This is a genomic window from Hallella mizrahii (assembly GCF_009695775.1).
GTDB lineage: Bacteria > Bacteroidota > Bacteroidia > Bacteroidales > Bacteroidaceae > Prevotella > Prevotella mizrahii.
Genome location: NZ_VUNG01000012.1, coordinates 1 through 57,671, shown reverse-complemented (window position 1 = coordinate 57,671; position 57,671 = coordinate 1). Strand labels below are relative to the sequence as shown.

General features: G+C 49.4%; 50 protein-coding genes (1 of these 50 running past the window's edge). 23 read left to right on the top strand and 27 right to left on the bottom strand.

The window, feature by feature from the left end; translation table 11 throughout:
* From FYJ73_RS06510 to dapB, 4 genes are all read right to left on the bottom strand, one after another.
* A protein-coding gene (locus FYJ73_RS06510; RefSeq protein ID WP_154533903.1) for a WbqC family protein crosses the window boundary here: on the bottom strand, nucleotides 1-455 show its 5' portion. The gene continues 220 nt to the left of window position 1, outside the view; 455 of the gene's 675 nt are visible here — the first part of the coding sequence; the start codon lies at nucleotides 453-455; the stop codon falls past the left edge of the window.
* A gap of 241 nt (nucleotides 456-696) precedes the next feature.
* Nucleotides 697-1,125 carry a S26 family signal peptidase gene (locus FYJ73_RS06505; protein WP_235899261.1) on the bottom strand — a complete coding sequence of 143 codons (429 nt, stop codon included), beginning with the start codon at nucleotides 1,123-1,125 and terminating at the stop codon, nucleotides 697-699.
* Between the two features lie 80 nt (nucleotides 1,126-1,205).
* Complete coding sequence (gene lepB / locus FYJ73_RS06500; protein WP_154533902.1) at nucleotides 1,206-2,651, bottom strand: signal peptidase I; 1,446 nt, start codon at nucleotides 2,649-2,651, stop codon at nucleotides 1,206-1,208.
* Between the two features lie 24 nt (nucleotides 2,652-2,675).
* Nucleotides 2,676-3,431, bottom strand: a complete 756-nt coding sequence (gene dapB / locus FYJ73_RS06495; protein ID WP_154533901.1) for a 4-hydroxy-tetrahydrodipicolinate reductase — start codon at nucleotides 3,429-3,431, stop codon at nucleotides 2,676-2,678.
* 203 nt (nucleotides 3,432-3,634) lie between these two features.
* On the opposite strand from dapB, the gene FYJ73_RS06490 reads away from it, so the two are divergent.
* From FYJ73_RS06490 to FYJ73_RS06445, 10 genes are all read left to right on the top strand, one after another.
* Nucleotides 3,635-4,789 carry a PCMD domain-containing protein gene (locus FYJ73_RS06490; RefSeq protein WP_154533900.1) on the top strand — a complete coding sequence of 385 codons (1,155 nt, stop codon included), beginning with the start codon at nucleotides 3,635-3,637 and terminating at the stop codon, nucleotides 4,787-4,789.
* A gap of 19 nt (nucleotides 4,790-4,808) precedes the next feature.
* The gene (locus tag FYJ73_RS06485) at nucleotides 4,809-5,570 is read left to right on the top strand and encodes a porin family protein (RefSeq protein ID WP_154533899.1); all 762 of its coding nucleotides are present in this window, start codon (nucleotides 4,809-4,811) and stop codon (nucleotides 5,568-5,570) included.
* A 60-nt stretch (nucleotides 5,571-5,630) separates the two neighbouring features.
* Entirely contained in the window at nucleotides 5,631-7,178 is a 1,548-nt protein-coding gene (locus FYJ73_RS06480) for a calycin-like domain-containing protein (RefSeq protein WP_154533898.1), read from the top strand.
* Between the two features lie 200 nt (nucleotides 7,179-7,378).
* Nucleotides 7,379-8,674, top strand: coding sequence for a DUF2851 family protein (locus FYJ73_RS06475; RefSeq protein ID WP_154533897.1), 1,296 nt, complete (start codon nucleotides 7,379-7,381; stop codon nucleotides 8,672-8,674).
* A gap of 44 nt (nucleotides 8,675-8,718) precedes the next feature.
* A complete protein-coding gene (locus tag FYJ73_RS06470) occupies nucleotides 8,719-9,177 on the top strand; it encodes an acyl-CoA thioesterase (RefSeq protein ID WP_154533920.1) in 459 nt (152 codons plus the stop codon).
* Nucleotides 9,178-9,192: 15 nt separating this feature from the next.
* Complete coding sequence (gene dprA / locus FYJ73_RS06465; RefSeq protein WP_154533896.1) at nucleotides 9,193-10,323, top strand: DNA-processing protein DprA; 1,131 nt, start codon at nucleotides 9,193-9,195, stop codon at nucleotides 10,321-10,323.
* 37 nt (nucleotides 10,324-10,360) lie between these two features.
* Nucleotides 10,361-11,434, top strand: coding sequence for a tRNA dihydrouridine synthase DusB (dusB, locus tag FYJ73_RS06460; protein ID WP_154533895.1), 1,074 nt, complete (start codon nucleotides 10,361-10,363; stop codon nucleotides 11,432-11,434).
* 226 nt (nucleotides 11,435-11,660) lie between these two features.
* Entirely contained in the window at nucleotides 11,661-12,692 is a 1,032-nt protein-coding gene (gene ruvB / locus FYJ73_RS06455) for a Holliday junction branch migration DNA helicase RuvB (RefSeq protein WP_154533894.1), read from the top strand.
* Nucleotides 12,693-12,995: 303 nt separating this feature from the next.
* Nucleotides 12,996-14,549: a S41 family peptidase gene (locus tag FYJ73_RS06450; RefSeq protein ID WP_235899264.1), complete on the top strand. Its 1,554-nt coding sequence runs from the start codon at nucleotides 12,996-12,998 to the stop codon at nucleotides 14,547-14,549.
* Between the two features lie 152 nt (nucleotides 14,550-14,701).
* Nucleotides 14,702-15,049, top strand: a complete 348-nt coding sequence (locus FYJ73_RS06445; protein ID WP_154533893.1) for a helix-turn-helix transcriptional regulator — start codon at nucleotides 14,702-14,704, stop codon at nucleotides 15,047-15,049.
* Between the two features lie 214 nt (nucleotides 15,050-15,263).
* On the opposite strand, the gene ybeY is transcribed toward FYJ73_RS06445, so the two are convergent.
* From ybeY to FYJ73_RS06405, 8 genes are all read right to left on the bottom strand, one after another.
* Nucleotides 15,264-15,689: an rRNA maturation RNase YbeY gene (gene ybeY, locus FYJ73_RS06440; protein ID WP_154533892.1), complete on the bottom strand. Its 426-nt coding sequence runs from the start codon at nucleotides 15,687-15,689 to the stop codon at nucleotides 15,264-15,266.
* 155 nt (nucleotides 15,690-15,844) lie between these two features.
* Nucleotides 15,845-16,318 carry a pantetheine-phosphate adenylyltransferase gene (coaD, locus tag FYJ73_RS06435; protein ID WP_154533891.1) on the bottom strand — a complete coding sequence of 158 codons (474 nt, stop codon included), beginning with the start codon at nucleotides 16,316-16,318 and terminating at the stop codon, nucleotides 15,845-15,847.
* 161 nt (nucleotides 16,319-16,479) lie between these two features.
* Nucleotides 16,480-18,468 (bottom strand): DNA topoisomerase IV subunit B, encoded by a 1,989-nt coding sequence (locus FYJ73_RS06430; protein ID WP_154533890.1) that lies wholly within the window; start codon nucleotides 18,466-18,468, stop codon nucleotides 16,480-16,482.
* Between the two features lie 38 nt (nucleotides 18,469-18,506).
* A complete protein-coding gene (locus tag FYJ73_RS06425; RefSeq protein ID WP_154533889.1) occupies nucleotides 18,507-19,649 on the bottom strand; it encodes an N-acetyltransferase in 1,143 nt (380 codons plus the stop codon).
* Nucleotides 19,650-19,933: 284 nt separating this feature from the next.
* Complete coding sequence (locus tag FYJ73_RS06420; RefSeq protein WP_235899259.1) at nucleotides 19,934-21,124, bottom strand: THUMP-like domain-containing protein; 1,191 nt, start codon at nucleotides 21,122-21,124, stop codon at nucleotides 19,934-19,936.
* Nucleotides 21,125-21,655: 531 nt separating this feature from the next.
* A complete protein-coding gene (locus FYJ73_RS06415; RefSeq protein ID WP_154533887.1) occupies nucleotides 21,656-22,411 on the bottom strand; it encodes a succinate dehydrogenase/fumarate reductase iron-sulfur subunit in 756 nt (251 codons plus the stop codon).
* Between the two features lie 16 nt (nucleotides 22,412-22,427).
* Nucleotides 22,428-24,377 (bottom strand): fumarate reductase/succinate dehydrogenase flavoprotein subunit, encoded by a 1,950-nt coding sequence (locus FYJ73_RS06410; protein WP_154533886.1) that lies wholly within the window; start codon nucleotides 24,375-24,377, stop codon nucleotides 22,428-22,430.
* A 41-nt stretch (nucleotides 24,378-24,418) separates the two neighbouring features.
* On the bottom strand, nucleotides 24,419-25,102 hold the full coding sequence (locus FYJ73_RS06405) for a succinate dehydrogenase/fumarate reductase cytochrome b subunit (protein WP_154533885.1): 684 nt from the start codon (nucleotides 25,100-25,102) through the stop codon (nucleotides 24,419-24,421).
* Between the two features lie 214 nt (nucleotides 25,103-25,316).
* On the opposite strand from FYJ73_RS06405, the gene mnmG reads away from it, so the two are divergent.
* The 6 genes from mnmG (at nucleotide 25,317) to deoC (ending at nucleotide 32,782) form a co-directional block, all read left to right on the top strand.
* Nucleotides 25,317-27,188, top strand: a complete 1,872-nt coding sequence (gene mnmG, locus FYJ73_RS06400; RefSeq protein ID WP_154533884.1) for a tRNA uridine-5-carboxymethylaminomethyl(34) synthesis enzyme MnmG — start codon at nucleotides 25,317-25,319, stop codon at nucleotides 27,186-27,188.
* Nucleotides 27,189-27,315: 127 nt separating this feature from the next.
* The gene (locus tag FYJ73_RS06395) at nucleotides 27,316-27,846 is read left to right on the top strand and encodes an adenine phosphoribosyltransferase (RefSeq protein WP_154533883.1); all 531 of its coding nucleotides are present in this window, start codon (nucleotides 27,316-27,318) and stop codon (nucleotides 27,844-27,846) included.
* A 239-nt stretch (nucleotides 27,847-28,085) separates the two neighbouring features.
* Entirely contained in the window at nucleotides 28,086-29,936 is a 1,851-nt protein-coding gene (gene uvrC, locus FYJ73_RS06390; RefSeq protein ID WP_154533882.1) for an excinuclease ABC subunit UvrC, read from the top strand.
* Nucleotides 29,937-30,889: 953 nt separating this feature from the next.
* Nucleotides 30,890-31,342 (top strand): D-aminoacyl-tRNA deacylase, encoded by a 453-nt coding sequence (gene dtd, locus FYJ73_RS06385; protein WP_154533881.1) that lies wholly within the window; start codon nucleotides 30,890-30,892, stop codon nucleotides 31,340-31,342.
* A gap of 73 nt (nucleotides 31,343-31,415) precedes the next feature.
* The gene (locus tag FYJ73_RS06380; protein ID WP_262280520.1) at nucleotides 31,416-31,754 is read left to right on the top strand and encodes a nucleotide pyrophosphohydrolase; all 339 of its coding nucleotides are present in this window, start codon (nucleotides 31,416-31,418) and stop codon (nucleotides 31,752-31,754) included.
* A gap of 56 nt (nucleotides 31,755-31,810) precedes the next feature.
* Entirely contained in the window at nucleotides 31,811-32,782 is a 972-nt protein-coding gene (gene deoC / locus FYJ73_RS06375; protein WP_154533879.1) for a deoxyribose-phosphate aldolase, read from the top strand.
* An 87-nt stretch (nucleotides 32,783-32,869) separates the two neighbouring features.
* Here deoC and FYJ73_RS06370 read toward each other — a convergent pair whose 3' ends face one another.
* Entirely contained in the window at nucleotides 32,870-33,847 is a 978-nt protein-coding gene (locus FYJ73_RS06370) for a polyprenyl synthetase family protein (RefSeq protein WP_154533878.1), read from the bottom strand.
* Nucleotides 33,848-33,937: 90 nt separating this feature from the next.
* On the opposite strand from FYJ73_RS06370, the gene polA reads away from it, so the two are divergent.
* The 7 genes from polA (at nucleotide 33,938) to FYJ73_RS06335 (ending at nucleotide 44,824) form a co-directional block, all read left to right on the top strand.
* Complete coding sequence (gene polA / locus FYJ73_RS06365; protein WP_154533877.1) at nucleotides 33,938-36,700, top strand: DNA polymerase I; 2,763 nt, start codon at nucleotides 33,938-33,940, stop codon at nucleotides 36,698-36,700.
* 126 nt (nucleotides 36,701-36,826) lie between these two features.
* Nucleotides 36,827-37,954 (top strand): ATP-binding protein, encoded by a 1,128-nt coding sequence (locus FYJ73_RS06360; RefSeq protein ID WP_154533876.1) that lies wholly within the window; start codon nucleotides 36,827-36,829, stop codon nucleotides 37,952-37,954.
* Nucleotides 37,955-38,046: 92 nt separating this feature from the next.
* A complete protein-coding gene (gene ychF / locus FYJ73_RS06355; RefSeq protein ID WP_154533875.1) occupies nucleotides 38,047-39,150 on the top strand; it encodes a redox-regulated ATPase YchF in 1,104 nt (367 codons plus the stop codon).
* Between the two features lie 55 nt (nucleotides 39,151-39,205).
* A complete protein-coding gene (gene lgt, locus FYJ73_RS06350; RefSeq protein WP_154533874.1) occupies nucleotides 39,206-40,054 on the top strand; it encodes a prolipoprotein diacylglyceryl transferase in 849 nt (282 codons plus the stop codon).
* A 191-nt stretch (nucleotides 40,055-40,245) separates the two neighbouring features.
* Nucleotides 40,246-41,766 (top strand): GH3 auxin-responsive promoter family protein, encoded by a 1,521-nt coding sequence (locus FYJ73_RS06345; protein ID WP_154533873.1) that lies wholly within the window; start codon nucleotides 40,246-40,248, stop codon nucleotides 41,764-41,766.
* An 86-nt stretch (nucleotides 41,767-41,852) separates the two neighbouring features.
* The gene (locus FYJ73_RS06340; protein WP_154533872.1) at nucleotides 41,853-43,832 is read left to right on the top strand and encodes an Ig-like domain-containing domain; all 1,980 of its coding nucleotides are present in this window, start codon (nucleotides 41,853-41,855) and stop codon (nucleotides 43,830-43,832) included.
* A gap of 176 nt (nucleotides 43,833-44,008) precedes the next feature.
* Nucleotides 44,009-44,824, top strand: a complete 816-nt coding sequence (locus FYJ73_RS06335; protein ID WP_154533871.1) for a DUF3108 domain-containing protein — start codon at nucleotides 44,009-44,011, stop codon at nucleotides 44,822-44,824.
* 360 nt (nucleotides 44,825-45,184) lie between these two features.
* On the opposite strand, the gene FYJ73_RS06330 is transcribed toward FYJ73_RS06335, so the two are convergent.
* From FYJ73_RS06330 to FYJ73_RS06265, 14 genes are all read right to left on the bottom strand, one after another.
* Nucleotides 45,185-46,780: a carboxylesterase/lipase family protein gene (locus FYJ73_RS06330; RefSeq protein WP_154533870.1), complete on the bottom strand. Its 1,596-nt coding sequence runs from the start codon at nucleotides 46,778-46,780 to the stop codon at nucleotides 45,185-45,187.
* Between the two features lie 275 nt (nucleotides 46,781-47,055).
* The gene (locus tag FYJ73_RS16305) at nucleotides 47,056-47,577 is read right to left on the bottom strand and encodes a CPBP family intramembrane glutamic endopeptidase (protein ID WP_419471134.1); all 522 of its coding nucleotides are present in this window, start codon (nucleotides 47,575-47,577) and stop codon (nucleotides 47,056-47,058) included.
* A gap of 373 nt (nucleotides 47,578-47,950) precedes the next feature.
* Nucleotides 47,951-48,103: a hypothetical protein gene (locus FYJ73_RS06320; protein WP_154533868.1), complete on the bottom strand. Its 153-nt coding sequence runs from the start codon at nucleotides 48,101-48,103 to the stop codon at nucleotides 47,951-47,953.
* A 12-nt stretch (nucleotides 48,104-48,115) separates the two neighbouring features.
* Nucleotides 48,116-48,280, bottom strand: coding sequence for a hypothetical protein (locus FYJ73_RS06315; RefSeq protein WP_154533867.1), 165 nt, complete (start codon nucleotides 48,278-48,280; stop codon nucleotides 48,116-48,118).
* Nucleotides 48,281-48,652: 372 nt separating this feature from the next.
* The gene (locus tag FYJ73_RS06310; RefSeq protein ID WP_154533866.1) at nucleotides 48,653-49,492 is read right to left on the bottom strand and encodes a CPBP family intramembrane glutamic endopeptidase; all 840 of its coding nucleotides are present in this window, start codon (nucleotides 49,490-49,492) and stop codon (nucleotides 48,653-48,655) included.
* A gap of 29 nt (nucleotides 49,493-49,521) precedes the next feature.
* Nucleotides 49,522-49,941, bottom strand: coding sequence for a CPBP family intramembrane glutamic endopeptidase (locus FYJ73_RS16300; RefSeq protein WP_419471133.1), 420 nt, complete (start codon nucleotides 49,939-49,941; stop codon nucleotides 49,522-49,524).
* Between the two features lie 689 nt (nucleotides 49,942-50,630).
* Nucleotides 50,631-50,795: a class IIb bacteriocin, lactobin A/cerein 7B family gene (locus FYJ73_RS06300; RefSeq protein ID WP_206081715.1), complete on the bottom strand. Its 165-nt coding sequence runs from the start codon at nucleotides 50,793-50,795 to the stop codon at nucleotides 50,631-50,633.
* Between the two features lie 16 nt (nucleotides 50,796-50,811).
* Nucleotides 50,812-50,970, bottom strand: a complete 159-nt coding sequence (locus FYJ73_RS06295) for a hypothetical protein (RefSeq protein ID WP_154533863.1) — start codon at nucleotides 50,968-50,970, stop codon at nucleotides 50,812-50,814.
* A gap of 474 nt (nucleotides 50,971-51,444) precedes the next feature.
* A complete protein-coding gene (locus tag FYJ73_RS06290) occupies nucleotides 51,445-53,607 on the bottom strand; it encodes a peptidase domain-containing ABC transporter (RefSeq protein ID WP_154533862.1) in 2,163 nt (720 codons plus the stop codon).
* A gap of 11 nt (nucleotides 53,608-53,618) precedes the next feature.
* A complete protein-coding gene (locus tag FYJ73_RS06285) occupies nucleotides 53,619-54,791 on the bottom strand; it encodes a beta-barrel domain-containing protein (protein WP_154533861.1) in 1,173 nt (390 codons plus the stop codon).
* 7 nt (nucleotides 54,792-54,798) lie between these two features.
* Nucleotides 54,799-54,981: an HTH domain-containing protein gene (locus FYJ73_RS16295; protein WP_206081714.1), complete on the bottom strand. Its 183-nt coding sequence runs from the start codon at nucleotides 54,979-54,981 to the stop codon at nucleotides 54,799-54,801.
* Nucleotides 54,982-55,046: 65 nt separating this feature from the next.
* The gene (locus tag FYJ73_RS06275; protein ID WP_154533859.1) at nucleotides 55,047-56,390 is read right to left on the bottom strand and encodes a TolC family protein; all 1,344 of its coding nucleotides are present in this window, start codon (nucleotides 56,388-56,390) and stop codon (nucleotides 55,047-55,049) included.
* Nucleotides 56,391-56,529: 139 nt separating this feature from the next.
* On the bottom strand, nucleotides 56,530-56,901 hold the full coding sequence (locus tag FYJ73_RS06270) for a DUF3244 domain-containing protein (RefSeq protein WP_154533858.1): 372 nt from the start codon (nucleotides 56,899-56,901) through the stop codon (nucleotides 56,530-56,532).
* A 157-nt stretch (nucleotides 56,902-57,058) separates the two neighbouring features.
* Entirely contained in the window at nucleotides 57,059-57,481 is a 423-nt protein-coding gene (locus FYJ73_RS06265) for a hypothetical protein (RefSeq protein ID WP_154533857.1), read from the bottom strand.
* Between the last annotated feature and the right edge of the window lie 190 nt (nucleotides 57,482-57,671).

The following is a 57,671-nucleotide window of genomic DNA, read 5'->3' as shown; positions in this document are numbered from 1 at the left end:
TTATCACCAGCGGTGGAATCGGGCAATTTGATGTATTCTTCTGTACGTCTCAACGTGGGATGGATATCCAACAGCTCGCACATCTTCTCGGTGATGGCAAGGTCGTAGTCATAGAGAAACTGCCACCTCTTTTCGAAGAACGGCCGTAGGTCGTCGGCATAGAACTCAAAGAAGGGGCTCTCGCCGTAGGCAGAGACGAGGGCATTCCAGTGGAGATGACGCCAGGCACCGTGGTCGCTGATGCGTATGTCACGCATCTCGCATTTCAGTCCGTCGTAGCGCTCGATAGGGACGGTAAGGGCTTGTGTGCCCTGTGTCGTGGCGATGACACAGCGGTTGCGGTAGGTCTGCTTGATGAAGTTGTCATGCTGCTCGATATAGCACAGCCCCGATCTGTTGAGCTTCTGATACCATTGTACGGGGCCAAAGTATGTGGCGGAAAGAAGAGTGTTCAATGCTGAGTGATAAATGATGAAGGATGAATGAAAGCAGGAAGACTGCGGCGAGGCAAGAACTGGGCTGCGGCAAGGCAAGCACTGGGCCGCTGCACAACAGCGGCAAACCCAACGGTTGCACACAAAGGCAAGACGCGACACACAGAAGGCAAGACGCGGCACACAGAAGGCAAGACGCGGCACACAGAAGACAAGACGCGGCACACAGAAGGCAAGACGCGGTACGAAACCGCAAGGCGCTTTATGGCGTGAGTCGGTAGGCCTTTCCCACGATCTGATGGAGATGCACGAGGGTCTGTCCTTGCCCGGTATTGACGAGATAGAGCTTGCAGTCCATGCAACGGCACTTATGGCAGCAGCGCAGAGGAATGCGGAAGCGGTCCTTGCCCAGCCGGATGGTGTCGCCGGGGATGGCTTCTATGCGTCCGATATTCATCGGACTGTCGGCATAGCGGCTGGTGACGCGCCAGTCGGGATAGTACAGCACCAGATCGCCCCGACGAAAACTGTCACGCACGAGCTTGTTCACCACCACACGATCGCCCTTATGGTACTCGTTACCGAACCCTGTAGGAAGTGTGCAGACGGCAAAGGCAAAGGCATGCACGGCCACCATGAAAGCAGTGGCTACACACAGCGCAATGACAAATTTCAGCGTTTGCTTCAGCAAGATCTATATATATAATAAGGAGTGAACAAAAACGGAAGAGCCACGGCACGCCGCGAGGGGCGTGTCATGGCTGTCCGATATTATTTGATGTTGTCTACCCAGCGGAAGAGGCGGTTCCATCGGATGCCACTGAAACCATGGCGGTCGGGATCGGAACTCCACCAGATGAAGATGGGCTTGCCCACGATATGGTCTTCCGGCACAAAGCCCCAGTAGCGAGAGTCCTCGGAGTTGTGGCGGTTGTCACCCATCATCCAGTAGTAGTCCATCTTGAATGTATAGCTGTTGGCAGGCTTGCCGTTGATATAGATGCGGTTGTTTTTCACCACCAGTTGGTTGTGCTCATAGACACGGATGGGTCGCTCATAGATGGCAATGTTGTCCATGGTGAGCTTGAGAGTGGCTCCTTTCTTCGGGATCCAGATCGGTCCGTAGTTGTCGCGTGTCCATCCTGTGACCATGTTCATCGGATAGAGATCGCCGGTGACTGCGTCGTTGACGATGTGGATGCTGGCTACGAGATCCTTGCGGTGGGAGAGATAGTTCACAGCGCGCTTGGTCAGCGGCATGGCACCGCCCTGGTTGAGATATCCCAGGTCTTCCATGGAGATGCCCAAATCTTTCAGCACGTCGTCGGGCAGGTCACGCTTGAGCTTGACATAATAGAAGTACTGTACGTTGTCGGGCTCCTTGTTGGGCTTGCCATCGAGGTAGACGATACGGTTTTTGATCTGCAGGGTCTGACCCGGCAAACCGACGCAGCGCTTGACATAGTTCTCGCGGCGGTCGGTGGGACGATGGTCGATCATGCCATACTTCACCGGATTCTGCACGATATATTCCCGTCCCAGGTTATAGATCATATTGAAGTAGTCGAGCTGTCCCTGACGGTTGAGTGTAGCCGGATTGACGGGATTGGGGTTCTGGGCTTGGTAGAGCTCCGTACCAAAGTCGTAGCACATCGTGTAGTAACTGTTGGCGAACTGGTCTTCGGTGAGAATGGTGTCACCGGCAGGATAGTTGAAGACCACGATGTCGTTGAGCTTCACATGGCCAAGCCCCTTCACGCGGCGGTAGTCCCAATGCGGCCACTCGACGTAGCTCTTGGTGTGTATGATGGGCAGCGTGTGCTGCGTGAGCGGCATGGTAAGCGGTGTCTCAGGGATACGGGGACCGTAGCTGAGCTTGGAAACAAAGAGGTAGTCGCCCGTGAGCAAGCTCTTCTCCAGGGAACTCGACGGGATGACGTAGTTCTGGAAAGCAAAGAGGTTGATGAAGTACACGGCCACGAGGGCGAAGACCAGCGCGTCGACCCAGCTCATGATGAAGCGCACGGGACCCTCGGCGTCCTTCCACCAGGTCCAGCGAATCTTCTTGGTGATATAGTTATCGAAGATGAACGGGACGACGATCAGTCCCAGCCAGCTCTTCACCCACAGGAGGAAGAGCAGATAGAGGGCAGTGACCACGCCAAACTTGATCCACTGCTTCTTCATGTTCATCTTAGCTTTTTCCTTATCGATCATTTCTTTTGTTATTGGATAACGGTTTTAGAACTTAAACAGATCGCTCGTGGTGAGCAGTCCCTTATGGTCTTTGGTGAACTCGGCGGCGAGCACGGCACCGAGGGCAAAGCCCTTGCGGCTGTGAGCGTCGTGGGTGATGGTGATGCAGTCGGCCTCAGAGTCGTAAGCGATGGAATGGATGCCGGGCACCTCGTCGTGGCGGATGCTGTCGACAAGCAGCTCATCGGCCTTGTGGTCCTCAGTTCCGTCGACATGTCCGTCGTCCCATACGGTGGTGCCGGCCTTCCACGATGTCTTGCGGTCGAGGTTGTCGATGATATCCTCCGCCAAGGTGATGGCGGTGCCCGACGGTGCGTCGAGCTTATGGATATGGTGGGTTTCGGTCATCTTCACGTCGTACTGTGGGAACTGGTTCATGATTTTGGCCAGATACTTATTGACGGCCGAGAAGATCGCCACGCCAATGGAGAAGTTGCTGGCCCAAAAGAGCGTCTGCTTGCCGTCCTTGCAGAGTGCCTCCACATCAGCCTTGTGGTCTTTCATCCAGCCGGTGGAGCCGCTCACCACCTTGACGTTGTGGGCAAAAGCGCGCAGATAGTTGCCGTAGGCAGCCGTGGGGTTTGTGAACTCTATGGCGACGTCGGCCGACGCAAAGGCGGGGCTGTCGAAGTCGTCCTGGTTGTTGACATCAATCTTACAAACAATCTCGTGGCCACGCTCCAGGGCGATCTGCTCGATCATGTGTCCCATCTTGCCGTAGCCAATCAAAGCTATCTTCATGTATTTCCGGAATTAAACGTTTCTGCAAAATTAGCGATTTTATGGCAAAAGACGTTGTTTTTGTCGCTTAAATTATTCAAAATGAACCGCATTAGATACTTTTAACCGCTATTATCCCTTTGGTAACATCCATTTAAATAAAAAACGTGTAACTTTGTAGATGTTTTCGGGCTATATATGCCATTACATAACACTTTCAAGGAATGAAAAGATACTTCTACACTCTGCCCTTGTTGGCTGCTACGCTGACGCTGAGTTCCTGCTTCAAAGAGGAGCCGCTCAACAGCGAGTGCGACATCACGCACGTGAGTCTGCACACCGACAACCCGTTGGCTACTTTCTATCAGCTGTCCGACACGGCACGCGACGTGCTGTCCACCGACAGCCTCATCTCCTTTGAGGTCAGACGCGACCACGAGGCTGATCTCAGCCTGCTCACGCCGACATTGCAGCTGACACCGGGTGCCAAAGCGGTGATGACCGGCAGCGAGGTCGACAATGCGACAGGCGGTAAATGGTATTACCAGGTCGTCTCGGAGGACGGACACTGGCACCGCAACTACACCGTGGAGGTAAGACCCATGGCACGCATGACCAACGACACGGTGAGATTCGACTTCGAGCACTATGAGCTGGAGCCGAAGGGACATTATTATGTCTGGCATATCCTGCGCAACGATGGCAGCAGCGCCGGCGACTGGGCCAACGGCAACCCAGGCTTCAGCCTCAGCATGGGCTCTGCCAAACCCGACGAATACCCGACGGCACCTTTAGCCGACGGCTACGACGGTGCCGCCGTGAAGCTCACCACACGCAGCACGGGACCTTTCGGAGCGATGGTCAACAAGCGCATCGCGGCCGGAAACCTCTTCATCGGCACCTTCGACATGGCCAGTGCGCTGACAGATGCTATGAAGGCAACACACTTCGGACAGGTCTTCGACCGACAGCCGATGAAGCTTACGGGCTACTATACCTATCAGCCGGGAACTACCTTCCAGGATCCCAAGGGCAACACCGTGGCTGACCGCACCGACCAGGCTGCCATCTACGCCGTGCTCTACCGCAACCACGACGATCAAGGCAACGCCGTGACGCTCTACGGCGACAATGTAAAGACAAGTCCGCAGATCGTCGCCATTGCCGACATGGGCATGGTGAAACCCACAAAAGAGTGGACGCCGTTCTCCATCGACTTTAATTATCTCAGCGACATCGACCTCGACCTGCTCAAGCAGCGCGGCTACAGCCTCACCATCGTCTTCTCGTCCAGTGCCGATGGTGACCAGTTTGAGGGAGCCATCGGCTCTACGCTCTGCGTCGACAAAGTGAGACTGGTATGCAAAAAAGAACAATAATCTCTTAGACACCATGACGATGAATAAAATAAAAGCACTCGCTCTCATGCTCCTGCCCGCCCTTGCCGTAAACGCTCAGGCCAAAGGACTGATGGACAACATGGAACTGAAAATGCATCTCGGCTACAACATCGGTGGTACGGCACCCGTGGGTATGCCGGCATCAATACGCCGACTCAACAGCTACACGCTGCAACCCAACCTGGTGCTCGGCGTGGAGGCTGACAAAGCCCTTGACGACCGCTGGGGACTGACACTGGGGCTGCAAATAGAGAACAAAGGCATGAAAGAGGACGCACGCGTAAAGAACTACCACGAGGAAGTGGTGCGCGGCGGTGAGAAGCTCGCCGGTATGTTCACCGGTGACGTCACGACTGAGGTGACAGAGTGGATGCTCACTATCCCTTTGCGCGCCCGTTGGCAGGCTACGAACCGTCTTTCGCTCCATGCCGGACCTTATCTTTCGGTGCTCACCCAACGCAAGTTCACGGGCTACGCCCACGATGGCTATCTGCGTGTAGGCGATCCCACGGGTGCCAAGGTGACTCTCGGTGGCGACGAGAGCACGCGCGGCGACTATGACTTCAGCGATGACATGCGTCACCTGCAATGGGGCGTGGATGTCGGCGGGGAGTATCGCATCTGGCAGCGTACGGCGATCTTTGCCAACCTCAGCTGGGGACTCAGCGGCATCCACCACAGCGGTTTCACTGCCGTAGAGCAGTCGCTCTACCCTATCTTTGCCTCTGTGGGCGTAAGCTATCGGCTCAAACATCGGTAAATCATTGAAATCAGAAACATACATTATTGTTAGTTCTTTCTAAAGTAAAAGGTTTAAATTATGAAGAAAACATTACTCTCGTTAGCCCTGGCCTTGCTCTCCTCACTGAGCATGAGCGCTAAGGACTACACCGAAACACTCGTCGTGACCGTCAACGGTACGGCTACACGACAAACAGCAACCATCAGCGTGGACAAAAACAACGATGGTACCTACAACTTCAACTTGAAGAATTTCATGCTCAAAGCCGAAGGACAGACCATGGGCATCGGCAACATCACGCTCAACAACCTCAAAGCTGCAAAGAGCAATAAGGGAGACGTGGTTACATTTAACGACAGCATAAAGATCGAAAATGGTGACGACCCAACTATAACATGGGTTGGCCCTTCACTTCCAAAGATTCCATTAAAATTGAAACTGCTTGTCAACGAAGAGAAACTCTATACGCTCATCGACATCGACATGCAGAAGACGCTGGGACAGACCATCCACGTCACCTTCGGAGACAACTATCAGCTGCCCAACAGCGGGTTTGAGGATTATCGCACAGAGCAGATAACTAAACTCGACGATTCTTATAAGCAAATAACAGTCAACGTGGAGGAGCCTCTGAACTGGCACTCCTTCGCTTCCGCTACGGGTGATTTTGTTCAGGCCGCCAATGCTTTATCTGATCCACACACCTATTCCTCCGACGTCGTACGCAGTGGCGCTACGGGCAAGAAGAGTCTGCTGCTCACCTCGGCCTCTGTCTTTGGCATTGTCGCAAACGGCACTATCACCACAGGACGCATGCAGGCAGGAGCCATGACTGCCGATGACACGAAGAACTGTGCTTTTCTCTCCACTGACAGCACTTCCACGGACAGCCACGGTGATCCATTCTACGCACTCATGGACGGCACGCCCGACTCCCTCGCCGTTTGGGTGAAGTTCAAACAGCAGACTCCTGTTGCTGAACATCCTTACGCTACCATCAGCGCAGCCATCACCGATGGTACATATTATCAGGATCCGCAGGACAAGACCTATAACAATGTGGTGGCCACAGCAAAGAATGCTCAGATTGCCTCCGACGGCTTTGCTTGGCAGCACATCGTCATTCCCTTTAAGTACACTGGCAATGATGTGAAAGCCAAAGCTCTGCTCGTGACCATCTCCACCAACGCCGATCCTGGTCAAGGCTCTGCTGCTGACAGCCTCTACGTCGACGACATCAGCCTCATCTACAATGTAGACAAGCCCGCAGTAACCGTCAACGGTCATGACGTCACGCTTGACAAAGAGGAAGTAAGCACGACTGCCGAAGACCCGGCCAAAGCCGATGTTGTCGCCACCACAGCCAACAAGGGCTCTTTCGCTGCCGTCAGCGAGCTCAGCAATACCGCCGATCAGCGCAAGCTGCAACTGCTCTACTGCTCTGACGACCTGCAGACAATCAAGACATATACCCTCGTTATCAACAAGGGAGCAGAGACTGGTATCAGCCAAATCAAAACTGCTACCAACAAAGACAGCAAGGTCTATGACCTCAACGGACGCGAGGTGAAGACCATGCGCCACGGCAGCGTCTACATCCTCAACGGTAAGAAAGTGCTGAAATAAGCTTTCCGGCAGGCAGAAAACGCAAGCAACTGTCTGACTATCAACTAAGAGACGAGAAAAGAAAACTTTACATCTTTTTGTCGCCAAAGAAAAATCCCGCATCTGTTGTACACAGATACGGGATTTTTTCTTATCTTTGCAAATGAGTCTCCTTGCGTCAGCGAAGATTCTCCAAACCAAAATACTATAAAAGCCATCAGATGGAACAGCTATTGCACTACTGCTGGAAGCACAGGCTCTTCCCACTACAACAACTCAAGACCACCAACGGACAAGACGTGGAGGTCATTGATCCGGGACTGCACAACCGAAATGCGGGTCCCGACTTCTTCAACGCTAAGGTGAAGATCGACGGCACGCTGTGGGTGGGAAACGTGGAGATACACGACAAGTCGTCGGACTGGTATCTCCACGGACACGAGAAGGATGACCATTATAATAATGTGGTGCTGCACGTCACGGGAAAGGCTGACACTGAGGTGAAGACCGCCAATGGCGACGTGCTGCCGCAATTGGAGATGGAAGTGCCCGAGACGGTGGAAAGACACTACCAAGAGCTGTTGCAGGAAGACCAATACCCGCCCTGCTATCGCATCATTCCGCAACTATCACGGCTGACCGTTCACTCTTGGATGAGCGCGCTACAGACTGAGCGCCTCGAACAGAAGACAGAGAAGATACGCCAGCGCGTCGCCATTGCCAACGGCTCCTGGGAGCAGGCTTACTTCGTCACACTGGCGCGAAGCTTCGGCTTCAGCATCAACAGCGAGGCGTTTGAGCAGTGGGCACTACACGTGCCACTGCATGACGTAGACCACCACCGCGACGATCTCTTCCAGATTGAGGCGATCTTTATGGGGCAGGCGGGAATGCTCAACACCGACGACATGCCGCAACGACACAGAAAGCAAGCTGAGGAAGACGAGTACTTTCAAAGGCTGAGACACGAATATCTCTATCTCGCTCATAAGTTTTCGTTGGAGCCCATCAGTGGACAGCGATGGCGCTTCCTAAGGCTGAGACCACAGAACTTCCCAACGATACGCATCTCACAACTGGCCAACCTCTATTATCATCGCCGGACAGGACTGAGCCAACTCGTCGACTGCAAGACGCTGAAAGAGGTGCAGCAACTCTTCGACACCGAGGCAACACCCTACTGGGAAACGCATTATACCTTCGGAACGGAAAGCAAGAAGGCTGAAAAACGACTGTCGAAAGACTCTGTCACCGTGTTGACGATCAACACGGTGGTGCCCATGCTCTTCGCTTACGGCAGACACAAAGAGGACGACAGGCTCTGCGACCGCGCCTTCGACTTCCTGGAGGAGCTCAAAGCTGAGGATAACCATATCGTCAGAATGTGGAAACAATGCGGGCTCGACGTAGAAAACGCCGGTGACTCTCAGGCTCTCATCCAACTGAAAAACGAATACTGCGACCGCAAGGACTGCCTTCGCTGCCGATTCGGATACGAATACCTGAGAAATGTATAATGTATAGTGTATAAATAAAAATGAATAAATATCACGCAACACTCATGAAGTCTTATCTCTTCGAAACCCGTATGGAGGTGCGCGACTACGAATGCGACATCGAAGGTATCGTCAACAACGCCAACTATCTCCACTATACCGAACATACGCGCCACCGCTTTCTCCGTGCCCTCGGCGTGAGCTTTGCCGACCTGCACGAAAAGGGCGTGGACGCTGTCGTGGCAAGGATGCAACTGCAATTCAAGCGACCACTGAAATGCGACGATGAGTTCCGCTCGTGCCTCAACCTTCATAAGGAGGGCGTGCGCTATGTCTTTGAGCACGATATCTACCGTGCTTCCGACAACGCTCTCTGTTTCCATGCCGACACGGAACTGGTCACGCTCATCAACGGACGCCTCGGCGTAAGCAAGGACTACGACGATGCTTTTCTGCCTGTCATTGAGCGATTTGAAAAAGACGGTACCCCCATCACTGCTTCTGACAACAATGTCTGTAAATAGCCTTTTTTCCTAAGCATGATCACTGAAGAGGAACTCATCAACACCATCATCCTGACACGTCTCAGCTACTTCCATCTCAACACGATGGTGGAACTCTATAAACAACTGGGCTCCGCCACTGAGATCATCCGGCAACGCGATCAACTCAAGACAACCTTTCCCGGACTGCCTCAGCGCATTTCCGACGACCTGATGGATGCCGAAGCCATGAGACCAAGAGCCGTGGAGGAACTGGCCTATTGCCGGGAGCACGACATACAGATGCTGTGCCTCAACGACACGAACTACCCAAAGCGACTCACCGAATGCGCAGATCCGCCACTCATGCTCTTCTACAAGGGACTGGCTGACCTCAACCGGCAACATGTCATCGCGGTGGTCGGCACACGCCACTGCACCACCTATGGACAGGATCTCATCCGTAACTTCCTCGCAGACCTGAGCCGGCTGTGTCCAGACACGCTGATTGTCAGCGGACTGGCATATGGTGTTGATATCCATGCGCACCGCAACGCATTGGCCAACAACATGGACACTGTGGCAGTGCTGGCCCATGGTCTTGACGACCTCTACCCGCCACGGCACCGTGACACAGCCAACGAGATGGTCTTCCATGGCGGTCTGCTCACAGAATATATGACGCACACAAAGATCGACAAGCTCAACTTCGTGCGCCGAAACCGTATCACGGCAGGCCTCAGCGACGCCACCATCGTGGTGGAAAGCGCTGAAAAAGGCGGAGGACTCATCACCGCACGCATCTCAAGAGAGTACAACCGTGACGTCTTCGCTTTCCCCGGACCGATAGGCGCGCCCTACAGCGAAGGATGCAACCACCTGATCCGCGACAACGGAGCCGCACTGATCACTTCCGCAGTAGACTTCGTCAAGGCCATGGGATGGCAAGACGAACTGGAAATCAACCAAATGAGAAAGGCAGGAATAGAGCGGCAGATGTTCCCGGAACTCGACGAGGAAGAGCAAAAAATCACCTCCCTGCTGCAAACACAAAACGATCTGCCTGCTAACATCATCGCTGTAAAAACGGCACTGAACATCGGTACGGTACAGGCCAAATTATTCGCTTTGGAGATGAAAGGAGTCGTCAAGCCCTATGCAGGTGGATTCTATCACTTGCTGAAATAGGTTTTCCCACTTTTTTTCGCTACCTTTGCACTCATATATGAAGATAGGAAACATTGACTTCGGTGAACGTCCGCTCTTCCTCGCTCCTATGGAAGACGTGACGGACGTAGGCTTCCGTATGCTCTGCAAACGGTTTGGGGCAGCGATGGTCTACACTGAGTTTGTATCTGCCGACGCAATCATCCGTAGCATCAAGTCCACTCTCGACAAGATGCACATCAATGATGAGGAGCGACCGGTAGGCATTCAGATCTATGGAAAAGACGTGGACTCGATGGTCGAGGCGGCTAAAATAGTGGAATCGGTGCACCCCGACATCATCGACATCAACTTTGGATGCCCGGTGAAAAAGGTGGCCGGAAAAGGTGCGGGAGCGGGGATGCTCAAGAACATTCCGCTCTTGCTTGACATCACAAGAGAGGTCGTCAAAGCCGTAAAAACACCGGTAACCGTGAAGACGCGACTGGGATGGGACAAAGAAAACCTGATCATCACGGACTTGGCTGAACAGTTGCAGGACTGCGGCATACAGGCTCTGACCATTCACGGACGTACGCGCAGCCAGATGTATACCGGCAATGCTGACTGGACCTTGATAAAAGCGGTGAAAGACAACCCGCGTATCCATATCCCAATCATTGGCAATGGTGACATCACCACACCACAGGAGGCGGAAGAGGCCTTTGACAACTATGGTGTAGACGCCGTGATGGTGGGACGGGCTACCTTTGGTCATCCTTGGATATTCCAAGAGATGCGGCAATATATCGATGCCGAGAAGGCTCGCAAAGAGGGCGGCACGCCCGTAGTGCCTGCTGTCCTAACCATAGACGACAAGATCGACATCCTGGAAGAACAGCTGCGCATCAATGTGGAACGCATTGACGAGTACCGCGGTATCCTCCACACTCGCCGTCATCTGGCCGCTTCCCCGATCTTCAAGGGCATTCCCAACTTCCGACAGACGCGCATCGCCATGCTCAGAGCAGAGACTGTCGAGGCCCTTACCGACATCCTTGAGCAGTGCCGCGCCTTCTTGAAAAGCAGCGAAAAAGCACAAGCGGAGAGCAGCGGAGAAGCACAAGCGGAGAGCGGCAAAGCACAAGCATAGAGCGACAAAGCACAAGCGGAGAGCGGCGGAGAAGCACAAGCATAGAGCGGCAAAGCACAAGCGGAGAGCGGCAAAACACAAGCGGAGAGCGGGGAAAAAAGACGAAGAGCGGAGCCCAAAGCACTGCAATCCCGTCTGTCCCTCACTATCGCTGGGTTCTGTATGTGGCTGCTGTGCAGCCGCCCCCCTCCTCCCCCTTTAACAAACAAGCAATCATCAACAAACAATGGCAGAAGACTTTGACATACATGAGGAAAAGCTCTCCTCAACAGAGAAAGAATTCGAGAATGCGCTGAGGCCCCTGCACTTCGACGACTTCAACGGTCAGCAGAAGGTAGTGGACAACCTACGCATCTTCGTCGAGGCAGCCAAATACCGAGGCGAGCCTCTCGACCACACGCTTCTCTATGGTCCTCCTGGCCTGGGAAAGACGACTTTGAGCAATATCATCGCCAACGAGCTCGGCGTAGGATTCAAGATTACTTCCGGTCCCGTCCTTGACAAACCGGGAGATCTGGCCGGAATCCTCACATCGCTGGAACCCAACGACGTGCTCTTCATCGACGAGATCCATCGACTGCAGCCCGTCGTGGAGGAATATCTCTACTCCGCCATGGAGGACTATCGCATTGACATCATGATCGACAAAGGGCCGTCGGCAAGAAGCATACAGATCGATCTGAATCCCTTCACGCTCATAGGAGCCACCACGCGCTCTGGTATGCTCACTGCACCTTTGCGTGCCCGCTTTGGCATTAACATGCACTTGGAGTACTACGACCCGGAGACACTGAAGAAAATCATCAAGCGTTCGGCTATGCTACTCAAAGTGCCTATCGAAGACGATGCCGCCATGGAGATCGCACGGCGCAGCCGAGGCACGCCACGTATTGCCAATGGACTGTTGCGACGCGTGCGTGACTTCGCGCAAGTGAAGGGCAACGGCACCATCACCTCCGCCATCGCACAGCTGTCGTTGGGCGCGCTGAACATCGACTCCTACGGTCTTGACGAGATCGACAATAAGATCCTACTGACTATCATCGACAAGTTTCGTGGTGGACCTGTCGGTGTCTCTACCATTGCCACTGCCATCGGCGAGGATGCCGACACGGTGGAGGAGGTCTATGAGCCGTTCCTGATCATGGAGGGATTTATCAAGCGTACGCCACGCGGACGCATGGCGACAGCACTGGCTTACGAGCACTTAGGCAGAAATATTCGCACGGCAAACCCAATGCAGCCTGAACTGTTCTGAATTGAATAGAAATGGGAACATATTATATAAGGAGTTGACTCATTATTATCGTGAAGGGTACCTATTATATATAAAGAAGTTGACTCTCTATTTATAGAGAAAGGGATCGATTATATATAAAGGAGTTGACTCATTATATGCAAGGAACGAGTTGAAAAAATACGAGAACTGAACTTGGATACGTCAAGTAGCCACTCATATTATTATAAGGAAAATATTTAAAAGAAAGACCGTTTAGATTTACATAAAAGCAGAATGATGAGAATCAAAAAATACTTTATGACGCTGGCATTGGGCCTCTCGATGCTCTGTCCTGTGGCAGTGCAGGCTCAACGTATGCAGATCAACTTTGGACCGAACAGTCCTTTGCGCAAACTGCAAATAGCAGAGATGGCGATCAGCAATCTCTATGTCGACTCTGTCAACGAACAGAAACTCGTTGAGGACGGCATCCGAGGCATGCTGGAAAAGCTCGACCCGCACTCCTCCTACTCGTCCGCCAAAGAAGCCAAAGCACTCTCAGAGTCGCTCAACGGCTCGTTTGAGGGCATCGGCGTGCAGTTCAACATCCAAGCTGACACCCTGCTGGTCATACAACCCGTGTCGAAAGGCCCGTCGGAAAAAGTGGGCATCATGGCCGGCGACCGCATTGTCAGCGTCAACGACACAGCAATTGCAGGCGTGAAAATGCCACAGGAGGAGATCATGAAGCGGCTGCGTGGCCCTAAGGGCACTCATGTGAAACTGGGTGTTGTGCGGCGCGGCATTGCCGGAACGCTGTTTTTCGACGTCGTCAGAGACAAGATCCCAGTGAAGACCCTGGATGCCTTCTATATGATCAAGCCACACGTGGGATATATCCGCATCGGTAGCTTCGGTGCCACCACCTACGATGAGTTTATGGCAGCGGTAAAGACGCTGAAAGGCCAAGGCATGAAAGACTTGATACTGGACTTGGAAGAGAACGGTGGAGGCTATCTGAATGCCGCCGTGGACATCGCCAACGAGTTCTTGAAAAAGAACGATCTGATCGTCTATACGATAGGCCGACGGGTGCCCAGAGAGGAATACAGGGCGAAAGGCAACGGACAGCTCCTGGACGGAAAGGTGATTGTGCTCGTCAACGAGTTCACAGCCTCAGCAGCAGAGATCGTCACAGGTGCCATACAAGACCAGGATCGCGGCAAGGTCGTCGGCCGACGCAGCTTCGGCAAAGGCCTCGTGCAGCGTCCGATCCCCTTTGCTGACGGTAGCATGATGCGTCTGACCATCGCTCACTACTACACTCCCTCAGGCCGTTGCATCCAAAAGCCCTATAAAAAAGGGGATTTGAAGGACTATGAGATGGAACTGGATGACCGCTACAAACATGGGGAGCTCTATTCAGCCGACAGCATTCATTTTGCCGATTCACTGAAATTCTACACACTCCGCAAGCACCGCACCGTGTATGGCGGCGGTGGCATCATGCCAGACTACTTCGTGCCGCTCGACACAACATTGTACACACGCCTTCACAGACAGCTGATGGCGAAAGGAATCGTCATCAAGCATAACCTGAAATACGTTGACGATAACCGCAAGGAACTGAAGAGACGCTATCAACTCTTCAGTGATTTCCTGCAGCACTACACGGTGCCACAGACACTCATCGACAGTATCCTCGCAGACGGCAAGAAGCAGAAGATTGAGCCAAAAGACAACAAAGAACTCCAACAAACGCTTCCTTATCTCAAAACACAGCTAAAAGCACTCGTCGCAAGGGATCTCTGGGATATGAATGAATACTTTCAGATAATCAACGAAAAAAACAAAATTATCAGCAAAGCACTGCAAATAATAAGCAAAGAACAGTAACATACTGTCAACAATGTTTAAAACTATGTCTCAATCATTCACAATTTAAACATCATGTGCTGTTTTGAGAGAACAACAGGTGTAAAATCGTTGGTGGATAATTATTTAATGATTAAATTTGCTACATTAAATAACTATATAAAACAACGATTATGCCAAACCCGATTGACCTCGACGAGGCTCTCTTCCAGCGCATTGAATATTATATTGTCCATGAGAAGATGTTCCTCCAGCCACGCCTCTCGCGTGAAGATGTGACGAATCGGGTGTATGTGCCCAGAAACAAGTTTGGTCAGCTCTTCGTCCGCTTTGCAGGCACCAACTTTGTCAACTACGTCAACAACCTCCGGCTGGACTATGCCGTGAGGCTGCTCAAAGAGCATCAAGAATACTCTGTTGAAGCCGTAGCACGCGAATGTGGCATCCCAGCACCACAGACGTTCTATCGGATCTTCGTAAAGAAATACGGCATGACACCCACAGAATACAGAAAGAAATAACAAAAGTGCCCCGCTCTCCAAATAGGAATGCGGGGCTCTTTCTATATGAAGGAGACTGAAAAATCAGCGTTAGATCATACGCTATAGAACCGACACAAACGTGCCATAGAACCTTTATAGACGCGCTGTAAAGCTATAAACGCTATGCAATAAAGACTTGCAGGCTTACTGGGAAACAGCAAGGGAGACGTAAGCTGAGCGAGCCGATACATTGTCAACCCAAATACGTAGGAAGCATGGCCAAAGCCTTGTCCTCATTGGCTTCCATGATCTCGCGCTCACCAGGCCCTTTGTCGTTGATGCCACAGAGATGCAGAATGCCATGAATAATGACGCGATGCAACTCATCATCGTAGGCCTTGCCAAACTGCTCAGCATTGCTGCGCACCGTGTCCAGCGAGATGACGATGTCACCATTGATTACATCACCCTCGTCATAGTCAAACGTGATGATGTCGGTGTAGTAGTCATGGCCAAGATACTGGTTGTTGACCTCAAGAATCTTCTCGTCGCTGACAAACATATAGCCGATCTCTCCTACACGCCGGCCATAGGTGGCTGCTACTGCTTTGATCCAAGCCGTGGTAGAACGATGATTAAACTCCGGCATCTTCACGCCGTCTGACTGATAACTAATCATATTGTTGTGGATTAAAAGTCGAAATAATCAATGAACATCCGTGATGTATTCTAAAAACATCTATCATATATTGTAAGGACATCCGTTATATGCTCTAAAAACGCCTATTGTATGCAACGTACGGAACCCAAGCATTAGATGACCTTTCAAGCCCTCTATTTCCGTTTCTTTCCTCCCGGCAACATCCATGAAGCATCTTTATGGAAGTGGACCAGCTCGCGATAAGCTGTGGAGGAGATGCTTGTCATCTCCGGACTGGCGTAGATCAGCAGGGTCTCCAAACCGCCTAACTTGCGATTGTAGTCGGCCTGCACACGCTCATATTCGAAGTCTTGTACCGACCTGACGCCTTTGACGACATAATGCGCTCCGACGCGCTGAGCGAGGTCTACGGCTAAATCATTATAAGGTATCACCTCGATACGTTTCTCACCGCTGTAGAGCCTCTGAATGGCGTTTACGCGCTCTTCTATCGAGTAGGCATGTTGCTTGCGGGGATTATCCCCTACTCCAATGACCAATTTGTCGAATAGCGGCAACGCCCGCCGCACGATTTCGTCGTGCCCTATCGTAAACGGATCAAAGGAACCTACAAACAGACCTATCCGTTGTTTCTGATCTTGATTCATAAACCGTCATATCCTCCTTCCCTTTGTGGTATCATATACTTTTCTTTGCCCTGGTTGATTAGAGACATCATCCGTTTTTAAAAGGAGCATCTTCCGTGTTGATGACAGACATCATCCGTTTTTTAGAAGATACATCACCCTTTTTATCAGTGCAGATGCCTTTATTCTCCGTCATCGACATTTGTCTCTTCCCCCTCGGGCTTGTCCTCCTCGATCACCAAATTGTCAATGATGAAGTTCTGACGCTCCATGGTATTCTTGCCCATGTAGTATTCCAGTAGCTTCTGTACTTGGTCGTTTTTGTGCAAGGTGACCTGCTCGAGTCGTATGTCCGGGCCGATGAAATGCGCAAACTCATCGGGCGAGATCTCACCCAATCCTTTGAATCGTGTGATCTCCGGGTCGGGTCCAAGGTCGCGAATCGCGTCAAGACGCTCTTGCTCAGTATAACAGTAACGGGTGATGAAGTCGCTTTTCTTCTCATTCTTCAGCAGTTTGGCATCTGCGTTAGCGATGACTTGCTTGTTCTTGATCTTAGAGCGACGGTTACGAACACGGAAGAGTGGCGTCTGCAAGACATAGACATGGCCCTTCTTGATCAGCTCGGGATAGAACTGCAAGAAGAAGGTGATGACCAGCAAACGGATGTGCATACCGTCAACATCGGCATCGGTGGCCACGATCACCTTATTGTATCTCAGGTCATCAAGCCCGTCCTCGATGTTCAAGGCTGCTTGAAGGAGGTTGAACTCTTCATTCTCATAGACCACCTTTTTAGATAGACCGAAGCAATTGAGAGGCTTTCCTCTCAGTGAGAAGACAGCCTGCGTGTTGACGTCGCGGCTCTTGGTGATACTACCACTTGCGGAATCTCCTTCGGTGATAAAGATGGAAGATTCCTCCTTGCGGTCGTCGCGGACATCACAGAAATGGATGCGACAGTCGCGAAGTTTGCGGTTGTGGAGATTGGCTTTCTTGGCGCGTTCACGTGCCAACTTGGTGACACCGGCCATTGCCTTACGTTCCCGCTCACTCTCCTTGATCTTGTTTTCCAGTACGTCAGCGACATCCTCTTTATGGATATGCAGGTAGTTGTCGACCTCGCGCTTGATGAAATCACCGACATATTTATTAATTGTCTCACCTCCGGGTTCCATGAGTGTAGAGCCAAGCTTGATCTTTGTCTGACTCTCAAACACGGGTTCTTCCACGTTGATGGCGATAGCGGCAACGATACCATTGCGGATATCGGTGTACTCGTAATTCTTATCAAAGAACTCCTTAATCGTTTTGGCAATATGCTCTTTGAAGGCACTCTGATGCGTACCGCCCTGTGTGGTATGCTGTCCGTTGACAAAGCTATGATACTCCTCGCCATACTGATTGGTATGGGTAAAAGCGATCTCTATGTCTTCTCCTTTGATATGTACGATGGGATAGAGCGGATCGACTGTCATATTGTCAACCAGCAAGTCCTCCAAGCCGTTGCGGCTCTTGATGCGCCGCCCGTTGTACATGATAGTCAGACCAGAGTTGAGGTAGGTGTAGTTGCGGAGCATGGTCTCCACAAACTCGTCATGGAATGAATAGTTCTTAAACAGCGTATCGTCAGGACGGAAGAAGATATAGGTTCCATTCTCGTCCTGTGTCTCTTCGGTATGGTCTTCTTTCAGTACGCCTTTCTCAAAGACCAAGCAGCGTACCGTACCGTCACGATAACTCTTCACCTCAAAGCGGGAACTCAAAGCATTGACGGCCTTGACACCGACGCCGTTCAATCCCACGCTTTTCTTAAAAGCCTTGGAATCGTATTTGCCTCCTGTATTGAGCACCGAGACCGCCTCAACGAGTTTGCCCTGAGGAATGCCACGTCCATAGTCCCGTACCGATACGCTCAGATTGTCGATAATATCCACTTCTATGCGATCTCCGGCATGCATCTTAAACTCATCGATGGAGTTGTCGATGACCTCCTTCAGGAGCACATACACGCCGTCTTCAGGCAGCGAGCCGTCGCCCAAGCGCCCGATATACATACCGGGACGTGTACGTACATGCTCCATGTCACTGAGGTGGCGTATGTTATCATCAGTGTAAGCCACTGTGGGCTGTTCTTGCGAACTGTTTTTATTATTTTTATTTTCAGACATTTAGTTATAGATAGGATGAGGGGTTAAAGACAATTTCATCAGCCGATGGCTTTGCGATAGCACCGGCGACGCTTATGATTGATATGCTCCAGCGCGCTCCACTGGCTTTGCACACCACTGTTGCTTTCCATCTCCACCTGCGATTCTCCCCACTTGAAACCATAGTCGATGTATCTTGGGATCAAGTCGGCGAAGAGCAGAGCGTTGGCTCCTTTGGCACGGTATTCAGGACGGAAGCCGATGAGCAGCAAGTCCACGCCATCGGTTTTGTGGAATTTGGCAGCTCTGAGCACATGCCACCAGCCGAAAGGCAGCAAGCGGCCGCGGTGACACTTCTGCAAGGCATGGGAAAGCGAAGGCATGGTAATGCCTACTCCGGCGATGCGGTCATTGTTGTTGCCGTCAACAATCACCGTTACGAGATTGAGATCCAAGCCCGGCATATACGATTTGACATACTGATCGATCTGCCGCTCTGTAAGCTCCACAAAGCCATACAAGTCTTTATACGTTTCATTGATGACGCGGAAGACCTCGTGTGCATAGCCGTTGTGGATATCGGCCTTGGTGATCTTCTTCACATGCAGATTGTATCTCTTCTCAATAATCGTAGCGAGCTTCTCATATTTCTCGGGCACCTTATCGGGCACGGGCATATAATATTCTACATAGTCGTTGTCTTTCTCCCATCCTCCCATCTTTTCCATGTGCTCAGGATAGTAGGCATAGTTATAGATGGTAGGCATGGTTCCAAGCTTGTCAAAGCCCCAGATGAGCATACCTTCAGGGTCGAGGTCAGTGAAACCGAGCGGACCGACAACAGAGTTCATGCCTTTCTTGCGACCATATTCAGCTACAGCGTCGAGCAAGGCCTGGCTCACCTCCGTGTCATCTATGAAGTCGAGCCACCCAAAACGCACGTCCTTGACATTCCAACGCTCATTGGCGCGATGGTTGATAATGGCTGCCACACGGCCAGCCAGCTTACCATTCTTATAAGCAAGATAATATTCTGCCTCACAGAAGTCAAAAGCCACATTTTTGTCTTTGCGCAGTGTCGTCATCTCATCAATGAACAGATTGGGTACATCGTATGGGCAACCTGCATAAAGGTCATAGTGGAAGTCTATAAATGTGGTGAGCTCTTTGCGAGTCTCTACCTTTTTAATTTCTACGGACATGAACGAATCTCTTATATTTAACCATTAAAGACTTGCAAAGTTAGTGATTTTAAGTCAAATAGCAAAAGTTATTGATCAAATTAACAATTTCTATCCAACAGGCTGACCTCTACCCGATGTCATAAAGAAACCACGTTTAAAGAAAATAGAGAAACACTCCACACAGCTGTGTATAAAGCGAGACTCTGTTGTTGGAAAATAGAGAATCTGTCGCCGGAAATCAGTGACTCTGTTGTAGAAAATTGGAGACTCTGTCGCCGGAAATCAGAAACTCTGTTGTTGGATTACGAGATAGGACGACACAAAAACAGGAGATGCTTGCGCTGGATGGTGGTAGCAAATATATAGCTATTGCCCCCATCGCGCAGATGGAGCCGTTTACGAAGTTCCACAGCGGTCATGGGAAAGTTACGGACAGCCACGTTGGCCTGCCCAAGATCTTTCAGTGTCTGTCTCACCTCACGTTTATTTAGTGATGAAATGGCTAAAATTTCAAACTGACGGCCGGGAAAATCCGGAATCATCTCCTGTGAAAGAAACAGATGAGAATTGGCATCTGCCATTTCCAAATCATATCTCGCGCACAGCTCTGGGAAGCATCCCGCTTTCATCAGACTGGCATTCGGAACATATAAAAAACGCCTGCCTTGCAGTTGCTCTGCATTGCTGTAGCGGATAGCAGACGTCATCTCTTCCTCTGCATAATATGAAAACGTCTCGCCATCATTGACGCAGGTCACCGTCAGTGGATGTTGATGATGCGTAGCCACCACCAACAACTCTTTGCACTCATTATGTACAGAGAGTATATGCACGTCGAAGGCCACAGTTTGCGACGTGGCTTTTCTGAGTTGTTTGACAGCCTCGTGCCAGTCAAGCATCGGTGAGAGTTTCATCATCACGCCCGATGCCAGCGACATCATCTTGTCGAAGAGCTGCAACACATCCGGCGTACACGCCTCCAATCCGGCTACCTTTCTACCCTGTACATCACGCCGGGCAGGATCAATAAAGAAGAAGCGTTGGCGGTCATCCTTCAATTCTGCGAGATACTTTGTGCTGTCGTCGTTGACAACAACAGCGTCAGACAAGCCCAAACAAGGCATATTATGACGTGCCAGACGGCACAAATGCTCATCACGCTCCACATATACCGCCTTGCCAAAAATCTGTGCCAGGAACGAGAAATCCACGCCCCAGCCGCCAGTGAGATCCACGAGGGTCATATTCTTTCGCTGTGCACCAAGTATCTTCGCTGCAAGTTGTCGTTTGTATTCAGCCGTCGTTTGCGAGCTGCATTGCTCCATATTGAGATGTGGAGGATAGATGATGTCCTTGCATTCAGCCCACCTTGGAACCTTCTCTTTGGCTTTTTTCCATCCAGCAATCTGGTCCAGCACATAAGGCATATCCACTTCGGGATACCTGTCGGCCTGCAAGGCAAGTTGTCTTACATCGTCCTTACGATGTTGCAAAATGAAGTCATCTATTACAAATTTACACATAAAATACTCAAAATCACTACAATTATCATTATACAACGCAAAAAGACAGCAATTTATTTGGTTATATCAAATATATTTTCTATATTTGCAACGTGAAACTTTATATCCAATCATTAAATAAAGACCATGAAAACAAGTAGTAAAACCCTAGCTGGCATCTTCCAAGAGGAGGACATCCAAAGGAAAAAGAATGAAGAAGAAAATCTCTGCCAAAAGCTTGGCGGAGAAGTATGGTATCAGTAAGTATTAATGCAATCCTATTGAAGAAACAGAATGAGGGTCGATCCGTTGAGGGTCGACCCTCATTGTTTTCTGTAGGGTAAGCATTCATAGACCTGTACCAATAGGGTATCATCAGGTGCTTACTGCTTGTTACCAAACGCTTATAGCCTTTTTACTGATGCTTCAAGCATGGAGTATCATGCTTGTAAACGTGGTACCCTATATAATAAAATAAGGAGTCCAGCCTTTGCTTGACTCCTTATTATATATAGGCACGGCTTAGTCAGCCAACTTAGCCTTGATGAACTCGCGGTTGAGACGAGCGATGTTGGCGATAGACTCGTTCTTCGGGCACTCAGCCTCGCAGGCGCGAGTATTGGTGCAGTTGCCGAATCCGAGCTCCTCCATCTTAGCGACCATAGCCTTAGCACGCTTTGCAGCCTCAGGACGGCCTTGTGGCAACAGAGCGAGCTGGCTCACCTTAGAGCTGACGAAGAGCATGGCAGAGCCATTCTTGCAGGCTGCTACGCAAGCACCACAACCGATGCAGGTAGCGCAGTCCATAGCCTCGTCGGCATCCTGCTTAGGAATAAGGATGGCATTGGCATCCTGAGCCTGACCCGTGCGCACGGAAGTGTAGCCACCAGCGGCGATGATTTTGTCAAAAGCAGAGCGGTCGACCATGCAGTCCTTGATAACAGGGAAGGCAGCAGAACGCCACGGCTCCACCGTGATCACGTCGCCGTCGTGGAAGCGGCGCATGTAGAGCTGACAGGTAGTAGCGCCCTGAGCAGGTCCGTGAGGATGGCCGTTGATATAGAGCGAACACATACCGCAGATACCCTCGCGGCAGTCGTGGTCAAAGACGAACGGCTCCTTGTTGGCCTCGATGAGCTGCTCGTTGAGGATGTCCAGCATCTCCAGGAAAGAGGTGTCGCCGGGGATATCCTTCATCTCAAAGGTATCAAAGTGACCCTCAGCCGTAGGGCCATTCTGACGCCATACTTTCAGTGTGAATGAAATATTTGTATCCATTGTCTTGATTCCTTAATTAAGATTTATAGTTTCTCGTCTGAACCTTGATGTACTGGTAGTTCAGGTCTTCCTTGAGCAGTTCAGGAGCCGTCTCGTCAGAGCCGTTGTACTTCCAGCAAGCCACATACATGTAGTTCTCATCATCACGCTTAGCCTCACCGTCCTCGGTCTGGCTCTCCTCGCGGAAGTGTCCGCCGCAGCTCTCGTTTCGGTTCAGGGCATCGTAAGCGATCAGCTCGCCCATGGTGATGAAGTCACGCAGGTGGATAGCCTTGTCAAGCTCTACGTTCAGACCCTCACGAGAGCCAGGGATGCGCACGTGCTCGTCGAACTCTACGCGGATGTCCTTGAGCATCTTCAGAGCCTTTTCCAGTCCCTCCTTATTACGTGCCATACCGACATAGTTCCACATGATGCCGTAGAGCTTCTTGTGGATAGAGTCGACACTCTGGTCGTGGAACTTAGTGTTCATCAGACGCTGCATCTCAGCCTCCACGCCTTTTTCAGCCTCCTCGAACTCAGGACGGTCGGTGCTGTACAAAGGCACAGTGATCTGGTCAGAGAGATAGTTCTGCAAAGTATAAGGAATCACGAAGTAACCATCGCTCAAGCCCTGCATCAAAGCAGAGGCACCCAGACGGTTAGCACCGTGGTCAGAGAAGTTGCACTCACCCAGAGCGAAGAGGCCCTTGATGGAAGTCTGCAACTCATAGTCTACCCACAGACCACCCATGGTATAGTGGATAGCGGGGAAGATCATCATCGGGTTGTCATGCGGATCCACGTCGGTGATCTCCTGATACATGTCGAAGAGGTTGCCATAACGCTGGTCTACAACGTCGCGGCCCAGGCGCTGGAAAGCCTCGGAGAAATCGAGGAACACAGCCAGACCAGTGTTGTTCACGCCATAGCCCTTGTCGGTACGCTCCTTAGCGGCACGGGAAGCCACGTCACGAGGTACGAGGTTACCAAAGGCAGGATAGCGGCGCTCCAAGTAGTAGTCGCGGTCTTCCTCAGGAATGTCGCGGCCCTTGATCTCACCACGCTGGAGTTTCTTGGCGTCCTCCAATTTTTTCGGTACCCAGATACGGCCATCGTTACGCAGCGACTCAGACATCAGCGTCAGCTTACTCTGCTTGTCACCGTGTACAGGAATACAGGTCGGGTGGATCTGAACGAAACAGGGGTTAGCGAAGTAAGCACCCTTGCGGTACGCCTGCAGGGCAGCGGTGCAGTTGCAACCCATGGCGTTGGTGGAGAGGAAGTAGGTGTTGCCGTATCCACCGGTAGCGAGGCAGACAGCGTGAGCAGAGTAGCGCTCGAGCTTGCCGGTTACCAGATTCTTGGCAATGATACCGCGTGCGCGACCGTCGATGATGACGATGTCCTCCATCTCGGTACGCGTGTGGAGCTCTACAGTGCCGCGGTTGACCTCTTTCATCAAAGAGGAGTAAGCACCGAGCAGCAACTGCTGACCGGTCTGACCCTTGGCATAGAACGTACGGCTGACCTGCACACCACCGAAAGAGCGGTTGGCGAGCATGCCACCATACTCACGTGCGAAAGGCACACCCTGTGCGACGCACTGGTCGATGATGTTTGCGCTGACCTCAGCCAGACGATAGACGTTGGCCTCGCGTGCGCGATAGTCACCACCTTTGATTGTATCGTAGAACAGACGGTAGACGCAGTCACCGTCGTTTTGGTAGTTCTTTGCAGCATTGATACCACCCTGGGCAGCGATAGAGTGAGCGCGGCGGGGTGAATCCTGGATGCAGAAGTTAATCACGTGGAAGCCCATCTCACCTAAAGAGGCTGCTGCGCTGGCACCAGCCAAGCCGGTACCCACGACGATAATGCTCAGCTTACGCTTGTTGGCGGGGTTGACCAGTTTCTGATGTGCTTTATAGTTGGTCCATTTTTCAGCCAAAGGGCCTTCAGGAATCTTAGAATCTATTTGTGACATAATTAGTTGATGCTAATGATAAATGATGTAAGGAATCGGATTTAAGCATTGCACATGCTGGGGGCAAAGCCGAGCCAGAAGGACAGAATCAAGAAGGCGAAGACGGCCATCAGGATGGTGACATACACCAGACCGATGCACTGCCAGCGCTTCAACCAGATCTTGCCGCTCCATCCCAGTGTCTGCATAGCACTCCAGAAGCCATGAGAGAGGTGGAACCAGATGGCGCAGATCCAGATCAGATACAGGATAGAGAACACAGGATTGGAGAAAGTGTCCTGAATCCAAGCGAATCCGTCGGCAGGATCATGTGCTACCTCGATGCCGGCAAGCTCTGCAAACATCATGTGTCCCCAGAAGTTGTACAGGTGGAGCACGATGCCGATGAGGATGATCAGACCGAGCACAAGCATGTTCTGCGAAGCCCAGCTCACCTCAGGACGGCGGCTTGTCACCTCATAGCGCTGCTCGCCACGTGCGCGACGGTTCTGTGCTGTCAGGATGAAGGCATAGACGATGTGACACACGGCCAAGAATGCCAGGCCCAAAGTACCAGCCACTGCATACCAGTTGCTTCCCAAAAGACCGCAGATCGTGTTGTACGCATCCCCAGAGAAGAATGCGGCAACATTCATGCAGCAGTGGAAAGTCAAGAATAGAATAAGGCAGATGCCGGTCACCGACATCACAACTTTTCTACCAATCGGAGAATTGATTAACCACATAAATGATTGACTTTTAATTATTTAACTGTTAGATAAATCCGATATAAATATATTGAAGCATCTTTATGAGCACGACATGACGCCCTCCTATACCTTATATATAGTAGACGATGCCGTTTTCAATATGCAAAAATACTATATTTTGGCGATAATTCAAAGTAAAAGCGATAAAAATTGAATTTAATTTCTTACTTTTGCCAAAAAAGACAAAAACATGGAATTAAACTATGATGTCATCGTCATCGGCGGAGGACATGCCGGATGCGAGGCTGCTACGGCAGCCGCCAACATGGGTGCCAAGACGCTGCTGGTGACGATGGACATGAACAAGATTGGTCAGATGAGTTGCAACCCTGCCGTTGGTGGTATTGCCAAAGGACAAATCGTGAGGGAAATCGATGCCCTCGGCGGACAGATGGCAAAGGTCACGGACGCTACCGCCATACAGTTTCGTATGCTCAACCGCGGCAAAGGTCCTGCCGTGTGGTCACCGCGCGCACAGTGCGACAGAGGTAAGTTTATCTGGAGGTGGCGGTCTACTCTTGACTGCACCCCTAATCTCGACATCTGGCAAGACCAGGCCGACGAGCTGCTCGTAGAGAATGGAGAAGCCGTCGGCGTGCGCACGATATGGGGCGTGGAGATCCGCGCAAAGAGTGTCATCATCACTGCAGGCACCTTTCTCAACGGTTTGATGCACATTGGACGACACAAAGTTCCGGGCGGGCGCTGCGCCGAACCCGCCGTTGCCCACCTGACGGAGTCCATCACACGATGGGGCATCCGATCCGCAAGAATGAAGACCGGCACACCCGTGCGACTCGACAAGCGTACGATACACTTCGAAGATACTGAGCGGCAAGACGGCGAGGCAGACTTCCATCAGTTCAGCTACATGGCACCACACCGCATTTTGAAGCAGTTGCCCTGCTGGACTTGCTACACCAACAAAAGCGTGCACGACATACTGAAAGCCGACCTCGACAACTCTCCGCTGTTCAACGGACAGATACAGTCCACCGGTCCGCGCTACTGCCCGAGCATAGAGACAAAGCTCGTCACTTTTCCCGATAAGGACCAGCATCCGCTGTTCATAGAACCGGAAGGCGAAGACACCAACGAGATGTATCTCAACGGCTTCTCATCCTCCATGCCGATGGAGACACAGCTGCGCGCACTTCGGCAGATTCCCGCACTGCGCGAGGCAAAGGCCTACCGCCCCGGCTATGCCATCGAATACGATTATTTCGATCCCACGCAACTCGAGCACTCGCTGGAGTCAAAGGTGATCAAAGGACTGTTCTTTGCCGGACAGGTCAACGGCACGACGGGATATGAGGAAGCCGGCGGTCAGGGCACCGTAGCAGGAATCAACGCAGCCATCCACTGCGGAGGCGGTGAACCCTTCGTGATGGGCAGGGACGAAAGCTACATCGGTGTACTCATTGATGACCTGACAACGAAAGGTGTCGACGAGCCTTACCGTATGTTCACCTCAAGAGCCGAGTACCGCATCCTCCTCAGGCAGGACGATGCCGATGCCCGACTGACGGAGAAATCCTATCATTTAGGTCTTGCGAAGCGTGATCGTCTTGACTGGTGGTTGCAGAAAAAAGCGGGTATCGACCAAATTATCAACTATTGCAGTACCACAAACGTGAAACCGCGCGACATCAATGGCGCGCTGGAAGCCCTCGGATCCACCCCACTCCATTTCGCTTGCAAGATTTCAGACCTTGTCGCACGCCCGCAGTTATCGCTGAAAAATCTCGCTGAAGTATTGCCCGAACTGAAAGCTGTGCTCGAATCGCCCGAGAACAGAAAAGAAGAAATTGCAGAGGCTGCTGAAATCAAGATGAAATACAAGGGATATATCGAGCGCGAGAAAATCGTAGCAGACAAGATGCACCGCTTAGAAGGCATCAAGATTCGCGGACATTTCAAGTACAGCGAGATTCAGGAAATCAGCACCGAAGGCCGTCAGAAACTTGAGCACATCGATCCGGAAACACTTGCTCAGGCCAGCCGCATACCGGGTGTATCGCCAAGTGACATCAATGTGCTGCTCGTGATGATGGGAAGATAAGGCGAGCCACCGTCTTTCTCCTGTCGCAAGATCAATCGGATGGAAGCTACAAACGTTCCACGTGAAACCGAGAAACAGGTAAGATATTGAAATAAAACCACTTAATCATTAAAGTAAAACGTAAAAGATGAACAAACAAATCCTACTGGATAATCTGCGCGTCATACCCGACTGGCCGATTAAAGGAGTTCATTTCCGGGATGTGACAACGATGTTTAAGAGTCCCGAATGTATTCAAGAACTAAGTAATGCCATGTATGATTTATACAAGGACAAAGGCATTACGAAGATCGTGGGCATCGAGAGCAGAGGCTTCGTCCTCAGTTCTGCTGCTGCCTATCTTCTTCACGCGGGCATCGTGCTTTGCCGTAAGCCCGGCAAGCTGCCCTGTGAGACGATTCAGCAAAGCTACGCCAAAGAGTACGGCGTCGATACGATCGAGATCCATAAAGACGCGATCACGCCTGACGACGTGGTGCTGCTTCACGATGATCTTCTTGCTACGGGTGGCACCATGAAGGCTGCTTGCGACCTCGTAAAGAAGTTCCATCCCAAAAAGATCTATTGTAACTTCATCATAGAGTTGCAGTCGGAATTTCCCCATGCACGCGACATCTTCGACAAAGACATCGAAGTCACAAGTCTCCTGCAATTCTGACAAACTCCAAAATCACAAAGCCAAGACCGCCAAAACGGTCTTGGCTTTTTAGCCTATAAACGTCGAAACATTGACAGAGACAGCATCTTTGCGCCACACCGCACAAAATAGCAAGGAGAAGCGCAGCCGTTTGGGGGCTAACGCACGATTCTGTCAAACAGAGATCATAGGCTTATAGCATTCGTTTCACGTGAAACTGGCAACGTGCTTATATATAGTAGATAAAGGTAAAGACGACCATGACAAGAGAAGAAAACGACGAGAGACTGGCACGACTCAAGAACATTGTGCTCAACATGCCTGAGAAACCGGGCTCCTATCAATTCTATGACAAGGATCATGTCATCATATATGTAGGTAAGGCAAAGAAACTCAAGAGTCGTGTCTCCACCTATTTCCATAAAGAGGTAGACCGCTTTAAGACCAAGGTACTGGTGAGCAAGATTGAAGACATCAGCTATTCGGTTGTCAACAGCGAGGAAGACGCTTTGCTGCTCGAGAACGCTCTCATCAAGAAATATAATCCTCGCTACAACGTGCTGCTCAAGGACGGTAAGACCTATCCCAGCATCTGCATGACCAACGAATACTTCCCACGTATCTTCAAGACACGCCACATCAACAAGCGCTACGGCACTTACTTTGGTCCGTTTCCCCATATCTCTGCCATGTACAACGTGCTGGAGCTCATCAAGAAGGTGTTCAAGCCTCGTTCCTGCCGTCAGCCTATCACCCGCGAAGGCGTGGATCTGCACAAATACAAGCCTTGTTTGGAATATCATATCCACAACTGTGAGGGATGCTGTATCGGCAAACAAAGCTATGAAGACTACCAGGAGAACATGCGGCAGGCCCGGGAGGTGCTCAAGGGCAACACGCGCGCACTCAGCGAATGGGTCTATACACGCATGATGGCCAACGCAAAACTACTGAAGTTTGAGGAAGCAGAGCGCCTCAAACAGCGTTATCTGCTCCTGCAGGAGTTCGTCTCAAAGAGTGAGGTCGTCAGTCACACGATCAACGACGTCGACGTGTTCACCATCACAGACGACGATCAGCAGAAGAACGCCTTCATCAACTATATTCACGTCACCAACGGCACGATCAACCAAAGCTTCACCTATGAATATAAGCGCAAGCTGGAGGAGACCGACCAGGACCTGCTACTGCAAGCCATACCAGAGATTCGTGAGCGCTTCAAAAGCAAGGCGAAGGAGATCATCGTGCCCTTTGAGATGGACTGGACACTGCCTGATGCTACCTTCACCGTGCCGCAACGGGGTGATAAACACCACCTTTTAGAGCTTTCGGAGATGAACGGAAAGCAATATAAGTTCGACCGTCTGAAACAAAGCGACAAGCTCAATCCTGAGCAGAAACAGACGCGGCTGATGAAAGAACTGCAAGACCGGTTGCAACTGCCCAAACTGCCCTACCAGATAGAGTGCTTCGACAACTCCAACATCTCCGGTACGGATGCCGTAGCAGCTTGCATTGTCTACAAAGGCATGAAGCCCTCCAAGAAAGACTACCGCAAGTATAACATCAAGACGGTGGTAGGCCCCGACGACTATGCTTCCATGCAGGAGGTGGTACGCCGCCGCTATGGTCGCATGAAAGAGGAAGGTACGCCCCTTCCCGACCTCATTATCACTGATGGCGGAAAGGGGCAGATGGATGTCGTCAGGGAAGTTGTGGAGGATGAGCTCCACTTGCAGATCCCCATCGCAGGCCTTGCCAAGGACGACCGTCACCGCACCAACGAACTGCTCTACGGCTTCCCGCCACAGGTGATCGGTCTGAAGACCGACTCAGAGCTTTTCCGTGTGCTTACACAGATACAGGATGAGGTCCACCGCTTCGCCATCACCTTCCACCGCGACAAGCGTTCCAAGCACGCCCTGCACTCTGAGCTCGACGACATCAAAGGCATTGGCAGCAAGACTGCCGAAGCCCTGCTCAAGGCCTTCAAGACTGTAAAGAGCATCAAGGGAGCAACGCTTGAGCAGCTTGCCACCGCCATTGGTCCCGCCAAAGCTCAGCTGGTTTATGACCACTTCCAGGAAGGACAACAAGGAGAAGAAGCGTAAAGAGGTCCCTTGGGTAAGCGATTGCTTGCCCAAAGGCTTCCCACTTACTTGTCCCAAGTCCCGATTCGTACTTGCCTGAAGGGCCCTACCTTACTTGTAAGCATAAGAACTGAACTAAAGGAGAAAAAGCCGCAACCGTCCATAAAGGTCTCCGCCAAAGGAGCTGCGACAAAAATATGAAATTACAACTGCTTGATTATCAATGCGTTAGCAGTATATACACTTACACATCACGTTTTTTTCATCCATGCTTCTTACCATGTATTGCCGTACTCCCAACTTATATGGTGCCCCGTAAGAGCTGTATTTAATTTACTTTTTTATTGACAAAAACATATTCGCAAAAGGTTTTATTCTAGAGTGAAAAACCAAGTGAAAAGATAATTCAACCGAACTGAAACTAACAAAAAAACTGTTTTTGAGTATCAAACCACTGTGTTTACTTCGTCATCACACTTGTTTTTGCCTATCAAAGCACTGAGATGAGCTTGTCATCTCAGTGCTTTGATGAAAAATTCTCTAGAGAATTTTTCATCAAACAACCCTTTTGTACTTCACCCCAAATGGTCTATTTTTATAAGATGTTATAAATCAACACTTTATAAAAAACGCTCATTTCGCGCAAAATCGCACGAAAATAGAGTTTCGTGAAAAAGAATCGATTCTCAGAGACGCAAAATTGTCAGTTTCCAAGACATTTCGGCAAAGAATGAAAAAACGAGGACGATAGAGAATTGAAAACCGTTGGGATCTATGATGAAAAGCGAATTAAACACAAAAAAGCAGGACTTTGAGCACAAGACAAAACCGTTGAATATAAGACGAAGCCCGTTGAGCCAAAACTTGACGCCCAACCAATGGAGCGATCACCAAGTAGATTTTCGGTCAAAATCATCGTAGTATGGAATAAATTGCTTAAATTTGTAGGTTGCAAAACAAGAAGTAAGACAATAATGAGAATCGTAATACAGCGCGTCAGCCATGCTTCGGTGACAATAGAGGGCAAAGTGAAGTCCAGCATCGGCCGTGGTTACCTCATCCTCCTGGGTATCGGCAGCGACGACGGCGAGGAGGACATCCAGTGGCTGGTGAAGAAGATCATTGGCCTGCGCGTCTTCGACGATGCCAATGGCGTGATGAACCTCAGCATAGGCGACGTGGGCGGTGACATCATCGTCGTGAGCCAGTTCACGCTTATGGCAAGCACGAAGAAAGGCAACCGTCCCAGTTGGATCAAAGCTGCGCCCCACTCCATCTCCATCCCCCTCTATGAGCGTTTCTGTAAAGTGCTGCAAGAGGCTTTCGGCAAGCCGATCGGCACAGGAGAGTTTGGTGCTGACATGAAGGTGGAACTGCTCAACGACGGACCCGTGACCATCTGCATGGACACAAAAAACAAGGAATAAAACCATTAAATGTCGCTCCGGACATAAAATACCGGAGCCAGCGATAAGACAACAATATATGGAGAACAAAACGATAACCCTTGAAGAGGCACAACAGCAGGTAGACAGCTGGATCAAGACTTATGGCGTGCGCTATTTCAGCGAGCTGACCAATATGACCGTCCTCACTGAGGAAGTCGGTGAACTCGCCCGTGTGATGGCCCGAAAATACGGCGACCAGAGCTTCAAACCGGGCGAGAAAGACAACCTCGGCGAGGAGATGGCTGACATCTTCTGGGTACTCTGCTGCCTGGCCAACCAAACCGGCGTGAACCTCTCTGAGGAGTTCAGGAAAAGCATAGAAAAGAAGACTCAGCGAGACGCGACAAGACACAAGAACAATCCCAAACTCAAGGACCACGCCAATCAATGATCACTCATTGGCAACACCTCATAATCATCCAATCATAACACATCAATCATACGCACATGGCATACACAAAAGACATCGAGCCCACCATACAGCCGGGCAGCCTGAAGGCGAAAGTAGAGAACGGCCGTAAAAGCAACGAGCCAAAAGAAGACAAATACGAGCAGGCTCTGCACAAATACAACTGCGACGTCGACGAGGCACAGGTGAAAACTGCCGTCGAGAAGATCATCGCGGAAAAGGTGCCTGAGAACGACAACGAGGAGGTGAAAAAATTCCTACTCGGCAGTGTGGAGCTCACCAGTCTCCATACCACAGACACAGAAGAGAGCATTCTGGCGATGACCGAAAAGGTCAATAAATTCGACGAAGCCTATCCCGACCTGCCCCATGTGGCGACGATCTGTGTCTATCCCAACTTTGCGCATATCGTCAGCCAAAGCCTTGAAGTCGACGGTGTGGAGGTCGCTGTCGTCTCAGGTTCTTTTCCCTCCTCACAGACGTTTATCGAGGTGAAGGTGGCCGAGACAGCACTGGCCATCAAAGACGGTGCCACCAACGTGGACATCGTGCTGCCCGTAGGCAAATTTCTCAGCGGCGACTACGAAGGACTGGCCGACGACATCGATGAGTTGAAGCAGACCTGCGGCGAAGTGCCCATGAAGGTGATCCTCGAAACCTGCGACCTGGGCAACCTGAGCAACGTGAAGAAAGCGGCCCTGCTGGCGATGTATTCCGGTGCCGACTATATCAAGACATCCACAGGAAAGGAGAAGCAGGGTGCCACACCGGAAGGTGTCTACGTCATGGCACAGGCTATCAAGGAGTACTACGAGCAGACGGGCCGCGTCGTCGGACTGAAGCCTGCCGGTGGCATCAACACGGTCAAGGACGCTGTGACCTACTACACCATCGTGAAAGAGGTGCTCGGCGAGCAGTGGCTCACCAACGAGCTCTTCCGACTGGGCACGAGCCGCCTGACCAACCTGCTGCTCAGCGATGTGCTCGGCAAGGATACCAAGTGGTACTAAGACGGGAAACATAAAACACAAGCAAAAGGGAGCAGTCTCAAAGAGGCTGCTCCCTTTTATGATAATGGGTAGATAGTCAAACTGAAATCAGATATTCCGCTCGATGACATAGTCGAGATAGGCTCTCAGACTCTTGCGCACATCCTCGTCATGCACCTCATGCTCAAGGAAATAAACGCTCTCGGCATGAAGCTCCCACATGCGCTGGTCGGCATATTCTATACCGCCGTTCTCCTTGGTAAACTTGACAAGTTCTGCGATCTCGTCCTTGGTGACAGTGCCAGCCTTCACCTTTCGGGCTAAAGCGAGCATATCCTGATTGCCGGTGGAGCGGAGCGCATAGATGACGGGCAGCGTGAGCTTGCCCTCAGCCATGTCGTTGCCGGTAGGTTTACCGACATTGGCCTGGTCGTAATAATCAAAGATATCGTCACGGATCTGGAAGATGACGCCCAAGTTCTGCCCGAACTTCTTGGCCTCCTGGATGTCTTCCTCAGCCGCACCGGCCGACAGCGCGCCGATGGCAGCACAGGCTTCGAAGAGTGCTGCCGTCTTCTGTTTGATCACCTGATAGTAGACTTCTTCTGAAATCTCCTGGTTCTGGATATTGGACAATTGCAGGATTTCACCATTGGAAAGGGTGCGGCCGAGCTCAGCGAGATACCGTACGATGATCTCGGAATGGGTGTAGCTGACATGCAGCAAAGCCGTTGAGAGGATATAATCGCCCACGAGCACGGCCACCTTATTGTCAAACATCGCATTGACGCTTTTCTGTCCTCGGCGCTCTCCGCTCTCGTCCACGACATCATCGTGCACGAGTGAGGCCGTGTGAAGCAGTTCCAGTCCCACAGCCGCATGCTGAGTGACATCCGTGATCTCACCAAAGTTCTTGGCCATGAGAAGTATCAGAATAGGACGCATACGCTTTCCGGCACGGTTACGGATGTGCTCCAGTGCCTGCGACAAAAGCCCGTCGGTATGCGACAACGACTTGTTGAAAAGATCGATGAAATCGCACAATTCTGAGCTGATAGGTTGCTTGATGATTGACAAATAATCCATGCTATAGTAATCTTTGATACAAAATTAGTTATTTTAATTGGATAATATGGCAATAATTTCGTAATTTTACAAATAAAAAAGAAATATCAAATGAACAAGCTCTTCTTACTCGACGCCTACGCCATCATTTTCCGGGCGTACTATGCCTTTATCAACCGACCGACCATCAACTCCAAGGGCCTGAACACCTCTGCTATCCTGGGGTTCTGCAACACGCTGAGGGAGATCATCGACAAAGAGCATCCCACACATCTCGGCGTGGCTTTCGACCACGGCAAGACGTTCCGCCACGAGGCTTACCCACCCTACAAGGCTCAGCGCGAGGAGACACCGGAAGACATCAAGCTCAGCGTACCTTATATAAAGGAGATCCTCCAGGCCATGCACATCCCCGTCTTGCAGGCCGACGGCTTTGAGGCCGACGACGTCATCGGTACGCTCGCCACGAAAGCCGGAAAAGCAGGTGTGGAAACTTATATGCTCACACCCGACAAAGACTATGGACAGCTCATCGCGCCAAACGTCTTTATGTTCAAGCCACGCCATGGTGGCGGCTATGACAAAATCGGCGAGAGCGAGATCAAAGAGAAATATGGCATCGACTCAGCACACAAGGTCATCGACCTGCTCGCCCTCATGGGTGACTCTGCCGACAACTATCCCGGTTGCCCCGGCGTGGGAGAGAAAACTGCCGTGAAGCTGATCAATGAGTTCGGATCGTGTGAAGAACTGCTCGCACATGCCGACCAGCTCAAAGGGAAAATGCGCGAGAAGGTGGAAAACGCCAAGGACGACATCAAGATGTCGAAGTTTCTCGCTACCATACGTACCGATGTGCCCATCGAGCTCAACCTCGATGAGCTGAAGATGACCGAGCCCGACGAGAAGCAACTCAGCGAACTCTTCGCACAACTCGAGTTTAAGCGACTTGCCGAAAAATTTCTCCGTAAGGCTGAAAACACAAAAAATAACGCGCCAAAACAGCCTTCTCTTTTTGACGAAATCCCGACCGACGGGCAAGCTGTCGCTGAAAATTCGATTCTCGCAAGCCTTAAAACGACCTCTCACGAATATCAACTGATTGATAATAAACAAGATGCATCTCGACTTTATGACTTTTTAAGGACAAAAAAAATTCTCAGTCTAGACACAGAAACCACTTCTACAAGCTCTGTCGACGCAGAATTGGTCGGTTTGAGCTTCGCTGTGGAGGAAAACAAGGCCTATTATGTGGCAATACCAGCAAACCGTGAAGAAGCCTTGCAATATGTTAACATATTCAAACCGCTCTACGAGAACACGGAAACGCTCAAGGTCGGACAGAATATCAAATACGATTACGAGGTGCTCCGCAACTATGGCGTCGACATCCAAGGACCGATGTTCGACACCATGCTCGCCCATTATGTGCTTCAGCCCGAACTGCATCACAACATGGACTTCATGGCCGAGACACTCCTCCACTACCGTACCGTGCACATCGAAGAGCTCATCGGACCAAAAGGAAAACATCAGAAAAACATGCGCGACCTGGATCCTAAAGAGGTCTATGAATACGCTGCTGAGGATGCCGACGTCACGTTGAAGCTGAAAAACGTCCTCGAGCCCATGCTCAAAGAGAAAGGCATGGAGCGACTGTTCTGGGACATCGAGATGCCACTCGTCAAGGTTCTCGCCGACATGGAGCTCAACGGCGTCTGCCTCGACACCGACTCACTCAAAGAGACTGAGCGCATCTTCAAGGAGCGCATGGCACGCTATGAGCAACATGCCTATGAGCTCGCCGGCGAAACGTTCAACATCAGCAGCCCCAAACAGGTCGGTGACATCCTCTTCGGCAAGATGCAGCTTGTCGACAAACCCAAGAAGACACGTACCGGACAGTATGTCACCTCAGAGGAGGTACTGCTACAGCTGCGCGACAAGGCGCCTATCGTCGACGACATCCTCAACTACCGCGGTCTGAAAAAACTTCTCGGCACCTATGTCGAGGCATTGCCACTGTTGATCAACAAGCGTACGGGACACATCCACACGTCGTTCAATCAAGCAGTTACCGCCACAGGGCGGCTCTCATCCTCAGACCCCAACCTGCAGAACATTCCCGTGCGCGATGACGACGGCAAGGAGATCCGCAAGTGCTTCGTGCCCGAACCGGGCTGCCTCTTCTTCTCCGCTGACTACAGCCAGATAGAGTTGCGCATCATGGCTCACCTCAGTGGCGACGAGAACATGATAGAGGCGTTTCGCGAGGGACTGGACATCCACCGTGCCACCGCCGCCAAGATATGGAAAGAGCCCCTTGATGAGGTCACCGACGCACAGCGCAAAAAAGCCAAACAAGCCAATTTCGGCATCATCTACGGCATCACTGCCTTTGGTCTGGCACAACGCATGGGCATCCCCAACGGCGAGGCACGACAACTCATCCAGGACTATTTCGCCACCTTCCCCAAAGTACATGCGTTTATGGAAAGCGCTATCGCGACAGCACGCGAGAAGAAATATGCTGAGACGATGTTTGGACGACGCCGCTATCTGCCCGACATAGATTCCAAAAACGGCACCGTGCGCGGCTTCGCTGAGCGTAATGCCATCAACGCGCCCATTCAGGGTTCGGAAGCCGACATCATCAAGATTGCCATGATACGCATCTGGCGACGCTTCAAAAAGGAAGGCATACGCTCCAAGATGATCCTGCAGGTACACGACGAACTCAACTTCAGCGTCTATCCCGAGGAGAAAGAAAAGGTCGAGGACATCGTCCTCACCGAGATGCAAAACGCTTGTCAGCTCAGCGTACCACTGATTGCAGACGCCGGTTGGGGAAAGAACTGGCTGGAAGCACACTAAAATAAAGATGTCAGACAATTCCAAATTTCTTATAAGATTTTGGGAATCGATTCCAAAAATCTTATAAGAAATTTGGAATTTACAGACGCTTTGCCTACTTTTGCAACCATACTGATATTGCAAGAAATGATAGAGCGTGAACAAAAAAAGCAGATTGAACGGCTTATCGGAGGCGATAAGGCCGTGATCATCTATGGTGCCAGACAGGTGGGCAAATCGACCTTACTGCATCAACTCTTCGACGACAGGGAGCAGGTGCTGTGGATGAATGCCGACGATCTCGACGTCCAGCGACTGTTCAAGGACATGACCTCCACACGCATCAAGGCGATTCTCGGTAACAACCGCTGGCTTATCGTCGACGAGGCTCAAAGAATTCCAGAAATAGGACTGCGGTTGAAACTCGTCACAGACCAAGTGCCGGGCGTACAAGTGGTGGCTACGGGCAGTTCTTCGCTGCTTTTAGCTTCCGGCATCAAGGAATCGCTGACCGGTCGCAAGCGTGAGTTCACCATCTTCCCTTTATCTTATAAGGAGATGGTCAACGAAACCAATCTGTTGGAGGAGCACCGTATGATCCCCCACCGCATGGTTTTTGGATACTATCCCGAGGTGGTTACTTCGCCAGGCGAAGAGCGGGAAGTGCTGCACGAACTGTCCAACAGTTATCTCTACAAGGACATTATGACCATCGACAACATCTCCAAACCCGACAAAATCGTCAGACTGCTTCAGGTACTCGCCTATCAGATTGGCGAGCAGGTGTCATACAACGAGGTCGGACAACTCATCGGACTGGATTCAAAGACCGTGGAGAAATATGTCGACATACTGGAAAAGAACTTCATCATCTTTCGTCTGAGCAGTTTCTCACGCAATTTGAGAAACGAGCTCAAATCGAGCCGGAAGATCTATTTCTGGGATTTGGGTATACGCAATGCCATCATTGCAAACTTCCAGCAGGTGGAGAACCGCGCCGACACCGGAGCTTTGTGGGAGAACTTTGCCATAGCGGAAAGACTCAAACATCTCAATATCCATCAGCCATTTACCAATTTTTGGTTCTGGAGAACGCAGCAACAGCGCGAGATCAACTTCCTTGAGGAGAGCGACGGAAAGCTCGATGCTACTGAGTTTAAATGGAATGCAAGAAAAGCCAACGTACGTTGTCCCGAAGCATTCAGCAAGGCTTATCCTCAAGCTACCTTTAAAGTGGTGACACCGGAAAACGCCGATGAGTTCTTCATCGTGTGACATTTAACCGCTTTTATGCCTCAGTCTTTGCCCACCTCAGATATTTTTCTTACTTTTGCAAACAGAAAAGATATAAACGTTTATATAAAGACATGTCATTAAAATGTGGTATTGTAGGCTTACCAAATGTGGGAAAGTCTACTTTGTTTAATTGCCTGTCCAGTGCTAAGGCACAGGCTGCTAACTTCCCCTTCTGTACGATTGAACCCAACTTAGGCGTGATTACAGTGCCCGACGAGCGGCTCACTAAGCTTGCCGAAATCGTGCACCCGGGACGCATCGTGCCCGCTACCTGTGAGATCGTGGACATCGCCGGACTGGTGAAAGGTGCTTCCAAAGGTGAAGGGCTGGGCAATAAGTTCCTCGGAAACATCCGCGAGTGCGATGCCATCATTCATGTCATCCGCTGCTTCGACGACGACAACGTAGTGCGCGAGGGCGGTGCTCCCGTAGATCCTATCGCTGACAAGGAGACCATCGATACAGAGCTGCAACTCAAAGACTTGGAGACTATCGAAGGGCAAATGGCCAAGCAGGAGAAAATTGCCGCCACCGGCAACAAGGACGCCAAGGTTCTGGTGTCTGTCCTCAAGGCTTATAAAGAGGTCCTCGACCGCGGCGAAAACGCACGCTCGGTGACTTTAGACACCAAGGAAGAGCAGCAGGCCGCTCACGACCTCTTCCTGCTCACCACCAAACCGGTGCTCTATGTCTGCAATGTCGACGAGCAGAGCGCCAAAACCGGCAACGACTATTCCAAGAAGATAGAGGAGATCGCTGCCAAGGAAGGTGCCGAGGCTATGGTCATCGCTGCCAAGACAGAGGAAGACATCGCCTCACTCGACACCTATGAGGACAAGAAGCTCTTCCTCGACGAGCTGGGATTGGAGGAGAGCGGCGTCAACCGACTCATCAAGAAAGCCTATCATCTGCTCAACCTGCAGACGTTTATCACCGCAGGCGAGATGGAGGTGAAGGCCTGGACTTTCCACAAAGGCTGGAAGGCACCACAGTGCGCCGGCGTCATCCACACCGACTTTGAGAAGGGATTCATCCGCGCTGAGGTCATCAAGTACGAAGACTATATCAAGTACGGCTCTGAGGCCGCTGTGCGCGAGGCCGGCAAGCTCGGCATCGAGGGCAAGGACTATGAGGTGCAGGACGGCGACATCATGCACTTCCGCTTCAACGTCTAAGCCACGGACGCCCTACCCTATTACACATATCTTTTAAGCTAATAAGGCACATATCATGTCAACATTGCTTTCATATATCGTCTGGGACCCCGACCAAGTCATGTTCCACGTGGGACATTTTGGTCTTCGCTGGTATTCGATGTGCTGGCTCATGGGCCTGCTGTTGGGCTATCTGCTCATGCAGCGCCTCTATAAGCAGCAGCATATCCCCGACGAGAAGTTCGAGCCACTGTTTATCTATATCTTTGTTTCCGTGCTTGTGGGCGCACGACTGGGCCACTGTCTGTTCTACCAGCCCGACTATTTCCTCTCGTCCTGGGACCATTTCATAGAGATGCTCATCCCTTTTCACCGCATGCAAAGCGGCACATGGGTATTTACCGGCTATGAGGGACTGGCCTCACACGGCGGCGTGATCGGTATGATCATTGCCATCTTCATCTACTCCCACCGCAACAAGCTCTCACCCTGGGTAGTGTTTGACAACATGGGCATCTGCTCCTGTATCACAGCCACCTTCATCCGCTTGGGCAACTTGATGAACAGTGAGATCATCGGCAAGGTGACCGATGTGCCCTGGGCTTTCATCTTCGAGCGTGTAGATCAGTATCCGCGCCATCCCGGTCAGCTCTACGAGGCCCTGTCCTACGCCTGCTTCTTCGTGATCATCTATCTCATCTATCGCAAGCACCGCGACATGGTGGGTAGCGGACTCTACCTCGGACTGTGCCTCACACTGGTGTTTGTCGCCCGCTTCCTCATCGAGTATACCAAGGACATCCAGGAAGCTTTCGAGGCCAGCCTGCCGCTCGACATGGGACAGTTGCTGTCGATACCGTTTATCATCATCGGCCTTCTGTGCATCCTCCACGCAAAGAAGTTCAAACCTGTAAAGCAAGACTGAGCCATCATCAGCCCATTCTCTCATCACCACCTCCAGCCAAGGCAAACAACCGAAGCCCTGGCTGGAGGTTTTTGTTTTGTTCTTCACAGTTGCTACAAAAGCCGACTACACATATAAAAAAAGCTAAATTAGTAGAGGATGTCAAAGTTTTAGACTAATTTTGCACCTTAGATTGATATATTGCGCAAATTATGAGTTTGACAAAGTTTGCAAGCAAGTTGTTCAAACCACGACAGTATGAGCTCGAAAAGCACTACACGCAGCCCGAGGCTCTACAACGCCGTGCGTTGCACTACCTGCTTGAAAAGGGTAAATATACCGAATATGGACGCAACCACATGCTGGCGAGTACGCACAGCTACGACGATTTCGTCAACAATGTGCCCATCAACACATACGAAGAACTGAAAGGCGACATCGATCGTATGCGTCACGGCGAGCCGAATGTATTGTGGCCTGGCGTGGTGAAATGGTATGCCAAATCCTCTGGAACCACCAACGACAAGTCGAAGTTCATCCCTGTTTCTTCCGACGGACTGCACAACATCCACTATAAAGGTGGTGCGGACGTGGTCACCGTCTATCTTCGCAACAACCCCGGCAGCCGGCTTTTTGACGGCAAGTCGCTCATCCTCGGTGGCAGTCACTCGCCCAACTACAACGTGGAAGGCTCGCTCGTGGGTGACCTCAGCGCCATCCTCATCGAGAACATCAACCCGATTGCCAACCTCTTCCGCGTACCCAAGAAGCAAACGGCCCTGCTTTCCGACTTTGAAGTCAAGCGCGACCGCATTGCCCACGAATGTCTGAAAAGCAATGTGACCAACATCTCGGGTGTGCCATCGTGGATGCTCAGCGTGCTCGTACGCGTGCTGGAGATCTCCGGAAAAGAGCATATAGAAGATGTGTGGCCCAATCTGGAAGTGTTCTTCCACGGCGGTATTGCCTTCACACCCTATCGCAAGCAGTATGAGCAAATCATCACCTCACCGAAAATGCACTATATGGAGACCTACAACGCCTCTGAGGGCTTCTTCGGACTGCAGGATGATCCCACCGACAAGAGCATGCTTCTGATGCTCGACTACGGCGTGTTCTATGAGTTCATCCCCTTGGAGGACGTGGGGAAAGACAATCCCAGTATCGTGCCGCTCGAAGGTGTGGAACTCGGACGCAACTATGCCATCGTCATCACCACGTCGTGCGGACTGTGGCGCTATATGATCGGCGACACCATCAGCTTCACGTCCAAGCGACCTTATAAGTTCGTCATCACCGGACGTACCAAGTACTTTATCAATGCCTTCGGTGAAGAACTGATCATGGACAACGCCGAGAAAGGACTCGCCTACGCCTGCGAGAAGACCGGCGCACAAGTCAGGGAATACACGGCCGCTCCTGTCTATATGGACGAAAACGCCAAGTGCCGCCACCAGTGGCTTATTGAGTTCTCTGTGGAACCCGACAGTCTGGACCGCTTCGCCGACCTTCTTGACAAGAAGCTGCAGGAGATCAACTCCGACTACGAAGCCAAACGCTCACACAATGTAACGCTCCAGCATCTCGAAGTCGTCAAGGCAAGACCCGACCTCTTCAACGACTGGCTCAAATCAAAAGGCAAGCTCGGCGGACAGCATAAGGTGCCACGACTGAGCAACTCCAGAAAGAACATGGATGAACTGCTGGAGATGAACCATAAAGAAAACGAATAGTTCTGTCACTCTGCCACGGTTCTCACTGGATTCAATCATTCACATGCGGAGACCAAAAAAGTGCAGAGCATAAACGAGTATAGACCATGGACAAGCCTAACAAGCATATCGAATGGAAAGAGACCGGCAGCCACTTGCTGCTCTTTACCCTCTCTTTTCTTTTCCTGCTTCTGCTCCACTCGTGCGCCCGCATGGGACAACCCGATGGAGGATGGTACGATGAGACACCGCCTAAAGTGGTCGGTGCCACTCCTGCTGACCATGCCACCAACGTGCACCGCAAGCACATATACATCAACTTTGATGAGTTCATCACCATCGACAACCCTACTGAGAACGTCGTCGTATCGCCGCCACAGCTTGAGGCGCCAGAGATCAAGGGACAAGGCAAGCGCATCAGCGTGGAGCTGATGGACTCTTTGAAACCCAACACCACCTACACCGTCGACTTCTCCAATGCCATCTCTGACAACAACGAGGGTAACCCTCTGGGCAACTACACCTACAGTTTCTCCACCGGCGACCATATCGACACGCTCGAAGTGGCCGGTTACGTGCTCGAAGCCGACAATCTGGAACCCGTCAAAGGTATTCTCGTGGGACTGTACAGCAACATGGAGGACAGTGCATTTCAGAAGACTCCCATGATGCGTGTGTCGCGCACTGACTCCCGCGGCCACTTCATCATACGTGGTGTAGCCCCCGGCTCTTACCGCATCTACGCCCTCAAGGACGCTGACGGTGACTATCGCTATGCCCAAAAGAGCGAGATGATTGCCTTCAATCATCAGACGATCACACCGACTTTCAAGCCTGATGTCAGGCAAGACACGACATGGCTCGACACGCTCCACATCGCCAGCATCACCGATGTGCACTACACCCACTTCCTCCCCGACGACATCTGTCTGCGTGCCTTCACCGGCATCAACACCGACCGATACTTTGTGAAGGCTGAGCGAAAGGAGGCCAACCACTTCACGCTCTTCTATACCTATGGTGACGCAGACCTTCCTAAGCTCCGCGGACTTAACTTCAATGCCGACAACGCCTTTGTCATCGATCCGTCAGCCAAGCGAGACACCATCACTTACTGGCTGCGCGACACCGCACTGATCAACCAGGACACACTCGAAGTGGAGCTACAGCACCACATCACCGACTCGCTCGGCGTGCTTCGTCTCCACACCGACACGCTCTCCATTCTCTCTAAGCAACCCTATGCCAAACGGCTGAAAGAGCAAAAGAAAGCCTACGACAAATGGGCAAAAGAGCAGGAGAAGAAAAAGAAAAAAGGAGAACCTTACGACTCGGTCATGGCCGTGAAGCCTCTCGAAATAGCCATCACACCCAGCAGCGAGATGGATCCTGACCAAAACGTCTCCATGACGTCAACAGTACCTGTCAAGGATGTGGACATCGAAAAGATGGTACATCTCTACTCCCAACCGCCCGGCGACTCGCTATGGTACCGAGAACCCTACGAGATGACACGCGTCAATGCCCTCTCCTACCTGCTCAAGGCATCGTGGAAACCCGATTATCAATACAGCTTAGAGATTGACAGTACCGCCTTCCAGTCCATCTACGGCGATATATCCGGTAAGATCAAGACCGGACTGAAAGTACGCGGCAACGACAACTACGCCTCGCTGCTCGTCACCATCAACGGCATGCAGGGCAAGCACGTCATCGCCCAGCTCATAGACGAAAGCGACAAGGTCGTCAAGCAAGCCTTCACCGACAACGGCCAGGCGGAGTTCTACTACCTCAAGGAGGGAAAGTACTACCTGAGGATGATCGAGGACACCAACAACAACAAACTGTGGGATACAGGCGATTTCGGCAAGGACATAGAGCCGGAACCCGTCTATTACTATCCCGAAGTGATTGAATGTCGCGCCAAATGGGACGCTACGCGCTCATGGGATCCTGTCGCCACACCACTCTATCGCCAAAAGCCATCGGCCATCACCAAGCAAAAGGCTGACAAGCAAAAGCAGGTGCAGCACAGAAATGCCGAAAGAGCCAAGAAGCTCGGCATTCAATACATCCCCCAACCCTAAGCCACAATAGTCAGGGAACATCTTCCTGTCTTCCTGACTACGCTTTGAGAAACGTAGGACTGCCACTGCCAAGCAACGACGAAATCCATTTGGGAAAGAGGCACACTGCCGGTTCTGTATAAGCATAAAGATTGTTCCATATAAGTATCAAGACAGAATAACAAAATCAAGAAATGATGAAAACACTGAAAATCTGGTTTGTCAGTCTTGTGCTGGCCATGGTCGCCACGCAAGCCGGAGCGCAGTGTACATTCCGAAACACTGCGTTCAAGTCAGGAGAGTTTCTCTCCTACAACCTCTATTATAATTGGAAGTTCGTATGGGTCAAGGCTGGTTCTGCCTCGTTCTCTACGGTAAAGAGTGTCTACAAAGGCACGCCGGCATGGCGCGGCAGCCTCATCACCCGCGGCAACCACCGCGTTGACGATTTCTTCGTACTGCGCGACACTCTGCTGTGCTACAACAGCTTGGAGATGGCACCACTCTATTATCGCAAGGGCGCACGCGAAGGCAGCCGATATACGGTCGACGAGGTGTTCTATTCCTATCCCGAAGGCAAGTGCCACGTTGTGCAGCACCGCAAAAAGAACGATGGGAAGAGTCAATGGGAAAAGCACACCTACAACGACTGCGTATACGACATGATGAGCATCTTCCTGCGTGCACGCTCCTTCAACCCGGAAAGCTGGAAGAAAGGACACAATGTCGACTTCCCGATGGTCGACGGCGACAGCCGTGACCCCGCACGTCTGCACTATGAGGGAAAAGTCAATGTCAAAGCCGACGACGGCCACACCTACCGCTGTCTGAAACTGGCTTATCTCGAAAGTGAGGACGGAAAGCCCTATAAAAAGATCGTAGACTTCTTTGTCAGCGACGATGCCAACCACATCCCCGTACGCTTGGATCTCCACCTCCGCTTCGGGTCTGCCAAGGCCTTCCTGGTTGGATACAAGGGCGTGAAAGGGGAAATCCAGTCACGCGTAAAGTAAGACTTCACCCTCAACAGACCAAAGGGAGGGCTCCAAAGACCAAGAGGATTCCTCTACAGACCAATAAGAAAGTCTCAACAGACCGACAAGGAAACTTTAGCTGGCATAAGACCAACAGCTCAAAAGCTATACTTCGCAAATAATAAGTGCTGACAACTTATATCCTATTTAGCAACCCCATTATCAGCAACAACAGTAAAAGCCCCTTACAAGCCAAGGAAATGGCTGTGAGGGGCTTTTTGCGTATGCTTATGTCAATATACAATGGATAAATAAGCGCATGGGACTGCTTGCCATTGATCATGACGGACAGACAAGAGAAAGAGAAGAGAATATAGATGCGCAGAACCCAGTAGCAGACTATTTGCCGTTGCAGACAAGGCGGAGAATCGTCTTGTTGCGCTGCTCCCGCTTGGCATCCTGCTCTACACGGCTGTTGACATCGAGCTGCAAGATAGGTTCTGTCTCCTTGCCATTGACCGTAGGCCAGCTGACAAGTCCGAGTCCGTTGGGATTACCCGTCTTGATGAAGTTGGCGTAATAGTTGCTAAACTGATCTGATACCCAATAGTCTTCGGGTTGCCAGTCATAGACGCGGTTGGTGGGTAACGTGCCCATGGCGTACTCAATATCGGCCGAGTGTACAGCACCCTTATCCCGCGGCATGGTCGGTTGGCCATCTTTGGCATCCTGCACACCACCGGCGAGTCCGGGCACTTTACCTTTCAGGGCCATTGCCGGACGTGGATGGCAATAGCGATAGCGGTAGACGGGCTGTCCGCCTGTCTGTGCATGGAAATAGCCCCACTGCCATGTGGAGAAGTCGAGGAAGAGATCCGAGGCCAAGTCGATGCCGGGACGTCCCTTGAGGTCGGCTTGTGTCTCTATGCCATAGAGTGGGAAGATAGAGTCGGTGGCGGTTCCAAAGACTTGCTGCGCCATTGCCTTAGCCTGATCTACGGTGGCAACGAAGAGCGTCATCTCCTGGTTGTTGCCGCCCAAGAGCAGGGGCACATGAGCCTGACGCCCCTCTTGGAATGTGACGGAAGGCTGCTCGAGGAAGAAACGTCCGTCGATGCAGGGTGCAGGCATACTGCGGTAGTGTACCTTCTTCATCAGTTCCTCTGCACTCATGGCGCGCAGTGCCTTGAGGTTGCGGCATCCGGCCGCCTGCATCATCTTCTTTCCCTCTGCCTCAGCCTCTTTCAGTGTGGGCAACGGACGGAAGCCCAGGATGGAACCACTGGAACCAATGGCTTGGGCAAAGAGGTCTTTGCTCATCGGCGATGCCATCAGCGCGCTCACCGACACCGAGCCTGCCGACTCGCCCGCAATGGTGATGCGCTGGGGATCACCGCCAAAGGCAGCGATATTGTTTTTCACCCATTGTATGGCAGCCGCCTGGTCCATGAGACCATAGTTGCCGCTGCCTTTTCCGCCGCTTTCCTTGGAGAGTTCGGGAAGACTCAAAAAGCCGAAGATGCCCTCGCGGTAGTTGGCGGTGACGGCGATGACGCCCTTGCGTGCCATCGTCTGCCCGGCATAGCGCGGCTCACTGCCACTTCCGGCCAGCAGTCCGCCGCCATTGAAGTAGATCAGCACGGGCAGTTTCTCCTTCATCGTCTTGGCCGGTGTCCAAATATTCAGATAGAGACAGTCCTCGCTCATCTCCTTCGTACCGAAGTTCATGTCACCGAAGAGCGCCTCCTGCATGGGATTGGGGCCAAACTGCGTAGCCTTTCTCACACCCTGCCAGGCTGCCACGGGTTGTGGTTCACGCCAGCGTAGGTTGCCGACAGGCGGTGCGGCGAAGGGCACGCCCTTGAAGATCTTCACGCCCGAGGAATCTGTGCCAGCTAAGATACCCTCGGCAACGCGTACATTGACCACGTTTTGGCTGCTCAGACCTAAAGTCAGGAACAGCGAGGCAAGCGAGAGAAAGAATCTTTTGTTCATGATATATAACGACTTAGGATTGTTTCCACAAAATTACGAAATAGTTTTGGCTTCTCCAACAGATAGGAGAAAAATAGTAGTGAAGACTCTTTAAGCGATAAAAAGCAAGGAAAGATTACGAGTATTATTTCCCGTTTTCTTCAACGCGCCATCATTGAGATCATAAATACACCTATTTATTATAGCGGCGACGGAATAGAAACTGAAGCTTCCTTCCGTGCTACATAATATTGCTAAAAATATATGCAGCGTCCAAGTAATTGTCCACTGAATAACTACTCGCTATGGGCAATCTTATCGAGGCACCAAATAGAAAAGGTGAAAATAGCAAGACTAAGCACTATGGTAAGAGCCAGTGGAAAGTGTATCATTCTACATAATTCTGAAGTCGTAGCACTTCCATCCCCCCATCTGTCCAACATTGCACAATATATATTGTTTAACGCATGCAGGCAAAAGGTCGGCGTGACACTTCTGAACTTATAGTATAGCCACCCTAACAATAGGCCAAACGTAAATGCGCTTGCGACCTGTGAGGGGTTGATGTGCATGAGGCCAAAAAACAAAGAGGAGACAATAATGGCAAACCATGGACTTCTTCTCAGTTTTAATAACATCTCTTCGATATACTCTCTGAAGACGAGTTCTTCGGCAAGTGGGGCGAGCAAGCATGTCGACAAGAGCCCAAGTTTACTATAATCCAATACATAAAATACGTCGCGGTTTAAATCCACAAGATTTAAGAGATCGTTGATATAACTGTCAATGAACGTATAAGCAAAAGAAAGGGCAAGCATAGGGAGAATCAGGTTGAGCCGAAGCCTACGTTCTGCGCATTTCGCGACAAGAGTGTGCTTACCATATTTGTGAAAGAATATAACCAACATAACTGTCTCCGTAAAAAAACACTGAAATGGGAGCATTTGACTTCTATAGTTATCCCATACATTTAAGTCTGTATCAGAAAAAAGAAGCGACACCGAACTGATGAGGACACAAAGTAGTGGCGAAAGAAATTGAACCCAGACTAAGAATCCTATAAATACAAGACTGACCTTCTTTATAATGCGTCCTTCGAATCGATTTAATATTGGTCTTGCCATATTGCCTGTTTCCTAAAAGTTCCTTCTATATTTCATGTAGGAAATGAAATATAGAAGGAGGCATTATCTATCCTTTTACCATTCTTAGTCCTTGGGCTGCATAATACAAAATGGTCAATGCAAGATAAGTGGCATCGTATGCAAAAGACGTTTTAGCATTCGGTCTACCACCTTCGCATTCCTGCATTTCCTCATAAGAGAGGTCTTCTATGATTTTCATACATTCTCTTATTTAATGTTCTTTGACGAAGTCGCGAGCAGTGGTCTTAATATCTGACCAATTGTCAATGATGTAGCCCACCACGGCTGACCATCCAATTCTACGAAGCAGCCCACCTCCAGAATAGCTTTGCAGCTCTTTCTCAGTGAGTGGACAGAAAAATTCTCTGTTATTCATTTTATACTTAGATATGTTTATATGAAACAATGTTATACAAGTTGTCGACTTCTTGTGGTGCAAAGGTAAGAAGACATAAAATAAGTAGAGAATAATAGCACTAAAAATGTATGCTGCGTTCAAGAAATTCGGACGGAAGCACACTACTTACTTCAAAATAGCAATAACAGCACCTATAGCTCCACTACAGACACCGGTCCAAAAAGCACACTTAAAAGCAATAGTAAATCGCTGCCAAAAGATATTGTTCCTATTCATCTGTTGTCTTGTTGTTTTTCTTTGTTTTCTTTATTCATTTATATTTGGGGTGCGCTTCACGTTCCGCAATCGCAAGCAAGGGTGACGAACTCCATTGCGATAGAACTTATTATTTTATGTCGTGGTTTGATTGTGACGTTTTTGCTTTAGCTTTAGCGTATAGTATAGGGAGATGGCCACACCTATTAATATAGCGATGACGGAAGCTTCGGGGCCAAAGGTGCCGCCTGTCAGCCATGTCGGACCGACGAGACGTGACATGATAATGGGATGCTGGATAAACGCCCCGGAAACCGGACAGCCGAAAACGTATCCTTCAAGATAGTTCCAGGCCCAGTGCATCCCTATCGGTGCCCATAGCGATTGATGATAGACATAAGCTACTCCCAGCAGCCATCCTGACGTGACAGCTATGGCTAAGGCCGACCAGACGGTGGCTCCGTCATTGAAGATATGGGCAAAGCCAAAGATCACGGCAGAAAGGATCAAGGCCCAAGTCATGCCTATTCTGTCACAAAGCAGTCTGAAGGCGATTCCTCGGCAGATGATCTCCTCACCAATGCCGACGACGGCAAACAACAGCCAGCCGTAAAGTTGGTTCTGTATGTCGCAGTTGATCTTCTGCGGCTGATAGACGTTCAGGCAGTATAAGCTTGCCATGATTGTCCCAAAGAAAAGGAAGGATACTCCCCATCCTGTCAACAGTATCTTGACATCATGTTGCGGTGTGGTAAATATCTTGGCTTTGACTCTGGTATACAGCACGAGAAACTTCCTGAACGAAAGCAGCAGTACCCCGCAAGCAACCAACGCAATTGGAATCTTTGCATAGATGGTGTAATCCATCATCAAGATGGCTTCGAAGAAGCCCATGATGAACAGAAAGCAGACAATACCTATGAAGAAAAAACATATCCATTCATAGAAGTCCATCTTGTTTCTTTTGTTGTTCATGTACAGATATTAAATCTCGATCTTAATGATTACCATTGGACGAGGAGTGGGAAAGCTATTCCTGTCAAATTGCAGACGGCATGGGCGATGAAGCAATATCTCACATCATGGTATCTGATAAACAGATAGCATAGAGGTATTGCAAAGATAAACGTGTCTACTCTTAAGAAGGAGTCTCCAAGATGGGCACAGAAAAACAAGACGGAGCTACACAGAATGATAACAATAGGCTTAAAGCGACTTCTCTCCATCATGCTGACAAGCCATTTTCTGAACAGCATCTCCTCAGTGAACGGGCCTAACAAACCTGTTGCAACAACAGAAATGAGCAGTGGGGATAGTTTCGTAGTGGTAGAATGTGGGTAGGCGGCTTTGTTAAATTGGCAGATGAGATATATGGATAGTTGCCAAAGCAGGCCTAAAAGAACAGATATAAAGACAACTTTCATTTGTAGCCTCGACCGTTCTATCGCCCACAGGTTAAGTTTCTCAATTTTGTTTTCTACGGCTAACGCGACTAACAGAAAGGCTGAGCATGCCATCGCAATGTAGTCAGTCATCAATTGGGTAGCGGTCGCATCACCGTCGTTATTCAATAGAAGGCTCAAAAATGGTGCTGATACCAAAACAGAGCCCACAAGACATACCACCAAGAATATTGCGATTCTGCCAGCGCATCTTATTTTACTATAGTTCATGTTGCTCATTATCGTATTATATGAAACTTTCGGGAGTTTGTATCCCTTTACATGGGCGGCCCTTGTGACCGTCCGAGAACTACGTTGCCACTTCTATATTCCCAAAAACTTCACTCCTTTGGTTGCGGTATTGAGATACCTAAATATTTGGCAATTGGCAAGTCACCCTTAGCGACTGGTTGCTGTCATTTTGAGCAATTTTTCTTTTCTGCTTTGTCTGCAAAAATGCATGCGACGTTCAAGAAATTCGGATGGAAGCACTCTGCTTATTTCAAAATTGCAATAACAGCACCTATAGCTCCACTACAGACACCGGTCCAAAAAGCACACTTAAAAGCAATAGTAAATCGCTGCCAAAAGATATTGTTCCTATTCATTTTTCGTTTTGTTAAAAACAACATGTTAGATATAGAATAAATTCCGTATCTAACATGTATATATTATTTAGCGGATCTTACAGCTTTATAAGCTAAGTAAACGCATCCTGCCGCTACTCCTGCTCCAACTAATGCTCCACATGCTCCACCTGCAGCATAACCTAAGACGGCTAACCAAGGAAAGCCACCATCTATCGTTTTCAACTCTTCATCATTTAATTCTTCCATAGTGCAGAATTTAATTTTATGCATAATATTTTGCTACAGCAGCCCCTGCGCCAATACCTCCTGCCGCAGCTCCTACCTTCCAACCTCTCTCAAAACCCACTTTGAAATAGTCGAGGAAACCGAACAGCCATCCACCGTTGGCATCGACCATCTCCTGAACTGACATTTCTGTCATGTAGTTGCCTTTTGTTTTCATCTTAGTAATTATAAATTAATTTATTTTGATTATGTAAGTTGTCGACTTCTTACTTGTGCAAAGTTAAAGGGAAATGCTGACTCTTGCAAATATTATCTTGTAAATATTTGCTCTGTGCAAAATTGCTGCACGGAGCAACTAATTTAACAAATCCTTTTGAACATTGAGAACATCCTCCAATTATTTTTGTCTCTTCTTTGCCAAGAGCCTTTACATTTAACGATAGCATCATTTCGAACTTGTTAGTATAGCAAAATGTGTGCTTTGTCCTGCTGTAACTGATTTCAGCTCCCATATTTTTCAATTCTTGTAGCATGTAATACAGTTCTCTTCGCGAGACACAAAGAGTCGACGCAAATTCATCCGGGGAACCTGTTTGCTGACTGAATATCAACTTATGGATCTTGTGAATCCTTTTTAAATCTTCTATCACATACATGATTTCCTATCTTTTTAGTCGATTTCGTCGCTTTGGTTACTCCACAGGTTACGGTAGAGTTCCGAGGTCTCAATCAGTTCTTTATGAGAGCCCTCTGCGACCACCTTGCCTTTGGCCAACAGAATGATATGTTGTGCGTCCTTTATCGTGCTGAAACGGTGAGCGATAGAAATGATGGTCTTGCCCTGTAGTGACAGTTGGCGGATCATCTGTTTGACATATTTCTCAGACAGAGTGTCTAATGAAGATGTAGCTTCGTCAAAGACTATGATGTCCGGGTCTTTGTATAGTGCTCTTGCGATGGCTATACGCTGTCGCTCACCACCGGACAGCGATGCTCCGTGCTCTCCGATATAAGTATTGATGCCGTTGGGCAAGCCATTGATAAAGTCGGTAAGTCCAAGTTCTGCAATAAGGTCTGACACCTTGCGGACATCGGGGTTGAGGTCGCCGATTGCGATGTTCTCAAGCACAGTGCCTTGAAAGAGTTCTATCTGCTGTGGCACGGAGCCGACATGCTTTCTCAGACTCGTATTAGAGATTTGTGCCAAATCGTATCTGCCGATAAGAATGCGTCCTTCGTTAACAGGGTAGATGTGCTGGAGCAAAGATGCCAGCGTCGTCTTTCCGGAGCCACTCTCTCCAACGATGGCAGTAGTCTCTCCTCTATGAATGGTAAGATTCAGCTCATCGAACACGTCTTTGCGAGTACCATACCTAAACGCCACATGGTCAAAGACGATGTCGCCTATCATATCACTCTCTAGTTCTACCTTCCCGCTCTCGTCCTCTTCCTGCTCCAAATCCATAATCTGAAACAAACGGTCTGCGGCAATGTTGGCATCTTGCAGCTGCTGATTGGAAGATATAAGCGATTGCAGCGGACTTAGCACATACCCAATAATCGAATAGAACATCATCAACGTTCCGGGACTGATTTGCTTTTCGACGACAAAGCTGCTCCCCACCCACAATACGGCAATGGTGACAGCGGTAGACACGAAGTTCAGACCATTTGCTGTGGCTATGCCTCCATAAGCTGCAGAATATGTGTCATTGAGTAGTCGGACGAACCTATTCTCAGTTTTTAGATTCGCGAAATCTTCGAGACCAAAACGCTTGACTGTGACAATGGCGTTGAGTGACTCGACCAAATGTGACTCCAGATCAGCACTCTTCTCCATGATCTTCCGCATAAATCTTTTGTTCAGTCGGTTATATCCAACAAATATCAGTAAAAAGAACGGGGTCGCGCATAAAGTCACGAGTGCCAGCTTCCATGAGAATATCAGCATGACAGCAAGGGTGACGATGAGGATCATCACGTTGACGACCACATTTAGAAACACGTCATTGATAAAAGTCCGTATCTTCACAGCATCGTTTACGCGTGAGATGATTTCACCGACACGCATGGTGTCGAAGAACTGCTGGGGAAGTTTTAGAATATGCTTGTAATATCCGAGGATGAGTGAAGCGTCAATACACTGTCCCGTCTTCAAAGCCAATATGCTTTTTGTCGCCCCAATGAATGTTTGAAGAATGAGGATGACGATCATCGCCAGACTCATCATACGGAGCAAATTCATATTGCCGTCAACAAGGACATAATCGGTAATCTTGCCCACATAAACAGATGTAGATAATCCGAGAATACTACAGGTAAGCGCTCCAAAGAAAGCCTCTGTCATTACCCTGCGGTGAGGGGTGAGCAGAGAGATGAATTTAGAAAAGTTGCTCGTTGCCTCCCTCCCCACATGAAAAGTATGATTGGGTTGCATGAGCACAAGTATGCCAGTCCACATCTCCTTGAAATCATCTATGCTTTTCTTATGCATCGCGCCATCTGCCGGATCCATGTAAACGACATGTTTGTCATTCACCTGATAGATGACAATAAAGTGAAGAAGCACTTTGTTAACCACAACATGTGCGATTGCAGGAAGAGGAATCATCTGCAGAGCCTCTAACTTTGCCTTTACACCTTTGGCACTAAGTCCCAATTTCTCAGCAGCTTTGATAAGTCCAAGGATATTCGTTCCTTTCTTGTCGGTATAAGCATACTGGCGTATTCTTGCAACAGAGTATAGGAGTCCATAATATGCACATATAGACGCAATGGATGCGGCACCGCAATCAGTAATATCCTGCTGCTTGATTTTTATATGTGAGTTCATAACGTGTCTTCTTACTTCGCGTTCTTACTTGGATATTGTGTTGGATTCACCCAACTGTCCATTGATTGGTATAGCAGGTCAAACAAAGATTTCTTTGTAACCATAAAGCGAACGACAGCTGTCATTCCTTTTTTGATGTACCCCCGTTGGTGAGTTCTATCATCTGTAAGATAATTCTTGTCTAATCTTACGCGGACTTTGAATAGATAATTATTACTTGAGTCAACAACATAATCAGACGAGACACTTTCCACCTTGCCTTCCAACATACCCCATTCATTATAGTTGAGCGCATCGATTTGAATCTTTGCTGTCATATTCGGTCTGATGAATGCTATATCTTTCGGTTTCACAAAAGCCTCAACATAGAGAGGAGCCTTTGGACTGATGACAGCAAGGCTTGTACCTGCTTGGACAGGTATGCCCGGATAGATGCCACTAAAGTTTTCGACAGTTCCAGAAACCGGTGCCCTCAAAATGAGCATATGCTTATCACTGACGTCTCCTTCTATATTTGAATGCGTCTCACGAATCTGCTGGTGTAGATTGTTCAAGTCTGTTTCCCACGTTGCATGTTTGTTTTCTACCAGTGTTTTCAGTTCATTCTGTTTATCAAGGTATTGGTAGTAATATTTTTCGTACTCCTCTTCACTTATCAGTTTGTCGTCATACAGTGCTTTATTGCGTAACCACTCTGTTTTTAAGTGTCGTATATCAGTCTTCATCTGTGCGCATTGAGCTACCATGCTGTAATATTCCTGTTCGCGATTAGAGGATTTAAATGTCTGCGGACAACTGCCTTTGACAAGAAACTCAAGATCATGGCATTGGCTCAGGAAATCATTCTGTTGTGATCTCTGATAGTTAATCTTCACATCAGTATTGTCAGTTCTGAATTTTAGGATCGGCTGCCCTTTAACGACAGCATCACCCTCTTTGACATAGACTTCATCCACAATTTCTGTAACAGGGGCAATGATGGTACTCCTTTCGGTCTTGGGTCTGACATTTCCTGTCCCTTCAACAGAAACATCGACATAAATAAACGGCAAAAGCACTATACATGTCATTACGAAAACAATAGCGACGGCGTAAATGATATTAGATTTAGCTTTACGTCTTGAAAGATAGTTTTCAAGCGTGTCGTTAATCCATTCACTTGGAAGTATTTGAGCATTATCCACTGTATCGTTATTTATTTATGTTGACTTCTATATCTATGTCAAAGCTATTCCCATAATAGTAGCTGCCTCGATACTTGTCATATTTGATTTCTGCTCCGATCTCTCGTAGCATCTCAAGGTCATTGTATAGTTGCCGCCTACTGATATTTAAACGTTGGGAAAACTCATCGGGATTACCTGTCGCTTTCATGGTTATCAGGTCATTCATTCGATTGATCCGTTCCAAATATTTAAAAAGCAATTGCATAATATGGATTATATTTCTCTTGGATTTTTGTATAACTTAAGCAAATAGCACTGGTAGTAGTAATCAAAAAGTGCTTGCAAGCGGCTACTCTCCGCCTCCAGCAATTTTACTTTGCTGTCATCAAATTCAAACAATGTGGCCTTTCCGCATTCATACTTCTTCGTCGTAAGCTTGAATGATTCTTGGTTGCTATTTACTGCAGCAGTGTAACTTGTAATTTTTGCATAGGCATTCATTGCGTGAGCATGAATTTGCGTGATTTTATGATAAAGATCGTTTTTTGCTTTCTTGAGGAGAATTTCATTTTTGTCTTTTTCTATACGTGCTTGCCGTATGCTGTTACGAGTCTCGAAGCGATTGAACAGTGGAATGGTAAGTTGCAACTGTATTTCCTGACAAAAGTTGTTCCTTAGTTGGTTGCCAAAAGATCTGTTGTCTATGCCGTTGGTCTTATAGTAATTTGTCCCAATTCCCCCTACCAATGACAATTGAGGATAGAGTGCAGAGCGGCACATCTTTATTTTGTCTTCGGAACAGGATATGGAGGCTTTCTGCGACTGTATTGTTGGGTAATTGTTGATAGCCTCAGCTAAAATGGCATCTATATTGTCTGGCATCATTAGACATAGGTCATCCTCTTTCGGCTTAGCGATGGAAAAGTCCTTAGGTACCTCTAAATCCATTAACTGGCAGAGGCTAAGTTCGTCCGTAGAGAGTTGATTCTTTTTCTCGGAGACGTTCGCCATACTACTTTGCAGAGTAGCGTGTTGTTGGACAACATCCACATAACTGATTTTGCCATGCTTCAGAAGGCCTTGCAACCGTAAGGTCTGTAATGAATCTATTGAAACTTGACGCTCAGATATTTCTAAAAGCTGCATGTCCATAAGAACCTGCAAATATGCTTCGGCGACATTCATGATGAGCGTCATCTTGGCATCGGATAGGTTATGTTCTTCGACAAGGACTAGATCCCTAGTCATTCTCTTTTTGTATCGAGAACAGAATCCGTCAAATAGATTCATTTTGCCTGTAAGCGAAACGGATGTCTGCCCTGTACTAGTATTGGTATATGTGTTTTCGTACGTCAAGCTTCTGCCAAATGTATATTGTTGTGAAGCCGATGCTGATATTTGTGGAAGCCACGAATTACGTTCTGTGTTCAAATCAACATTCTTGCTTTTCACCGACAGCTCTAGCATACGCACTTCTGGGCTATGCTGCAGAGCATAGTCCACACATTCTTCTAATGTCCATTTGTGTGCAGGAGGCATGGCTGAACCAGAAAAACAGCAAAAGAACATTACCATAGAAATAATAAAGATTTTTAATCTTAATTTATTGAAGAACATGATTAATTATTACGTAGTGGAGACAGACTGTCGCATTAACAATCCTTATTTAGGATCGTCAATACAACAAGTCTAACTAAAGAGATAATGTACAAAGAATTATGAAAGATACAGAGATACTATCCGAATTCAAATCATTCTACGCATCAAACTGCCCGACATAGGTTGCATTACGCAAAACTACATCCAGTGTGTAGCCGCCTTCATCAAGGGTTCCTAAGTCCAAATAAACGGAACCGCCATTAACTACAGAGTTCATCGTGTATCCTACAACATTTCCCCGCGAATCGCTTACGTAAACTTGAACGTTACCTGTATAGCCTGTAACATCTAACGTTATTTTGCCATCTTCGTAGTCTGCTGAGACTCGTGTAAAAGATGGCACTCTTGCTCTTCTGTGTTGAAAAGCATACTCTCTTTGCTTAAATGAAATGTGTCTTGGATAGGCAAACGACATGCCAAAAACAGATAAGAGAATTAAGATAATTGTTTTCTTCATTTTTTCTATCATTATTTTTTTCGGCTGCAAAGTTAAGCCGATTTTATGGTAAAAACAAGAAAATATTGTCTAATTCTTCCTTGGGGGCAAAAGTCTATAAATCGCTATAATATAGATATTTGTATCCACATATGTAGTTATACATTATCTAAAACATACATTTTAGCCTTCAAAAGTCTTCTATAAACTTTCTTGCAGACATATTCTTGCCATCAATTCCAATTTTCTTTTTTACTAGAAAGAGATTCTGTCTTATTGATTTTTCCTCTATATTATAGATGGCAGACATAGATGCATTTGAAAGGCCCAATCTCAACAACATCAATAGATGCACATCTTTGGTCGCAAGATCTGGAAATGTTTGACGCAGTCTTATAGTGAAATTCCCGTCTGCATTATTAAGAAATATCTCGATTTCTTCCCAATCTTCATCAGAAAGAACTATTTTCTCTCTACTATTTGATTTTAATGATTCCAACTTATTAACGATATCTACTTTCCGTAGGAGAAAATCGCGCATCGTTTTTATTTGAATTTCTTTGTTTCTCATTTCTATTGCATATTTCATTCTTTCATTCTCTGCTTTTTCCAAGGCCTTCTTTTTCTTCTGGATATATACATAAAAAAGACATGTTATTATTATTATTGAAAATGATGTAATCAGCAAATTTTCATGCAACATTTTTAAGAAAAATAACATATAGCATTCTTCGGCAATTAAGATGTAGCATTATTGATGCGTTTTGGCAATTAAGATGGCGCAGTACCAAGGTTTCCCTTGG

What these genes read in the sequence shown, in the direction of transcription:
- lepB (WP_154533902.1), bottom strand. Translation starts at nt 2,651, where the DNA reads ATGATCGATAAGGAAAAAGCTAAGATGAACATGAAGAAGCAGTGGATC.
- dapB (WP_154533901.1), bottom strand. Translation starts at nt 3,431, where the DNA reads ATGAAGATAGCTTTGATTGGCTACGGCAAGATGGGACACATGATCGAG.
- FYJ73_RS06490 (WP_154533900.1), top strand. Translation starts at nt 3,635, where the DNA reads ATGAAAAGATACTTCTACACTCTGCCCTTGTTGGCTGCTACGCTGACG.
- FYJ73_RS06485 (WP_154533899.1), top strand. Translation starts at nt 4,809, where the DNA reads ATGAATAAAATAAAAGCACTCGCTCTCATGCTCCTGCCCGCCCTTGCC.
- FYJ73_RS06480 (WP_154533898.1), top strand. Translation starts at nt 5,631, where the DNA reads ATGAAGAAAACATTACTCTCGTTAGCCCTGGCCTTGCTCTCCTCACTG.
- FYJ73_RS06475 (WP_154533897.1), top strand. Translation starts at nt 7,379, where the DNA reads ATGGAACAGCTATTGCACTACTGCTGGAAGCACAGGCTCTTCCCACTA.
- FYJ73_RS06470 (WP_154533920.1), top strand. Translation starts at nt 8,719, where the DNA reads ATGAAGTCTTATCTCTTCGAAACCCGTATGGAGGTGCGCGACTACGAA.
- dprA (WP_154533896.1), top strand. Translation starts at nt 9,193, where the DNA reads ATGATCACTGAAGAGGAACTCATCAACACCATCATCCTGACACGTCTC.
- dusB (WP_154533895.1), top strand. Translation starts at nt 10,361, where the DNA reads ATGAAGATAGGAAACATTGACTTCGGTGAACGTCCGCTCTTCCTCGCT.
- ruvB (WP_154533894.1), top strand. Translation starts at nt 11,661, where the DNA reads ATGGCAGAAGACTTTGACATACATGAGGAAAAGCTCTCCTCAACAGAG.
- FYJ73_RS06450 (WP_235899264.1), top strand. Translation starts at nt 12,996, where the DNA reads ATGCTCTGTCCTGTGGCAGTGCAGGCTCAACGTATGCAGATCAACTTT.
- FYJ73_RS06445 (WP_154533893.1), top strand. Translation starts at nt 14,702, where the DNA reads ATGCCAAACCCGATTGACCTCGACGAGGCTCTCTTCCAGCGCATTGAA.
- ybeY (WP_154533892.1), bottom strand. Translation starts at nt 15,689, where the DNA reads ATGATTAGTTATCAGTCAGACGGCGTGAAGATGCCGGAGTTTAATCAT.
- coaD (WP_154533891.1), bottom strand. Translation starts at nt 16,318, where the DNA reads ATGAATCAAGATCAGAAACAACGGATAGGTCTGTTTGTAGGTTCCTTT.
- FYJ73_RS06430 (WP_154533890.1), bottom strand. Translation starts at nt 18,468, where the DNA reads ATGTCTGAAAATAAAAATAATAAAAACAGTTCGCAAGAACAGCCCACA.
- FYJ73_RS06425 (WP_154533889.1), bottom strand. Translation starts at nt 19,649, where the DNA reads ATGTCCGTAGAAATTAAAAAGGTAGAGACTCGCAAAGAGCTCACCACA.
- FYJ73_RS06415 (WP_154533887.1), bottom strand. Translation starts at nt 22,411, where the DNA reads ATGGATACAAATATTTCATTCACACTGAAAGTATGGCGTCAGAATGGC.
- FYJ73_RS06410 (WP_154533886.1), bottom strand. Translation starts at nt 24,377, where the DNA reads ATGTCACAAATAGATTCTAAGATTCCTGAAGGCCCTTTGGCTGAAAAA.
- FYJ73_RS06405 (WP_154533885.1), bottom strand. Translation starts at nt 25,102, where the DNA reads ATGTGGTTAATCAATTCTCCGATTGGTAGAAAAGTTGTGATGTCGGTG.
- mnmG (WP_154533884.1), top strand. Translation starts at nt 25,317, where the DNA reads ATGGAATTAAACTATGATGTCATCGTCATCGGCGGAGGACATGCCGGA.
- FYJ73_RS06395 (WP_154533883.1), top strand. Translation starts at nt 27,316, where the DNA reads ATGAACAAACAAATCCTACTGGATAATCTGCGCGTCATACCCGACTGG.
- uvrC (WP_154533882.1), top strand. Translation starts at nt 28,086, where the DNA reads ATGACAAGAGAAGAAAACGACGAGAGACTGGCACGACTCAAGAACATT.
- dtd (WP_154533881.1), top strand. Translation starts at nt 30,890, where the DNA reads ATGAGAATCGTAATACAGCGCGTCAGCCATGCTTCGGTGACAATAGAG.
- deoC (WP_154533879.1), top strand. Translation starts at nt 31,811, where the DNA reads ATGGCATACACAAAAGACATCGAGCCCACCATACAGCCGGGCAGCCTG.
- FYJ73_RS06370 (WP_154533878.1), bottom strand. Translation starts at nt 33,847, where the DNA reads ATGGATTATTTGTCAATCATCAAGCAACCTATCAGCTCAGAATTGTGC.
- polA (WP_154533877.1), top strand. Translation starts at nt 33,938, where the DNA reads ATGAACAAGCTCTTCTTACTCGACGCCTACGCCATCATTTTCCGGGCG.
- FYJ73_RS06360 (WP_154533876.1), top strand. Translation starts at nt 36,827, where the DNA reads ATGATAGAGCGTGAACAAAAAAAGCAGATTGAACGGCTTATCGGAGGC.
- ychF (WP_154533875.1), top strand. Translation starts at nt 38,047, where the DNA reads ATGTCATTAAAATGTGGTATTGTAGGCTTACCAAATGTGGGAAAGTCT.
- lgt (WP_154533874.1), top strand. Translation starts at nt 39,206, where the DNA reads ATGTCAACATTGCTTTCATATATCGTCTGGGACCCCGACCAAGTCATG.
- FYJ73_RS06345 (WP_154533873.1), top strand. Translation starts at nt 40,246, where the DNA reads ATGAGTTTGACAAAGTTTGCAAGCAAGTTGTTCAAACCACGACAGTAT.
- FYJ73_RS06340 (WP_154533872.1), top strand. Translation starts at nt 41,853, where the DNA reads ATGGACAAGCCTAACAAGCATATCGAATGGAAAGAGACCGGCAGCCAC.
- FYJ73_RS06335 (WP_154533871.1), top strand. Translation starts at nt 44,009, where the DNA reads ATGAAAACACTGAAAATCTGGTTTGTCAGTCTTGTGCTGGCCATGGTC.
- FYJ73_RS06330 (WP_154533870.1), bottom strand. Translation starts at nt 46,780, where the DNA reads ATGAACAAAAGATTCTTTCTCTCGCTTGCCTCGCTGTTCCTGACTTTA.
- FYJ73_RS16305 (WP_419471134.1), bottom strand. Translation starts at nt 47,577, where the DNA reads ATGCTTGCCCTTTCTTTTGCTTATACGTTCATTGACAGTTATATCAAC.
- FYJ73_RS06320 (WP_154533868.1), bottom strand. Translation starts at nt 48,103, where the DNA reads ATGAAAATCATAGAAGACCTCTCTTATGAGGAAATGCAGGAATGCGAA.
- FYJ73_RS06315 (WP_154533867.1), bottom strand. Translation starts at nt 48,280, where the DNA reads ATGAATAACAGAGAATTTTTCTGTCCACTCACTGAGAAAGAGCTGCAA.
- FYJ73_RS06310 (WP_154533866.1), bottom strand. Translation starts at nt 49,492, where the DNA reads ATGAACAACAAAAGAAACAAGATGGACTTCTATGAATGGATATGTTTT.
- FYJ73_RS16300 (WP_419471133.1), bottom strand. Translation starts at nt 49,941, where the DNA reads ATGAAAGTTGTCTTTATATCTGTTCTTTTAGGCCTGCTTTGGCAACTA.
- FYJ73_RS06300 (WP_206081715.1), bottom strand. Translation starts at nt 50,795, where the DNA reads ATGGAAGAATTAAATGATGAAGAGTTGAAAACGATAGATGGTGGCTTT.
- FYJ73_RS06295 (WP_154533863.1), bottom strand. Translation starts at nt 50,970, where the DNA reads ATGACAGAAATGTCAGTTCAGGAGATGGTCGATGCCAACGGTGGATGG.
- FYJ73_RS06290 (WP_154533862.1), bottom strand. Translation starts at nt 53,607, where the DNA reads ATGAACTCACATATAAAAATCAAGCAGCAGGATATTACTGATTGCGGT.
- FYJ73_RS16295 (WP_206081714.1), bottom strand. Translation starts at nt 54,981, where the DNA reads ATGAAAGCGACAGGTAATCCCGATGAGTTTTCCCAACGTTTAAATATC.
- FYJ73_RS06275 (WP_154533859.1), bottom strand. Translation starts at nt 56,390, where the DNA reads ATGTTCTTCAATAAATTAAGATTAAAAATCTTTATTATTTCTATGGTA.
- FYJ73_RS06270 (WP_154533858.1), bottom strand. Translation starts at nt 56,901, where the DNA reads ATGATAGAAAAAATGAAGAAAACAATTATCTTAATTCTCTTATCTGTT.